The organism is Streptomyces sp. URMC 129 (genome assembly GCF_051386415.1).
GTDB lineage: Bacteria > Actinomycetota > Actinomycetes > Streptomycetales > Streptomycetaceae > Streptomyces.
In genome coordinates this window covers 1-53,439 of sequence record NZ_JBPQTQ010000024.1, presented here as the reverse complement: position 1 = coordinate 53,439, position 53,439 = coordinate 1, and the positions used below count along the sequence as shown (strand labels likewise).

The following is a 53,439-nucleotide window of genomic DNA, read 5'->3' as shown; positions in this document are numbered from 1 at the left end:
CGTCCCCCCCGCCCACACCGCCGACGGACCCCGGGCCGCGACACTGGCTGGTGGCCCGTATGCCGGAGGCGGCCGGCGGAAGGCCGCCCCGCGCGACGCTGCTGTCGCTGGCGGCCGTGCTGAGCGCCGCGGCCGGCCCCGCGGTGACGGTCCGCACGACCGACGCCGGGACGGACGCCGATGCCTGGACCGACCTCCTCACCGGCGCGCCGGGGCCGACCGGGATCGTGCTGCTCACCGAGGACGGGGCCGGGACCGACGCCGACGACGTCACCGAGCGGGCTGTCCGCCACCTGGCGACGCTGCGCGCCGTCGCCACCGCTTGTGCGCGGGCCCGGGACACCGTCCCCGCCCCCGCGGTATGGCTGGTGGTGGAGGACGGCCCGGCCGGCCACTGCCCGCCGGAAGGCCCCGGTGCCGCCGTCTGGGGCGCCGCCCGGACCTGGGCCAACGAGCGGCCCGACGTCACCGTGCGCAGGATCGCCCTCACCGCGGACCGTGACCAGGACCCGCCGCTGGTCCGCCTGGCCGAGGAACTGCTGTCGGGCTCCGGCGAGGACGAGGTCCTGCTCACCGCGGAGGGCCGATTCGTCCCGCGGGCCGTGCCCGCCGAACCGCCGGCCCGCGCCGCCACCACCCCGTACACCCTGACGATGAGCGCCCCCGGCCGCCGCTACCGGCTGCGCTGGCGTCCCGCCGCCCTGCCCGAGCCGGGCGACGGCGAGGTCGTCGTCGCGGTGCACGCCGCCTCCCTGAACTACCGTGACGTGCTGGCCGCGGAAGGCACGATCCCGGAACCGGAGGGCGCCCCCCGGGACCGCGCGCCGCTGGGCCTGGACTGCGCGGGCGTCGTCACCGCTGTCGGACCGGGCGTTCCGGACCTGGCTCCCGGGCAGCGGGTGATGGGCTGGGCGGTCGGCTGCTTCGCCTCCCATGTGCGGGCCGCCGCCGTCCGGTTCGCGCCGATTCCCGAAGGGATGTCGTTCACCGAGGCGGCCACCCTCCCCACCGCCTGCCTGACCGTGTGGCGCGCCCTGCACGACCTCGCCCGCCTGGCGCCGGACGAGACGCTGCTGGTGCACGGCGGCGCGGGCGGCGTGGGCCTGACCGCCCTGCGACACGCGCGCAACGTCGGCGCCCGCGTCATCGCCACCGCGGGTACCCCCGCCAAGCGGGCCTACCTGCACCTGCTCGGCGTCGACCACGTGCTGCACTCCCGCAGCCCGCACTTCGCCGACCGGGTCGGCGACCTCACCGGCGGACGCGGTGTCGACGTGGTGCTCAACTCCCTGGCGGGCGAGTCGATGCGCCGCAGCCTGGACCTTCTGCGCCCGGGCGGCCGGTTCGTCGAGCTGGGCAAGCGTGACTTCCTCGCGGATACCCCCCTCGCCCTGGCCCCCTTCGCGCGGAACCTGGCCTACTGCGGCCTGGACCTGGTCACCCTCATGAACGACCCCGCGCGCGCCTCGGCCCTGATGACCGCCGTCTCCGACGCCGTGCACGGCGGCTTCTACCGCCCCCTGCCCCACCGGGTCTGCGACGCCGCCGAGATCGACGACGCCTTCGCCGCCGTGCGGCGCTCCCAGCACATCGGGAAGGTCGTGGTCAGCCTCGACCGGCCCCCCGCCGTCCACCCCGTCCCGGCTCGGCCGCGGCTGGACCCGCGCGCGGCGTACGTCGTCACCGGCGGCCTCAGCGGCCTCGGCGCCGCGACCGCCCGTCACCTGGCCGACCGCGGCGCCCGGCACCTGACCCTCGTGGGCCGGCGCGGGCCCGACAGCCCCGAGGCCCCGGCACTGCTGGCCGATCTGGAACGGCGCGGCGCGCGCGTCACCGTGCGCGCCGCCGACGCCGCCGACGAGACCGCCGTGCGGCAGCTCATCGCCGACCTCGACGCCCGGGAGCAGCGGCTGGGCGGCGTCGTGCACGCGGCGACGGTCATGGACGACGCCCCGCTGACCGAGCTGACGGACGAACGGGTGCGCGCCGTCCTCCGGCCCAAGCTGGCCGCCGGCCACCCTCTGGGACCGCCTCACCCGCGACCGGCGGCTCGACCTCTTCGTCCTCTACAGCTCTGTCTCCGCCCTGATCGGCAATGTCCGGCAAGGCCCCTACACAGCCGCCAACCTCGCCCTGGAGGCGCTGGCGCGCGCCCGCCGCCGCGCCGGACTGCCGGCCCTGGCGGTGGGATGGGGCGCGATCACCGACACCGGCTACGTGCGGCGCACCGGCCGCGTCGAGGAACTCACCGGCGCCCTCGGCATGGCCGGCCTGACCGCCGCCACCGCCCTGACCGCCCTGGACGAACTGCTGACCGTCCCCGGCCCGGCGGCCGTCACCGTGGGCGACGCCGACTGGGGCTCCACGCACCGCTTCCTGCGCGGCCTGGCCGCACCCCGCACCGCGCACCTGCTACCGGCCGGCCGCGAGGCGGACAGGGGAGGCGACGAGCCACTGGTGCGAGACCTCGCCGGTGTGCCGCCCGAGGAGGCCGCCCGTCTCGTGGAGGACGCCCTGACCGAGGCCCTGGCCCGGGTCATGCGCACCACTCCCGACCGCGTCGACCGCCGACGGCGCCTCGACGAGCTGGGCGTCGACTCCCTGATGACCGCGGAGCTGGCCGTCCAGATCAGCCGGCGCACCCGGCGCGAGGTGCCCGCGATGGAGCTGGCCGGCGCCGAGAGCGTCCAGGCCCTCGCCCGGCGGGTGCTGGCCCGCCTCGTCCGCCCGGCCAACGCCGGATGACCCCAGGGAGTCACCATGTCGACAGCCATCACGGGCGCCACCGGCTTTCTCGGCCTGCACCTGGTGCGGGAACTGCTCCGGCACGAGGACCACTTGCTGCTGCTGGCCCGCCCCCACCAGGTGCCCGCCCCCGAGCGCGTCGCCCGGTTCCTGCGCGCGACCTGCATGCCCGAGGCGCAGGTCCGCGCCGCGCGCCGCCGGCTGAGCGCCGTGGACAGCGACGTGCGGCGGCCCCGGCTGGGCCTGAGCGCCGGGGAGTTCCGGCGGCTGGCGGACCGCGTCGACACGCTGTGGCACTGCGCGGGCAACGTGTCGTTCTCCGCGCAGGACAGCGACGTGCCGCGCACCAACACGGACGGCACCCGCCACGTCCTGGATCTGCTGACGGCCGGGGAACGGGCACCGGTGCTGTACCACGTGAGCACCATCGCCGTGGCGGGGAACCGGCTCCACGACACCCTCTACGAGGAGGCTCCCGAACGGCCCGGCGGCTTTCTGGCCCCGTACGAGGAATCGAAGTTCGCGGCGGAGCTCCTGGTCCGGCGCTGGGCCGCGGAACACGCCCGGCCCGCCGTGGTCTTCCGGCCCGGCGGGCTGGTCACCCGGCGCCCCGGCTACCCCGGTCGCCCCCGGCAGATCGCGGCCATGGCCGCGGACACCTTCCGGGCCGCCATCCGCGCCTTCCCCGAGGCGGCCGGCACGGACGGCTCCTTCACCGTGCGGGCCGCCGAGCGGGGCGGCGTCAACCTGCTGCCCGTGGAGCACGCCGCGTACGCCATGGCCGAGGTCCCGCGCCGCCGAGCCCCGGCAGGCGTGCGGACGTACCACGTGGTCAGCCCGCGCGACACCCCGGCCGGGGACATCGCCGCCGCGCTCTCCACACATCTGGACGTCACGATCCGCCTCGACACCCGGCCCGACGCCCCGCTCTCCCCGGCATCCCGCGCCCTGCACGACATGCTCGGCGCCTACGCATCCTGGCTGCGCGTCACCCGCCGCTACGACGACACCAACCTCGCCGCCCTCGGCCTGGCCTGCCCCGCCGAACCGGCCGTCGACGCCGCGTACCTCAGGGCCTGCCTCGCATGATGCCCGTGCGGTCACCGCGCCCGCGGCCGGGCTCCCCCCCTTGGGCCGGAGCCCGGTCGTGGCGCTCGGGTTCAGCGCCCGGGAACGCGCGGCGCGCACCGCTTGGACACGGACCGACGGGTGGGTCCGGCGCACCGATGTGCCGTCCGGGCCGCGGCAACCCCCGGCCACCGCGCCGGCGCCGCCTGCCGCCCGGAGCGGCCCGGCCCGGAACCACCCCGGGCGGCTTTCTCAGCACCGCGGAAAACGATCAGCCCGCCCGACGCACGACGCCGCGCGGACGCGGGGGGAGGGCGAGGGCCGTGGTGGGCCGGTGCGGACCGCGGAGGCGAGCCGGGTCCGTCGTCCGCCTCCCGGGGGCCCCGGCGGTGACGGGACGGCCGCGAGAACCCGGGTCACGGGTGCTCCGTCGGCCGGAGCAGGCTCTCCCGGACGTGGGAGGCCAGTGCTCCGGGGCGTTCGACGACGGCCGGGTCGATGCCCAGGACGAGGTGACACACGCCGCCGTGGCTGAAGTTGGTGACCGACATCGGGCACCCCAGTGAGGGCGCGACACCGTAGACGCGGGTGGCGGTGGTGCCCCCCACGGTGATCGGTCCGCGCGCCGGGCCGGGGATGTTGCTGACGATGACGTCGTGGGAGGCGGCGAACCGGCGGAAGCCGGTGCGGACGAGCGAGGAGGGCAGCAGCGGGGTGACCCGGGCCAGTGCGCCCATCCAGTCCACGGCGCCCCGGCGCACGTGTTCGGTGAGTTCCGCGTGGACGGTGCCGATGCGCGTGGCGGCGTCCATGGGGCGGGAGAGGAGACGGACGCCGACGACGAACCAGTGGTTGCCCACCGGACTCGGGTCGTGCCGGCCGGCCGGCGCCCGGCCGTAGGGCACCAGCACCCGCAGCCGCTTCCGCCCGGCCGCCCGCTCCTCGTTGTAGCGTCGGCAGCCCTCGGCCACCCCGGCGATGAGGGCGTCCTGGAGGGAGCCGCCGGTACCGCGCGCCACCGAGCGGAGTGCGGCCTGGGGGACGTCCACGGTCACGTACCGGCGCGCGCCCCTGCCCGGACCGCTCGGCGGGCCGTAGGGCAGGCGGGCCATGTCGCGGGCGGCGCCGGCGAGGAACCGTGCGCTGTCCCGCGCGGTGCGCAGCCGCCGGCGCCACCGGACAGGGACCGGATCGCGTGCGGTGGCGGGCCCGGCGGGCCGCCCGCCGGAGTCACCGGGCAGCATCAGGCGGAGACCGGACAGGCGCAGCAGCATCTCCCGCAGGCGCAGCCCGTCGGCGATCCCGTGGGAGATCCGCAGCAGATACGCCGTCCCGCCCGCCGCCAGTCCCTCGATGAGGTGGGCCTCCCACGGAGGGCGGCAGGTGTGGAGCGGCTCGACGGCGAGTCGCTCCACGAGGGCGAGCACGTCCTCCCAGGCACCCGCACCAGGGGCGGGCACGCGGTGGATGTGACCGGCCGCGTCGAAGGACGGATCGGCCACCCAGCGCGGGGGGCCGCCCTGGCGCCCGGTGGGCGCCTTCACCGTGGCGCGCATGCGGGGCAGGAGATCGGCGGCCCGCTCGTGCCAGGCGACCAACTCGCGCTGACCGACGCCGCCTTCGAGCGCCATCAGGATCATGATGTCGGGCCGGAGGTCGGTGTCCGTCTCGATCCGCCATATCAGGCGGTCCTTCGCCGTCATCCGGTCCGCGGACGGCCGGGCCGGGCCGCCGCGTTCAACCCGCTCCGCCATGACATCCCCTTCCTTCCCCGCCGCGCCGGTGCGCGCGCCAGACCAGAGCGGCGGCGGCCAGCGCCAGCAGACGTGTCGTGCGCGGGTCGCCGCCCCGCAGCGGTGTCCCCGCCCGGCCGGGCGGGGACGCCTGGAGGCGCAGGCCGCCGCCGGCCAGGTCCCGCAGCACCTGTCTGGCCTCCGCAGGCCCGTTCCGGGCGCCGATGATCGTCTCCAGCGCGGCGCGGGCGACCTGCCCCTCCGACAGGAATTCATGGGCGAAATGCAGCAGGAGCCCCCGCATCTCGCTTCTGAAGACATCGGTGACCGATATCTCGGGCGCCAGACAGCGCACCGAGCCGTCGATGTTGGCGAACGACTTCCCGAGAATGGAAACCATGGGACTGGTCTGTATCCCGCGCCTGCTGCTGTGCCTGATCGCCGCGGCCAGTGTGGTGCCGAAGTTCAGTTCCTCCAGTGATGCCCTGGTTATCCTGGGCACCAGGACGCCGATGTCCGCGATGAATCCGGCCGTGTCCGCCCAGGGGGTGGGCTTCCCCATCTCGATCCACGCCTTCGCCGCCGCGGCGCCGTCGTTCTCCGCGATGGCGATGAGGATCAGGGTGAGCCCCATGCTCGTTCCGCGGTCGACGCGGCCCACCATTCCCCAGTCGATGACCGAGGCGCCCAGGGCGGGGTGGACGAGGATGTTGCCCGGATGCGGGTCGGCGTGGAAGAACTGCTCCCGGAAATAACCCCGGTAGCAGAACGACAACAGCTCCCGCCCGATGGCGAGCCGTTCCTTCTCGGCGAAGTCCCGGTGATCGGCGTCCCGGATCAGCACGCCGGCGGCACGGGTCTGCACCAGGACCCGGGGCGTCGCCAGCACCACCCGGGGGACGGATATCCGCCGGTACTCGCGGGTCAGCGGACGGACCGCGTCCATGTTCCTGGCCTCCAGCCGGAAGTCCAGCTCCGGACGCATGGCCTCCAGCACCACCGCGAGCGTCGCCTCGACGTCCATGGTGGCGTTCAGCCTGGGAGCGCCCCGGGCGACCACGCGGGCCGCGCGCCGCAGCATCCGCATGTCCGCGTCCATCAGGGGCCTGATCCCGGGGCGCTGGACCTTCACCACCACGGGTTCACCGCCCGGCAGCACGGCGGCGTAGACCTGGGCCAGCGAGGCGGACCCCAGGGGCCGCACGGTGTCGAACGTGCTGAAGGCGCTCCGCCAGGCGGGCCCCAGCTCGGCCTCCAGGACGGGCTCCATCGCCTCGAACGGCAGGGCGGCGGCGCGGTCGTGCAGCTTCTCCAGCTCCTTGATCACGGCGCCGGAAACCAGGTCGGGCCTGGTCGAGAGGATCTGGCCCACCTTGATGTAGAGCGGTCCGAGACGTTCGAACGCCTCCCGCAGCGCGATCGCACGCCGCTCCCCGGGGCCCGGCGCGGATCCCGCCCCGGAGGCCGCGGGGCCGGACACCCGTCCGTCCGTCACCTCGCGGAGCACGAGGCCCCCGGCGACCCGGGCGAGCAGGCGTGCGCGGGCGGCGCTCACCGGCACCCGGCCGTTCCGGGGGGCCAGTTCCGACGCCGACGCGGTTCTCGCGGCGGAACACCGTGCTGTCCCCGGGACATGGGCACCCTCCCTGTCGTGTCCGCTCCGATCGAGCCGCGGCCGGCGGGGCCCCGGGCGCCGGCGGTGCGGGTCGGTCATGCCCGGGGCTCCACCACGGCCGCGGCTATCGCACGAGCGCGTCCTCACGGTCCCGGCCCCTGCCTCGGTCGTGCTCGTGATCGTGATCGTGGTCCCTGTCCTCCAGGAGTGCCTTCAGGGCTTTCCTGAGATGGCGTTCGCTGTCCTCCAGCCGGTCGATGACCTCGTCCGCGAAATCCTTGGAGCTCTCGGCCAATTCGGAGAGAAACCTCGCCAGGCCGCTGCGTTTCCTGGCCATGATTGCCTATTCCTTTCTTTCCGTCACATCGCTGACCCGTATCGCGGTGCCGTGCTCCGGCGCTCGGCACAGCGCTGAATCCGGTTGCCGGGGCTTCCACGCGCCGGTATGCGCCGCCACCGGATCGGGAAGTTTTTCCCTGCCTGTCCATTAGGCCGCGCCGCCGACGGGGGGCGCAGCAAAGGAAGATCCCATGTCTGTTGAAAGCTCGCTCGTGTTGAGATACGGAGGAAGCCCGGATGCCCACCCGGCGTGTCCCGAATATCCAATTGCGTCGATTGCTCGGGGAAGCCCGCTGGACGGGACAGGCCCTGGCGGACGCGGTGAACCGGGCCGGCGCCGAAACCGGCACCGCGCTGCGCTACGACCGCACCGCGGTCTCGCACTGGCTCGCCGGCACCAAGCCGCCCCCCGCCGTGGGACGCCTCGTCGCGGAGGTGCTGTCGCGGCGACTGGGCCGCGAAGTCACACTCGTCGAGACGGGGCTCGCCCACGGGCCGACAGGCACCCGCCCGGCCGACGCCCCCGGCGCGGGCGCGCCGGCCACGGACCCCGCCACCGCGCTGACCGAGCTGGCCGGGACGCCCGGCGCCCGGCGCCGCACCCCGCCCGACTCGGCGTACAGCCTGGCGGCCACCCACCTGCCGGCCTTCGCCGCGCTCCCACCGTCCGCGCCCGCGGCGACCCCGGCCGCCGGGGAGCGCATAGGCGCGGCACAGGTGCGCCTGGCGGCGCAGATGCTCCAGGTCTTCTCGGACACCGATCTCACCTACGGCGGCGGCCGGGCCCGGCGTGCCCTGGCCACGTTTCTCGGCACGGACGTCGCGCGGTGGCTGCGCGCGCCCGCCGCCGGGTCCGCGCGCGCCGGACTGCTGGCCGGCGCGGCCGATCTGGCGTACCTGGCCGGTTTCATGTGCTTCGACGAGACCCTGAACGGCACCGCCCAGCGCTACTACACCGTGGCCGTGCGGCTCGCGGCCGACGCCGGCGACGCCGAACGCTACGCGATGGCGCTGCGGGCCATGAGCGTCCAGGCCCAAGCCCTCGGCCACCACCGGGAGGCGCTTCACCTGGCGGGCGCCGCCGTCGCCAGCGTCTCCCCCGACAGCCCCCGCACCGCCTTCCTCGTGGGGCAGCTCGCCGTCGCCAGCGCCGCCGTCGGCGACCGCGGGGCCGCGCTGCGCCACCTCGCCACCGCCGAACGGAACATGGGGAGGGCCGCCCCACGCACCACGGGAATCGGGATCTACCACGAGGCCGCGCTGGCCCGCCAGCAGGCGGCGGCCCTCACCCACCTGGGCGATCTGCCCGGCGCGGCCGACCGCCTGGCGTTCTCCCTGCGTCACCGGCCGCGAGGCGAACGCAGGTGTCGCGCCCTGACCAGGGCCGAGCTGGCCGAACTCCGCCTGCGGATGGGGCACGTGGAGAGCGCCTGCGAGCAGTGGCGGGCGTTTCTGGTCGACTATCCGCTGCTGTCCAGCGGCCGGGCCGACCGGGCGCTGCGCGACTTGCGCCGGGGCCTGCGGCCGTACGCGGCCTCCGTGCCGGCCGCGCGCGATCTGCTGGCACGCACCTCCTGCGGGCGCCGCCGCACCGGGTGACCGTTCAGCCCGTGCCGGGGCGCCCGGGACGGGCCGGGCCGCCGGGGAAGACGGCTTCCACCACCCGGTCCAGGTACGCGGCGTCCATCGGCGGTGCCTGGACGCCGGCCCCGGCCAGCACCGCCCAGGTCGCGTCCGAGCGGTACCGGGGAAGCCGCCGCGCGCGGTCGAGAGCCGCCGCGTAGCCGATCGCCTCCGGCATGGCGGTGACCGGAAGCACCTCGGGCCGGTCCGCGTTCCGCTCGACGCACTCCCACCACGCCGCCGTGGAAACCGTGTCGAGCCGGTGCCCCGCGCGGCGCAAGGCGTCGAAGACGTCGGTGAGCCGAAGGGGCTCCGGCCGCGCCAGGTGGAAGGTGCGGCCCGCGGCGTCGGCCCGGCCCATGAGGGCGACGATCGCGTCCGCGACCACGTCCACCATGTCCGCCGGCACGCCCCCGGTGTCGTCCGGCACCGCGCCCATGGCGACGGCGGCACGCAGCAGTGGCGCCAGCGGGTCGGTCAGGGACGGGCGGCCGCCGGCGGAGTGCGGGGCGACGAGCCCGGGGCGCAGGATGGTCACCGGCAGCCCGGCGTCGGCGACGGCGCGCACCTCCGTCTCGGCGATGGCCTTGCTGCGGGCGTAGGCCACGTCGCCGGCCAGTTCGGGCACGGCGGCCACGGTCTCGTCCACCTCGGCCAGTCCCGCCGTCCGCGCACCGGCCAGGGCAGCAAGCGTGGACACGTAGTGGAACGCGGGCGGCGCTCCGGTCAGCGCGGCACGGCGACGGCCGAGGGCGATGAGGTTGCGGGTGGCGACGATGTTCGGCCCCTCCAGCCGCGCCGGGTCGGCACCGAGGCTCACCGACGCGGCGCAGTGGAGGACGGTGTCGACCGTTTCGGCGAGCACGTCGTAGCCCCGCCGGGACAGACCCAGGGTGGGGTGTTCCAGGTCGCCGGGGATCGCGACGAGCCGTTCGCGCCCGGCCGGCGGATACTCCGGCCGGTGGCCGCCGCCGACGACGGCGAGCCGCCGGGACAGCCGGTCCCGGGCGGCGGCCTCGTCGGCGGCGCGCACCAGGCAGTGCACCGAGGCCGGTGTGCGCGCCATGAGCCGCGCGCACACCTCGCCACCGAGATGGCCGGTGGCGCCGGTCAGCAGCACCGACCGGGCCCGCCAGGGGTCGGCCCGGCGGGCCGTCACGGCCTCTCCCCCGCGCCGGTCCCCGGGCCCGCGGCCGCGAGTTCGGCGGCCAGGGAGCGCAGGTCAGGGGCGTCCAGGAGCTGGGAGACCTTCACCTCCCGGCCGAGGTCGCGGCGGAGGCGGTTGCGCACCTGGGTGGCCATCAGGGAGTCCAGACCGAGGCGCTGCGGCGGCCGTTCCCGGTCCAGGCGCCCGGCGGGCAACCCCAGCACATCCGCCACCTGGGCGACCAGATACTCCTCCAGTTCCCGTGGCGACATCTCCGCCACCGGCGCGGCGGTGCCGGGGACGTCGTCCTCCGGGACCTGCGCGGCGGGGCCGGAGCCGCCCGGTTCGTCACCCGGCCCTCCGTGCTCCGGGCGCCCCGGGTTCCCGGGGCCCTCCGGGCCGCCGGGGACGCGCCGCTCGTCCCGGGAGCCGCCGCCCGGCGGGCCGGCCGCCGCGGGTGTGGCCCCGGCGGGCGCGGGGCCGGTCAGGTCCGCGAGCAGGGGTGCGCCGGAGTCCGCCGGGTACGCCGCCAGGTAGGCGCGCCAGTCGGCCGGCATGTGGATCATCCGCCGGTCGGCGGCCAGCATCGCGGCGAAGAGGGCGGGAGCGTTCTCCGGTTCGATGGCACCCACCCCCGTGGGCCGCACCTCGTGCCCGCTCCGCTCACTGAGCCGGGCGGCCAGCCCGACCCGGGCCCAGTAGCCCCAGTTGACGACAGTGCACGGCAGTCCGGCGGCGCGGCGGTGCTCGGCGAGCGCGTCGAGGAACGCGTTCCCCGCCGCGTAGGCACCGAGCTGATGGCCGACGGTCAGGCCGCCGAGCAGGGACACGGCCGAGGAGAACAGGACGAAGAAGTCCAGGGGCTGATCCGCGAACAGGCGGTGCAGCACCCAGCCCCCGGCGACCTTGGGCCGCAGGGTGCCGTCGATCCGCCGCTCCGACAGTTCCTCGGTCCCGGCCGGGTCCAGGACGGCGGCGGAGTGCACGACACCCGCCACCGGCGGCACCCCCGCGTCTGCCCTGCGCCGCAGCAGGCCCGCCATCGCCTCCTCGTCCGCGACGTCGACGGCCGCGTACTCGACCTCCGCGCCGGAGGCCCGCAGCCGGTCCAGCGACCGGCTCCGTTCGTCCCCGCCGGCCTCGTTCCCGCCGGCCGTGTCCAGGGGACTGCGGCCGGTGAGGAGCAGGTGCCGGGCCCCGCCGGCGACGAGCCACTCGGCGACCAGCCCGCCCACGCCGCCGAGCCCGCCGGTGACCAGATAGGTGCGGTCCGGACGGAGCGGGACCCCGCCGTCGTCCGGCCCGGACGGGACGCGGTCCTCCTCGGTGGGGAACGCCAGCACGACCTTGCCGACATGCCCGGAGCGCGCCATCAGGGAGAACGCCTCCCGGGCCTCCTCGACGGGGAAGATCCGGCACAGGGGCGGCGGCAGTTCGCCGCGGTCCAGCAGCCCGATCACGTCGCGCAGCAGTGCGCCGACCCACGTCGGCCGGCTCAGCATCGCGAGCAGGTCCACCGCCTGGTAGGAGCGTCCCTGGGCGAACACGCCCATCGACAGGGGCCGTCCCTGATCGATCGCGTTCTTCGACAGGTCGATGTAGCGGCCGAAGGGACGGAGCAGGGAGAAGTTGGCCTCGATGGCGTCGCCGACCAGCGTGTTCAGCACGACGTCGACGCCGCCCCCGTCCCCTCCCCCGCCGTCCGGCGCGGCACGGAACGCCTCGGCGAAGCGGGTGTCGCGGGAGTCCGCGACCCGGGCGGCGCCGAGCTTCAGCAGTAGGTCCCGCTTCGACTCGGTGCCCGCCGTCGCGTACACGACGGCCCCCCGGGCGCGCGCCAGGTGCAGCGCGGCCATACCGACGCCGCCGGTGGCCGAGTGGATCAGCACCCGCTCGCCCTCGCGCAGCCGGGCCAGCTCCACCAGGGCGTGGTAGGCGGTGCCGTACGCGCCGGGAACGGCGGCGGCCTCGGCCATGGTCAGACGGCCGGGCCGTCGCACCACCAGATGCTGATCGACGGTCACATGAGCGCGCGCCGCGGGGTAGGCCAGGGCCAGCACCGCGTCGCCCGGCCGGACGGACGTGACGCCGCGGCCGACGCGGCTGACGGTGCCGGCGCATTCGGCGCCGAGGTCGGGGAATCGGTGTCCCTCGCCGGTCAGGGCCCCGGCCGCGGCCAGGACGTCGTGGTAGTTGAGGCCCACGTGCGACACCTGGACCTCCACCTGGCCGGGGCCGGGGCCGGGCCGCGGTGCGGGGGTGAGCGCCAGGCGGTCGATGCCCTCCTCGGTGCGGAGCGCGAGCGTGACCGGCCGCCCGTCCGGCCGGGCGGGCCGCGCCGGTGCCGGCCCGGCGGCCGGGCCGGCCGCGAGCAGGCGGAGGATGTGGCGCCGCCCGCCGCGCAGCGCGAGCCGGTCCTCGGCGCCGGGAGAGAGCAGCAGCCCGGCCAGTGCCTCGGGCTCGCCGGGCTCCGGGTCGGCGGGCAGGTCGATGAGCGTGGTCCGCAGCCCCGCCTCCCGGCCGACGACCGGGCCGAGGCCCCAGAGGGCGGCCTGCCAGGGGGACGGGCAGCCGTCGGCGTCGCGGACGGTCTGGGCGCCGCGCGTGACGAAGAAGAGCGCCGGGGCGCCGTCCCGGTCGAGGCCGGCGAGACTCCGCGCCGCGCGGGCCACGGTGACGGCCCGGACGCACAGGTCCGCGGCCGTCCACTGGACCTCGCGGGCCGTCGCCCCCGGGTCCGGGCCGCCGGCCGGCGGCGGAATCACCACCGCTCGCACCCGGTCGTTCCCCGCCGCTTCGCGCACCGCGCGTGCCACGGCCTCCTCCTGGTCGCCGCCTGCCGGAGCGACGACGGCGGTCCGCCCGCGCGCCCGCAGTGCGGCGGCGAGCCGGGCATCGCGGTCGGTGCCGTCGCCGAGCAGCACCCATACCCCGGAGCCGTCGTCGCCCGGGCCCCTGCCGGGCGGCTCCGGCACCTCGCGCCAGCGCAGCACGTATCCGGCGACGGGGGCGGCGGGCCGGTCCGCCGGGGCCGTGGGGCGCGGCGCGAGGCGCCGGGCGCGCACCCCGGTCGCGCGGGCGACGAGGGCACCGGCCTGGTCGTAGACCGTGAGGTCCACCCGCACCCCGGTGTCGTCGTCGCCGCTCCCGGCCGGGACGTGCCGGGCGTGGCACCACAGCGGGCCGGTCGCCCCCGGTCGCACCACCTGGAGCCGGTCGACGGCCGTCAGGACCGCGCCCCGGGAACCGGCGTCCGCCGCCGCGCCCCCGGGCAGCGCTGCGACGGCCGTCTGCAGGCAGGCGTCGAGCGCGGCCGGGTGGAGGACGAACGCGCCGGGTGGCGCGGGACGGATCCGGGCCAGTGCCTCGCCGTCCCCGGTGTGCAGTTCGGCGACGGAACGGAACGCGCCGCGCCAGGTGTTGCCGCCGTGCGCCTGGGCCCGGTAGAAGGCCTCGCCCGCCTGCCAGCGCGGGCAGCGCCGCCGGATCTCCTCGGGCGTCTCCGTGTCGTCCGCGCCGCCGTCGTCCCGCCGGGAGAGGGCGGCCTCGGCGTGCACCGTCCATGCGCCGTTCCCCGACCGGCCGCTGACGGCGAGCCGCCAGTCGGTGCCGTCCCGCTCGGCGGATACCCGGAGCCGCTGATCCCACGGCCCGTCGTCCGACAGCAGCATCGGCTCGCGGAACACCACGCCCCGCACCCGGGGGGCGGAGCCGGGCAGGAGCCGGCCCGCGGTGGCCAGCGCCAGTTCCAGGAAGGCGGCGCCGGGGACGAGGGGCTGTCCGGCGACGCGGTGGTCCAGGAGGAAGCCATGGCGTTCCGGGTCCAGGGGGACGGTCCAGTGGTGGGTGCCGGGCCCGGCCGGCGTGCCGGTGGCCGGGAGCCAGGCGTGCTCGGCCGGCTCCGCACCCGCCGCCCCCTCCGCCGGCTCCTTCCGCGCGTCGTGTCCCGCGTCCTCCTCCGGTGCGTCGCGCGCGCCCGGGCGCGTCCCGACCGGCGGCCAGGGGCAGGTGGCGGCCTGGTGCCAATGGTGTTCACGCTGCCAGGGATAGTGGGGCAGGTCGAGGTGGCGCGGCTCGTTTCCGTAGACCGCCGCCCTGTCCACCTCGTGCCCTGCCGCGTACAGCGCGGCCAGGGAACCGAGCATGGTGGCGCGTTCCGGGGCCTCGCGGCGCAGCGACGGCAGGATCAGCGTGTCCGGCGCGCCGGCGGCGTGGGCGTTCTCCTCTATCACCGTGGTCAGCACGGGGTGCGGCGCCATCTGGAGGAACGTCACGGGCCCGGCGCCCTGCCCGGCGCCGAGCCGGGAGCGGATCGCGTCGCCCAGCCGCACCGGTTCACGCAGGTTGCGCCACCAGTAGCCGGCGTCGAGCGTGCTGCCCTCCGACTCCCGCCCGGTGATGGCCGAGACGAACGGCACGGCGGTCGGGCCGGGCGCGAGGTCGCGCAGCTCCCGCAGCAGCGGGCCGCGCACCGGATCGACGGCGGGGCTGTGCGCCGCGTAGTCCACCTTGATCCGCAGGCAGTCCACGCCGCGCCGGGCGCACTCCCGCTCGACGGCGTCGATGGCGCCGGGCGTGCCCGCCAGTACCGTGGAGCCCGGGCTGTTGACCACGGCCACGGTGGCGCCGCCGCCCGCGCGGGCGGCCAGCTCACGGGCTTCGTCCTCCGGCAGATCGACCCGGGCCATCGCTCCTGGCGGGCTCAACCTGGTGGTCAGCGCGGCGCGTTCACAGATCAGGGCGCCCGCGTCGGCCAGGCCGATGGCCCCCGCGATGTGCGCGGCGGCGATCTCGCCCTGGCTCTGGCCGATCACCGCGTCGGGTGTGACGCCCCACGCCTCCCAGGTGCGCGCCAGTGCCACGCCCATGGCCCACAGCGCGGGCTGGACCAGGCGTGTCACGCCGGTCCACCCGTCGTCGCCCTCCTGGACCGCCGTGATCAGGGACCAGTCGAGGCGCTCGGCGAGGATCTTGTCGCACGCCTCCAGCGCGGCCCGGAAGGGTTCGCAGCCGGTGAGCAGTTCGCGTCCCATCCCGGCCCACTGCGATCCCTGGCCCGGGAAGACGAAGACGACCCGCGGGCTGTTCCCGGCGGGCTTCGCGGGGCTGAGGCGCGCGGCGGGACCGGTCGGTCGCCCGGCGGCGACGTCGCGCAAGGAGCGGGCCATGTCCCCGGAGCCGGCGGCGACGACCGCGAGCCGGTGCTCGAAGGAACGGCGGCCGGTGGCGCCCGCGCAGACGGCGGCCAGGGCCGGCGGCGGGCCGTCGCCGGCCCCTGTGTCCAGCGACTCGGCGTAGGCGTGGGCCAGTTCGCGCAGGGCGTCGGCCGTGCGGGCGGAGAGGGCGAGCACCTCGGCGCGGCCGGGCGGGGGCGGGGCGGGCGCCTCGGAGGGCTGCCAGGACTCCAGGACGAGATGCGCGTTGGTTCCCGTGGCGCCGAAGCTGTTGACCCCGGCGACGAGCGGAGGCCCGTCGCCGGGCAGCCGGACCGGTTCGCGCGGCAGTGCCAGCGGAGCGCGGTCCCAGTCGATGGCCGGATTGAGCCGGGTGAGGCGGGGGTTGCCGGGTACGGTGCGCCGTTCCAGGCACATCACGGCCGTGGCCAGACCGACGATCCCGGACGCGGACTCGCAGTGGCCGACGGCCGTCTTCGCGGTGGTGACCAGGCACGGTTCGTCGCCCTCCGGACGGGGGCCGAAGACCTCGCAGAGGGCCGTCAGTTCGGCCCGGTCGCCCAGCCGGGTGCCCGTGCCGTGCGCCTCGACGAAAGCGACGCGCCGCGCGTCCGTACCCGCGGCGGCGTGGGCGGCCCGCAGCATGCGGATCTGGGCGGCGGCACTGGGCGTGGGCATGCCGCTGCCGGTGAAGCCCTGATGGAGGACCGCGCCGCCGGCGATGACGGCGCGGATCCGGTCCCCGTCGGCCGCCGCCCGTTCCAGGGGCTTCAGCAGGGCCAGCCCCACCGCCTCGCCGCGCACGAAGCCGTCGGCCGCCGCGTCGCCGAACTTGCAGCGGCCGTCGGGGGAGTGGACCCCGGCGCGGTTGAAGACGACCTGATTGTGCGGGGTGAGGATGACGTTGACGCCACCCGCCAGGGCGAGTTCGCAGTCTCCGCTCTGAAGGGCCCGGCAGGCCAGGTGGATCGCGGTCAGCGACGAGGAGCACGCGGTGTCCAGCGTCATCGAGGGGCCGCGAAGGTCGAACGTGTAGGACAGCCGACCGGACAGCGGTCCGCCCGTGGCCGAGCCGGACTCCGAGTAGAAGTCCAGATCCTCCAGATCGTCCACCTGGCGCAGCCAGTAGTCCCGTTCGCAGGCCCCGACGAAGACTCCGGTGGCAGTGCCCGCCACCCGGTCGGCGGGGAGGCCCGCGTCCTCCAGCGTCTCGTACGCCGCTTCCAGCAGCAGCCGCAACTGCGGGTCGGCCCGGTCGGCTTCGCGCGGGGACATCTCGAAGAACCCGGCGTCGAACAGGTCGAGGCCGGTGAGGAACCCGGCCCGGGTGGAGGCGACCTTGCCGGGCGCGGAGAGCCGGGAATCGTACAAGTCGTGGAACCACGGCCGGTCGGCGGGCGCCTCGGTGACCGCCTCGCCGCCGGCGACCTGGAGCCGCCACAGGTCCGCCACCGAATCGGCGCCCGGGAAGCGCCCGGCGAGACCGATGATGGCGACCGGAGCGGCACCTGCCCCCTCCGGCGTGACGTGATGCTGTGTTGTCATTGACGTCGCTCCCGTCGGCTCACTGGGCGACTCGGGTCCGGCAGGACCACTCGTAGCGCGCGATGTCCCCGGCCGTCGGTGTCCTCGACATGCTCGTCACCGTTGCGGAACGGAACCAGCACGCGGTCACCGCCGCGTCGGGCGGTCAGCCGCCGCTGGTCGGTGAGATCTGTCGGGCCACCGTGAAATAGGGCGTGTAGCTCTGACTGATGCACAGATTGACTCCTCAACGGATCTGTCTGATGCGGAGTCCAGTAGGCCAGCCGCAGGCGTTTCGCCGCAGCACCCCTGGCCCGGCAGATTCGTTGAAGGCGCAACTGTGTTGAAGCGGGCGGCGAGGTGCCGCCCTCGACCGGACGAGCGCGAACCGCGTACCGCGCCCGGCCGGCAAGTCCACTCCTCGTGGCGTGAGCCGCAGAGCTCCGTACGGAGCAACAGTCAGTCCCCGCTGGTCCACACGCTCCCATCGGACCCTCACGGACCGAAGGCCACGCACCATCAGCCCCCGGAGAAACGTTCAGCGAGATGCGGATCATGGCCGAACGGGTCTCACCCCCCGGGGTCGGCCCCCAGGGGTGGCGGGCAGGCCCGCGCCGTACCGCGCGCCGCTGTGCCCGCCCACGTCGGCGGGATCGTGGGGGCGCGCGTCGGCGGACGGGAAGGGTGGGGGCGGTCAGATGTTGCGTCGGTGCTGGCCGCCGACCTCGAAATGAGCTGACGTGCCCCGATCTCCCTTCTCCGCCAATTCCTTCCCCGCAATCCGGGGAGACGGAGCGATGCCTCTACCTCCTCTTCAGTCATACCCGCACCAGTTACCGAATTCAGCGCCCGTTGGAATCCTGAGCTTCCCGGCTCATGCACCACAAGGTCCAGGGATCGAGCGTCCCCGAACCCTTCCAGGACGCGTCGAACCTCCGCACGCACCGCACGCGGCGCAACGGAGACTCCGACATCGACAACGTAAAAATACCTACATCTATACCGAGAAGCGTCGGCACACCAATCTCTTTGCCACCTTGCAACCGACTGAGGAAAAGGCTTCCTCAGCAATTTCGCGCTCGGTCATGTCACCAAGTATTTCAATGAGTGCACGACCTCTCAGGTTGTACCCAGGGTCACGATCCACTGCTGATCTCCAGAATCGCCAGATCAGCCATTCACAGACAGGGTGGACTCAGGCCACAGGCAGTGTCCGGGCCCCCGGGGCGAGGCGCTCCCCGTCCTCGACCAGGCCGCCCCCGACATCCGGACCGACAATCCGGAGACCAGCGCCACGGCGGACGGCCGGTTCACGCCCGGCAAGGAGCTCCACGACCGGATGCACCCGGCCGATCCGCCGCCGGGCCGAGCCCTCCGGCACGCACACCACCGGCCCGCCCCGCGACCAGCGCGTCGGCCACTCCTCGGGACGCGCCCCGGGCATGCGGCCGGCGTGTGGTACTCAAAGCGTGTCGCAGAAGCCGCGTCAGGCACCTGATGTGCCGGTGCGGCATGGCCTACGGCCTGCCTCGACGGCAGCCCGACAGGCCACCGACTGGTGCGTGACGGTTCCGCAGCAGGCTCTGTTTTCCGATTCCTTGATCAGCGTCGTGTCCGGATGAGGACGGCGGCGGCCCGGTGCCCAGGACCGGGGATCGCCCTCGGCCTCTACGGCTTCGCCGACCACCCCGGCCACACCCTGCCCACCGACGTCGAACGGGCGGCCACCGGTGTCGGTCAGCTCTCGGTCACCCGGTGCGTTTCGTGGCGCGGTTCGGGTATCTGCTGGGTGCCGATGGCGTTGAGCAGTTCGAGTTTGCCGACCGCGGCGCTGCCCGGTGCCGCGGTGAGGATCACGATGCGCAGGTTGCCGCCGGGCTCGGTGAGGATGTCGCAGTCGAGGTGGAGCGGCCCGGCATCGGGGTGGTGGATGGTCTTGGTATGCAGGCCATGGCCGCTCACCTCCTGGGTGTCCCACAGGGTGGCGAAGCGCGGGCTGGTGTCACGGAGGTCGGCGACGAGGCTGTGCAGGGCCGCTTCCGCGGGGTAACGGGCGCGTGCGGCCCGCAGATCGGAGACAATCGCGGTTTCGAAGCGGGTCCGCTGCTGGGCGGTGTGGGCCACACGGCCGGGCGGGCCGACGAAGTGCCGCCAGACGAGGTTGCGGTGCCGAGCCGCGCGTGCGGACGGGTCGCCCGTCACAGCGACGTAGAGGCGGTTCCAGGCGATGAGTGTCCAGGCCGCGTCGTAAACACCGACGGGTGTGCCCGCCATCTGGTCGAGCAGCCGCCGTACGCCCGGTGTGAGCCGGCCCCACAGCTGGCCGCTCGCGGGCTCGGGCTGCCCCGCCAGCAGGAACAGATGCGAACGTTCGGCCTCCGACAGCCGCAATGCCCGTGCGAGGGCTCTGAGTACCTGAGCCGACGGGGACGTTGCCCGGCCCTGCTCCAGGCGGATCACGTACTCGGCGGAGATGCCCGCCAGCAGAGCCAGCTCCTCGCGCCGCAACCCGGGCGTCCGGCGGGCCCGTCCCTCGGGAAGCCCGACCGCGGCGGGAGGCACGCGGTCACGCCAGCGGCGCAGCGCCTCGCCCAAGTCGCCACTCCGCCGCCGTGGGTGCCTACCGCTCCTGCCGTGCGCGCTCATGGCCCCAGTATCGGCTCGCTGCGGCACGCGGGAGTGGTACTGGCTGTACCAGGAAGAACAGGGGACTCCCGGGCCTGCCGCGAAATGGCGAGACTGGCCGGCATGACGACGACCCTCATCACCGGGGCCACCAGGGGCCTCGGCCTGGAGACCGCCCGCCGCCTGATCCGGGAGGGGCACACCGTGTATCTGGGGGCCCGCGACACCCGCCGCGGCGCGGACGCCGCCCGGTCGGTCGGCGCCCACTGCCTCCTCCTCGACGTCACCGACGACGACTCGGTGCGCGAGGCCGCCGCTCATGTCCGGGAGCGGGCCGGGCGCCTGGACGTCCTGGTCAACAATGCCGGCGTCGTCGGCCCCTTGCGTCCGGCCGAGGAGATCACAGCCGCGGACATGCTCGCGGTCTACGACACCAACGTCTTCGGCGCGGTGCGCGTCACGCGGACCTTTCTGCCCCTGCTGCACCTCAGCGCGTCGCCGACCGTGGTGAACGTCAGCAGCGGCCTGGGCTCGCTGGCCGTCGCGGCCGACCCGGCCGCCCACGCCTCGTTCGTCCCCCTCTGGGTCTCCTCACTGCCGTACAACTCCTCCAAGACCGCCCTGAACATGATCAGCACCCTGTATGCGCGGGCCCTCCCGGCAATGCGCATCAACGCCGTCGACCCCGGCCACACCGCCACCGACCTCAACGGGCGCACGGGCGCCCAGACCGTCGAGGAGGGCGCCGACATCATCGTCCGCATGGCCATGATCGGACCCGACGGGCCGACCGGCGGCTATTTCACGGCTCGTGGGCCGATGCCCTGGTGACGCATCGGCAACACACCCTCGTACCCACTCACTTCTGGGAGCCCGGTCATGAACACCCCGCATCGCGTCGAGGTCGTCCTCGACTTCGTCTGCGTCCACTGCTACATCGGCTTCACCCGGTTCACCCGGGCCCTCCGCCGGTACCGCGCGGACGGCGGCACGGCCGAGACCGTGATACGTCCCTTCCAGCTCCGGCCGGAGGCGTCACCCGCCGGTGAGCCGCTTATCGCCGTCTGGGCGCGCGAGCGCGGCGAAGCCGTCGCGACCCGGCTCGCCACCGACACCTCTTTCGGTGCGGACGACGGCCTCGCGCTCGACTTCCGACGGGCGGTGTTCACCAATACCTTCGACGCGCACCGGATCGCCGCAGAGGCGTCCGCACAGGGCAGGGGCGAGGAGATGGCCGGGCGGCTGTTCCGCGCCTACTTCACGGACGGACTGAACATCGCGGACACCAGCACGCTCGCCTCGCTCGCCGCCGAGACAGGCGTCACGGTCACCGGCGGCGGCGCGGAGGCAGTGCGCGCCGAACTCGCCCGCGTGCGCGCACTCGACCTCCCGGCCCCGCCGGTGTTCCGCTTCACGGGCGGCTCCACCCTGTCCGGGGAGGTGCGCGAGAGCGACGTCCTCGCCGCACTACGCGGCTGAGGCCCCACCCCGCGGGCCCCGCCACAACATCCGGCGCCTTGCTGCCCTCCCGAATCCACGGGCAACGACGCGCGCGCCCGGCGAGGGAGATTCCGCACGGGTGAGACTCGCTCGGCAGCCGGCGGAGAGCCGGACCGTGGCGGGCACACCGGGGTTGCTGGCGATCCGCTTCCGTCGGCGCCCCATCGCCCCTTTCCGGGGGAACGCCGCCTCTGCGCCGGGTCTGCCGCCGCATGGGTGATCGATCTGTCCAGTTCGGTTCTTCGGCCTGCTGGCCGCCAGGCTCTGCTGGTCCTGCCCCTCTGCGCAGCGGGCACGCGTCCCCGGCGCGCGCCTGCCCGTCTCGGCGGCGACGTGCGCGATCGGGCGGGTGCGGCAGCGTTCGATGCGTCGACGCGGGCCTTCGACGGTCCGTGGGGCGTTGCGGTGCGGTGGCGTCATCGGGTGATCGGCGTGGTGCCGGTCGCGGTGAGGGACACGTCCCACAGACGTGCGGCTGCATGGGGGTCGATGGCGTAGGCGCGGACGCCGCCGTCGTCCATGGGCGCATCAGGGGCGGAGACGCCGGCGATGTCGCAGTCCTCCAGGTAGAGGCCGCCGCGGTCGTCGAGGAGGGGGGAGGTGGCGGCCCACAGGCCGGTGGCGGCGCCCTGGGAGGGCGTTTTGAACCCGGCGCCGATCACGTTGCCGTGCTCGTCCACCCACCCGCGGTCGATCTGCTCCTGGAGCGCCATCTCCCGCTGCAGCCCTGTGATGATCTTGCCTGGGTGGAGCGCGAAAGCCCGGACGCCGTCTGCCTGCCCGAGGGCGTCGAGGTGCACGGCGAAGAGGACGTTGGCGGTCTTGGCCTGGCCGTAGGCCAGCCACTTGTCGTAGCCGGTACGAAAGTGCGGGTCGTGCCAGCGGATGTCGGTCAGGGTGTGGCCGGCGGAGCTGTTGACCACGACGCGTGCACCGCCGGCGGCGGCCAGGAGCGGGTAAAGCTCGCAGGCGAGGGTGAAGTGTCCGAAGTGGTTGGCGGCGAGCTGGCTCTCCCAGCCGGGTCCGACGTGTCGTTCGGGGGTGGCCATGACACCGGCGACGGCCATGAGCAGGTCGAGCCCGGTCAGGGAGTCGCGGATGTGTGCGGCTGCGGCCCGCACGCTGTCAGGGTCGGTCAGGTCCATGGGGATGACCTCGCAGCCCTTCACGTCCGCGAGCGCGGCGCGGGCGATGCCGGGCCGGCGTGCCGGGACGATGACGCGGGCTCCGGCGGCCGCGAGGGCGCGGGTGGTTTCCAGGCCGAGTCCGGAGTAGCCCCCGGTCACGACGGCGCTCGTGCCGGACAGGTCGAGGCCCGCGGTGATGTCCTGGGCGGTGCTGGTCGCGGAAAAGGGCGAGCCGAGCGGCTGCTGATCAGTGCTGGTCATGCCGTCGAAGCTACGATCTAGAGTGAGGTCTAGATCAAGTCCTAGACTGTGACGCATGGCAACCACCGAGACTCCTGCAACGCCACTGAGCATCGGCGAGGTGGCCGAGCAGACCGGACTCAGCGTCCACGCTCTGCGCTTCTACGAGCGCGAGGGCCTGCTCGTCGGCCCGGTGCAGCGCACCTCCGGCGGCCGGCGACGGTACAGCGCGCTCGATGTCGACTGGCTGCTGATCTGCGTCAGGCTACGAGAATCCGGGATGCCGCTGGCTGACCTCAAGCGGTTCGCCGGGCTCGTGCGGCATGGTCCGGGCAACGAGACGGAACGTCTGCAGCTCCTCGAAGCCCACCGTCAGCGCATCGACGCTCAGATCCAGGCACTGGAGGAGTGCCGGTCCGTCATCACCTGGAAAGTCAGCGTCTACGCCGACCACCTCGCCCGCGGCAAGGCCGACGGACTCTGGGACCCGACGGCCTGAGACCACAGGCAAGCACTCCGTACTTCGCGGAGCACGCTGTCGTGGTCGCCACGCATCAGCCACCGAAGAACGGCGTTCAGCCAGGGGGGTTGGCGCGCGGCGAACACGCGCTCAGCCCGCCCCCTGGCGGCCCTGGCTGCTATCGAGAGGGGGCGGGTATCTCGAATGCCGACGGCGGCAGAGCGCGCTGCCGGCCCCGGCGCAGTCCCTGGTTCGGCAGCCGGTCGGCCCAGCCTTGGGCTGAGAGCGCCGCCAACCCGTGATCGTCACGCACCGGCTCGGCGGGGATCAGGTGGAGCCTGACGCTCCGTTCGCCGGGCCCATGTCACCTCGGCGGGACGTCCACCAGTCGACCATGGTCTTGTACTTCTCATCGAACTGCGGGTCAAGGAGAGCTGTTGGCGCTGGCAGCGTCTTCCGATGCCCGTCCACGAGCAGCACCACGACGCTGCGCACGCCCCCGCCCCCCAGGAGATCTCGCGTTCGCCGGTTCTCACCCACGTCGTGGATGTCTCCGTCCGCTCGGACAGCGCCTCGACCCGCTCCCCGCCCAGCCGCGCCGCGACCCGCGCCGATGGCAGATCCGCCGCCTCCGAGCCCTCGGCGCGTGCCCGTCGGCACGGAAATCACTGGCGAGGGAGGAGACATCGAGATCCTCCTGACGCCCGATCCCGGCTTGGGGTTCTTCCCCAGCCGGGCGGCGCGCCCGTACCGCCGCGGAAGCTGCGAAGACAAGGCCACCACGCTCGTCCCCCTGCAGTTTTCGAGATCCGGGATCGCGCGGACTTCTGACGGGGCGTCACCCCTCCTCGTCGTGAACACTTCCCCGAGGGGCACGTTGCGGTGTAGGGGCGACAGCGACGAGTGGGTCCGCATCCTGTGGTGCAACGGCTCGGACCCGTGCACAAGCACGTGGAGCGGATCTACTCCGAGCTCGGCACCGGCGACTGCGTCCCCACAGTGCTGCGCGCCCAGGCCCACGGCCTCCTGCCGGCCCCTGCCCCGGAGGCCGGCACCGGTGGCGAGGACATCGGCCGTCGCGCGCCGTCCGTCATGAGTCGGGCCTCTCGGTGTGGGAGGTGAGGAGCGGCCTCGGCACGGCCGGGCAGCGGGCGTCCCGTGGCGGGACGCCGTAGGCGGCGGCGAAGGCGCGGGTGAATACGGCGTGGCTGCGAAAGCCCCAGCTCGCCGCGATGGTGTGGATGGGAACAGCACTCAGAAGGGGGTCGGCCAGATCGCGGCGTGCGCCTTCCAGCCGTTGGTGCCGGATCAAGGCGGTGACGGTGGTGTTCTCCGACCGGAACAGCTTGTGCAGGAGACCGACGGAGATGTGGTGGGCGGCGGCGATCGTGCCGGGCGAGAGGTCCGGGTCGCGCACGTGTGCCTGGATGAAGTGCCGGACGCGCAGGACCAGGGCGTGGTGGTGGGTGTCCGGTTCGAGGGACCGTTCGGCTTCGAGAGACCGGGCGAGCAGGGCGGCGGTGAGGTCGGTCACGACGCGTCCCAGGCGGGGCGCCGTGAGCGGGGTGAGTGTCCCGGCGTCCGTGGCCAGGCGGGTGAGGAAGGTCGCGAGGAGGCCGCCGACGCCCTCGCGGCCGGACAGGGCCCGCCCCATGACGCGCTGGGCGAGCCCCGTGGGCAGGGGAAGAGAGGCCCTGGGCAGTTCGACGATCGTGGCGCGGAATCCGCCCGGCCCCTGGCCGGCCAGGAAGTCGCGGGCCTGCGAACTGCTGGTGATGTGGAAGTCGTAGGGCTGGTAGGAGACTTCGTCCTTCCCGCTGACGGCGCCGGCCGTGCCGCGCAGGACGAGCGTGAGGTGGTAGTTCTCGGGGTCGCAGCGGCGGATGAGTTCCGGGGTGCGGCGGAACGCCACCGGCTGCGTGGTCGTGGGCCACAGATGGACGGGGCCCAGGCCCAGGACGCCGATCACGGCGTGGAAATCGTGGGGGTGTTCACTGGTGACCTCCATGGGGACGTGGATGCTGGAGGCGAGCTGGCGGAAGGCGTCGAACCGCTCTCCCGCCGGCATGTCCTCGCTGCGGAACACGGTTTGCATCGCGGGCACGTCAGGCTTCCTCCCGTGGTCACGGCATCGCGGCCGGGAACGTGACGGCGAACGTAGCGCGGATGCGTCAACATCCGATGAACGCCCGCGTCCCGGACGGCGAGGCGCTTCGGCGCGTACGGCGCACGGCACGGAGCGCCGGTCCTGATGGGGGGTGGAGGCGGTCACCGGGGGACGGTGCCGTTCACCGCCGAACTGGTCGTCGCCGAAGAAGCCGCCGGCGTGACGTTCGTCAACCCCGGCGAGGCCACCGGTCACGACGCCTGCCGGCTCCCGCGGCGCCCCCGGCGAGGTGGCCCGGGTGGAGGACCTGCCGCGCTCGTTGCGGCTGGACGGCACCGGCCGGGCCTACCGCGTGACCTGCGGGTCCACCGACTCTGCTCAGAAGGGGGCCTGCTCCGCCTCGGTCCGCGCGCTCCCTCTCCTGCCGCGTCGCACCTGCCCCCGCCACGCCCGGGCGACCGTACGGCGACACTGGTGCCCATGGAAGCTGTCTGGACGGGTGTCGTCGCGGTCGTCGGCACGCTGCTGGGTTCCGTGATCACGCATGTCTTCCAGCGCCTGGCGTCCGAGCGCGGCGAGCTGTTCGCGCGGTCGGAGGCGCTGCGGCAGGAGCGGATAGCCACGTACAGCGCGTTCGCCGCGGCGGTGGAGGACTACCGCCGGGGTCAGGCGGACCGCTGGTTCCGCAGGCTGGAGGACCCGGAGGGCGAGGCGTTCGCCGCGGCGCGGGAAGAGGCACATCGTCTGCGGACAGCCGCCCGGCAGGCGCTCTACCGCGTCAAGCTGCTCACCGATGACGACGAGGTGGTCCTCGCGGCCGAGCACGCCTACCAGTGCACGCGGGACCTGGTGACCTCCCAGGGCCGGGCGGAACGGCAGGCACGGGATGCCGAGGCCAAGCAGGCCCTGGAGGCGTTCGTGTCCCGTGCCTCGCCGCTGGTTCGCTGAGCCCGGTCCTCTGTCCTCGGCCCCGAGGCCCGCGTCGGCTCGGCGGTCCGACACCGGCGCGACACGCGGACCCCTCAGGCTTCCGGTCATGAACCGTCATTTCCTCGTCAGCCCGCCGCTCGCCGCGGTGCTCGCCGTCTCCGTCCCCGCCGCCGGTTGACCGGCGGCGGCGCCCCTCACGCTCACCGTCATGGGCGACGCGCCGTACGGGGGCAGAGCAACTCGCCGCGTACCCCGCTCTCGTGGACGACATCAACGGCGACCCCGGCGCGGCTACCGGCCACCACGGTTCTCTCCCGGTCAGTCAGGAACGAGCATCATCGCGTTGGTCAACTGGCCGAAGCCGGGCTTCCCGTACGGGCCGCCGGCCGCCTCGCCGGCGTAGAGGGTGACCGTTCGGCAGCCGCGTTCGCGGACAGTGCCGAGGAACATGGCCACAGTGGCCTCGGCGTAGCCGCGTCTGCGGTACGGCTCATGGGTGGTGAGGCTGCTGAGGTGAGCGGTACCTCCTCGAACGCGCCCAGGGTCGCCTTTCCCCACCAGTGCGGGTCGCGGGCAGCCGAAGGTGCGTTGACGGCCTTTCACGATCGCCGCCCGCGGGTTGTCGCGGGTGATGTGGCAGCGCGGACCCGCCGCGGCGCGTCCTCGGAAGACGTCACCGACTGGCCTGTTCTTCCCGGGGCTCGGCGGGCGAGCCGGCTAACGCGCCACGCGGTAGCGGAGGTAGACGACTCTTGAGCCGAAGGTGCGGTTCTCGACGAGTTCGAGGTCCACCCGGCGCTCGCGCCGGGGAAAGAACGGGATGCCGCCGCCGACCAGCACCGGGTAGACCATGGCCCGGTACTCGTCGATCAGACCCGACGCGGCTGCCCCGGCGGCGAGGGTCGCGCCGCCGATCGCGATCTCGCCCTCCCCCGGTCCGGCCCGCAACCGCTCGATCTCCTCCGCCAGGCCACCGGAGGCCAGGCGGGCATGGCCCCGCACCGCCGACAGCGTGGTGGAGAACACCACCTTGGGCAGCGGCTTCCACAGCGCGGCCCACTCGCGCGCGGCATCGTCGAGCGAGGGATCCTCCTCGGCGGTCTCCCAGTACAGCATCGTCTCGTACAGCCGCCGGCCCAGCAGGTGGACACCGACCTGTCGGATCTCGTCGATCCAGAAACGGAAGACCTCCTCGTCCGGCACCGTCCAGTCGAAGTCGCCGTCCGGCCCCACGATGTAGCCGTCCAGTGAGACACTCATCGAATAGGTCACACTGCGCATCAGAAGCCCTCCTCGACACCGGGTTCGACAGTACGACCGCCGGACACCGCAGAACTCATCGCGGATCGCGGAATCCCCGGGCCGAGTCACCCCACGAGGTCTTTTCATCGGAGCAACCCCGGTCAGGTTCTCTCATCGAGATGATCTTCGCGCAGCGGAGTGATCCGGGCGCCACGGACGGATCGGTCAGTGGTGGCCTGAGTGCGGACAGACGTGAAGCCCCTGGCAGGAACTGGTCTGCCAAGATCAAGTCCCGTTGGTCACCGATTCCGCCATGCTCGATGCCCGCGCCCGGTCGTGGAGGTCCTCGCCCGTAACCTGGCCGCCCATCGCCGCCGCCCAGCCGCGCGTCCTCCCCTGGGCGACCTCGCCCAGCCTGCGGATCGGCGCCCTCACCGCGCGCGGCCCCGTGTACGAACGACTCCGCGCGATCCAGGTGATCGACAGCCTCTTCGTTCCACGGCCGCTGCAGGAGACGGCGCTCGAACTCATCGGCTCCCCGGCCTGGCCCCGCCACCTGCGCGCGCTCGCGGACGCGCTGCGCGAGCGCAGGACCGCCGCCCTCGCCACCCTGCGGCAGGCCCTCCCCCGCCTCGTCCCGGACCGGCAGCCGCGCGGCGGCTACCACCTGTGGCTGCGGCTGCCCGAGGGCACCGACGAGAACGACGTCGTATCTGCCGCCCTGCGCGCAGGGGTGGCTGTCACCCCCGGCAGCCCCTGCTTCGCCGCCGAAGCGCCCGGGCCCCACCTGCGTTTGAGCTACGTGAGCACACCGGGCACCGGGCACGTCGAGGAGGGCATCCGCAGGCTCCGCCAAGCCTGTCCCCAACTCGGCGGCGAACCGGAGTACTAGGTGTCCTGCCCTGAGGGGTTGGGGACCGGTTGCCGGGTGGCCGGCCGCCCAGCGCGGCGTGTCGGCGGTGGTGATCGCAGGCGTGGACCGGGGCACAGCACGTGTTCTGCTGGCGCGGTGTTCCTGCGGAGCTGCCGGCTCCGCGGCCGGACGGAGATGTCCGGGACGCACCGGGCAGGGCGATCGCCGGACAGGCACGGGCCCCCGCACGTAGGCTCCTTGAGTCATGAAGGTGCTGATCTCCGCCGACATGGAGGGCATCTCGGGGATCGTGCATCCCGCCGAGACGCATCCGGACCGCTACGACTACGCGCGCGGTCGGGCGTTGATGACGGCCGAGGTGAACGCCGTCATCGCCGGCGTCCTCGACGCCGAGCGCTCCGCCACGGTGTGGGTCGCCGACGCACGTGGACCGTTCCGCAACCTGCTGCCGGAGGACCTCGACCGACGGGCGCGTCTCGTTCGTGGGCAGCCGCGCCCCTTGGGCATGCTCGGCGGGCTCGACGAACACACCGACGCGGTCCTGCTCATCGGCTACCACGCTCGTGCCGATGGCGGGCCGGCCGTGCCGGCGCACACGATGAGCGACGCCATCCTCGACGTGCGCGTGGCCGGACGTTCCGCGGCGGGCGGGGTCAGCGGCGGAGCGTGGTCTCGCGCCGCATGTGCGACAGCTTCTCGGGGTTGCGCACGGCGTACAGCCCGGTGATGAGGCCGTCGTCGATGCGCACCGCCATCACGGTGTCGATCGCGCCGCCGAGCCGGAGGATCAGCGCCGGGTAGCCGTTGACCTGGGCCGGCCGCAGCGACGCGAAGGCGGCGATCCTGCCCAGCCCGCCGACCAGCAGGCGGGCCACCTTGTCGGCACCCACGACGGGCCGCTGGACGGCCTGGACGACTCCGCCGCCGTCGCCCAGAAGGACGACGTCCGGCGCGAGGATGTCGAGCAGGCCCTGGAGATCGCCCGTTTCGGCCGCCCGCCGGAACGCGTCGAGCGCTTTCCGGGCCTCGGTCGGGGAAACGACGCCGCGCGGCCGGCGCGCCGCGACGTGCGCCCGTGCCCGGTGCGCGATCTGGCGGACCGAGGCGGGGCTCTTGTCGACGGCCTCGGCGATCTCGTCGTACCCGAGGTCGAACACCTCGCGCAGCACGAACACCGCCCGCTCGGTCGGCGCGAGCGTCTCCAGCACCAGCAGCATCGCCATCGAGACGCTGTCGGCCAGTTCGACGTCCTCGGCGACGTCGGGCGCGGTGAGCAGCGGTTCGGGCAGCCAGGGGCCGACGTAGGACTCCCTGCGGCGGCCGAGCGCGCGCAGCCGGGTGAGCGCCTGGCGCGTGGCGATCCGGACCAAGTACGCGCGCCGGTCCCGTACCGTGCCGAGATCGACAGCCGCCCACCGCAGCCAGGTCTCCTGGATCACGTCCTCCGCGTCGGCGGCCGAGCCGAGCATCTCGTAGGCGACGGTGAACAGCAGGTTGCGGTGGGCGACGAACGTCTCGGTGGCGGGGTCCGTGCGGCCGTCGCCGGCGGGCCGTCCGGTCGTGTCCTGGGTGCGCTCGCCGTGTTCGCTCGTCACCGGTCGCTCCTGCCTGTTCGTCTCGGGGGCGCCACGCGCACAAGACGCCGGTCCCCCCGGCTCTGTGACACCTGTGACCGGTGGCGCTCGTCACAGGACCGCGCCGTCACAGGCGGCGGGGCGCCGGCGTCTCGTGTTCGTCCAGTACGCCATGCACGAGTGAGGACGAGGTCATGGACGCCCGATTCAACCTGTTCGACAACGAGATCGCCGCCAAGTTCGCCAAGCGGTTCGCCAACGCCGGCCTGGTGATCCACCAGTCGCCGCTGCCGAGGTCCACGCAGGAGCTGGTGTCGCTGCGGGCCAGCCAGATCAACGGCTGCGGCTGGTGCGTCGACATGCACACCAAGGAGGCCGCGGCCGCCGGCGAGACCGCGGTCCGGCTCCATCTGGTCGCCGCCTGGCGGGAGTCCACCGTGTTCACCGACGCCGAGCGGGCCGCGCTGGCGTTCGCGGAGGAGGGCACCCGGCTCGCCGACACCCATGACGGCGTGTCCGACGAGACCTGGGGCCGGGTGCGCGAGCACTACGACGACGACCAGATCGCCGCGCTGATCGCCCTGGTCGCCCTGATCAACGCGGCCAACCGGCTGGCCGTGATCGCGCACCAACGGGGCGGCTCCTACGAGCCCGGCATGTTCGCCTCGCTCACCTGATCGGCGTCCCCGCGTCCGCGGCTACAGCGCGGCGAGCCGGCCGAATCCCTCCGACCCGTGCCCGGCCTCGATCGCCCGGCGCACCTCGGCCAGGACTGCGCCGAGGACGCCGTTGTCGAGGCCGTTCGCCCGGATGGTGCTCAGGATGTGGTCCAGGGTCGCCGCCACGGAGGTGAGCGTGGCCGCGTCGCCGGGGAAGTGCCCCGCGGCGACCTCCCCGGCGACCTGGTCGATCATGTCGGGGAGGAAACCGAGCATCGCCTTCGCGTGCCCGGCGATGTCGGCCGCGCCGATGTTCTCCGCGGCGGCGAGCCTGAACGTGTGCGTCACGCCGCTCATCGCCGTCCAGAACAGGTCCTGGAGGGCGGCGTCGAACGCGGCGGCCCGGCCGTGGTCCTCCCCGAGGTAGTGCGCGTTCTCGCCGAGCGCGGCCAGCGCGGACCGGTGGGTCTCGTAGGCGTCGCCCGGCCCGCTGTAGAACAGGGCCGCCTCGGGCCCGCCGATGGCCGCCGGGGTGGCCATGATCACGCCGTCGATGTAGTCGATGCCGTGCTCTTCCGCCCAGGCGGCCATCGCGCGCGCCTGCCGCGGCGAGCCGCCGCTGAGGTTCACCAGGGTGCGGCCCCTGAGCACGTCGGCGTCGAGGACCGACCGCGCCACCCGGTAGTCCAGCACGCACACGATGACGAGCGAGCCGGCCGCGATCGCCTCGGCGGCGGTGTCGGCGACGGTGGCGTCGAGGTCGTTCCCCTTTCCCGGGGTGCGGTTCCACACGGTGGTGGGGTGGTGGGCGGCGGCGAACGCGGTGGCCAGGGCGCGTCCCATGGGGCCGAGTCCGAGGACGGTCACGGAGGTCATGCCGGTTAACCTAAACCTTGACATTGACGTCAGAGTCAACACCGGAGTCTGGATGCGTATCGGGGAACTGGCGCGGCGGACAGGCGTCAGCGAGCGCGCGCTGCGGTACTACGAGCAGCAGGGCCTGCTGACTCCGGAACGGCGGCCGAGCGGCTATCGCGTGTACTGCGACGCGCATGTGCCGGCCGTGCGGCGGATCAGGGTCCTCCTCGCGGCAGGCCTGAGCACCGCTCAGATCCAGGAGATGCTGCCGTGCGTCGTGGATGACGAGGGTCTGCTGACACCCGGCTGCCCGGAGCTGGTCGACGGGCTGGTGCGGCATCGCCACCGGATCGACGAGGCCATCGCCGAACTGGAAGCCACCCGCGCCACCCTCGACACGATCCTCGCCGGCCGCCGCCGAGCCGACTGACCCGGAGCCACGCGGCAGGTGGCGGGTCTGTCCAGTGAGCGGCTCTGTCGCACTTTCGGTGGTGACGCGGAGCGATCGTTGTCGTCGGCCTTGCGCGTGTGACGGCAACGAGCTTGCGAGCAAGGTGTATTCGGGATTGTCTCCGTTCCGGGGCGATTCGGGCTTGATCCCGGGCCCCCGCCCGGGGTCATCCACCGGCCGTCTCGCTCGGAGCTGCTCACGGCGCAAAGGATGCGCACGGGACCTCTCTTCGCCTCTCCCGCGACCGATGGCCTGGTTCCGGATGTACACACCCTGATCAGTGCCGACTGTTTTGCCCTGCTTCCTCAGGAGGTTACGGGGTTGAGGGATGCGCTGCTCAGAGAACCGGCCGACAGAGTCCGGGACTTCGGCGATGGCGGGACACCGGATGCCGTGCTCGACGAGGAGGGGGTCAAGGCCGCCGCAGCACGGATGGCGATCGCGGGCGAAGCCCTGGACGAGCAGCGGGCGGTGGACACCGGCATCCTGTACACGCGGTAGTCGCGTAGAAGGAGTCCCCTGTGGCCAGGGGGGACCGCTGGGGCCGCCCACCGTCAGGGGGCGCGCCGTACGTCTCGCCGGTCAGGTGCGCAGGGTGTCGCTGTCCAGGTCGTGCTGGATGACCGTGCCGGTGAGGGGTCCCGCCGGTCCAGCCGGGGCGCAAGGCGCCGACGGTGCCGAGGTTGACGACATCCGACGGCGGCGGGCCGCGGGTGAGCGTCGCGGCGAGCGCGGTCACGGCGTTGACCTTGCCAATACCGGTCAGCAGGACGGGCAGGGATGTGTCGAGGAACTGGGCCTCCTCCTTGACCGCCAGCACGAGCAGGGGACGGTCACCGGTGAGGATTCAGCGTATGGGCGGCTTCCGGATTCCCTATGGTGGCGATCATGACCGAACGCTTCACGACCACACGTCTCGACCAGGCCCCCGAGGTCACCGCGCCCGACGGTTCGGCGGTACGGCCGCTGTGCGTGCTTCCCGGGGCGGCGAGCTTCGCCCAGTTCACGCTCGCACCGGGGCAGACCGCGAAAGCGGTGTCCCACGCCACCGTGGAGGAGATCTGGTTCGTCGTCTCGGGCGCGGGCGAGATGTGGCGCAGCCAGGACGGCCGCGAGGAGGTCACCGCGCTGGAGCCGGGGGTCTGCCTGACCATCCCCCTGGGCACGACGTTCCAGTTCCGGGCAGGAGGTGAGGGACTGCGGGTCGTCGCAGCGACGGTGCCGCCGTGGCCCGTGGACAGCCCGGACGAGGCCAGGTTCGAGATCGGTCGCTGGTGACCTGCCGGACTCAGCCCCCGGACCTTTCGGTTCCCGCGACGCGAGGACGTCCACGGAGAGGTCGTGCGGACGGCGAGCCGCTGTCCCGGCCTATCGCATGCGCCGATGGCCGCGGCAGCACAACGGAGCCTGGCAGGCAACGGAGAGCGTCATGTTCCCGGGCAAGCAGGACGCGGCCTGGGCACTCGACCCGGTTCGTCCACCGAATCGTTCCATACGCACCTACCGCTGCCGTGCGAAGACACCAGGCACGGACCGGGGCGCCGTTCGGATTCCATGACCGGATCACCTCCTCCGGCTTCACCTGTCTCGCGGCGCACTGCGTCGACCGGTGCCCGGGACTTCTTCGCCCTGACACCGAGCCGCTTCCGGAGCGTCTCAGCGGAGACCGGTCGTTGATGCTCCTGTCGCTGACGGGCATCTTCGCGTCGGGGCGGCCGGGACCGTGACCGTGACCAGCCGGGCGGCCCGCCACGCCGGATTCGCCCTGCCCACGGGCCCGTTCGGAGTCGTGTTCACGGCTGGGAAAGGGTTGGGAAAGGGTTGGGCGGGGTGATGCTCGGACTTGTAGCTTGCGGTGGACCGTGACACCGCCCGGCCGCACCACCTGCCCGGAGGCGGCCGGGGCTCGCTCGTCAACGCCTGCCTGACTGCTTCCGGGTCATCGGGCTCGGGGAGGAGAAGCCCACGTTCAGCCGGTGGGCGGGGCTCGTCATCGTGCTCACCCTCTGGGTCAGCGCGGGCATCACGCTGATCAGCGCCCGGTGCCCCGCCGGGGCGCCGGGCCGCACGCCGGTTGCCGGGTCTGCCCGGAGCCATGGGGCTGGCGCCGTGCCGAAGCGGGTCCGAGACCGGCCGTCTGCCGGACCGCGGGCGGGTCAGCCCGCCTGTACCGGGCCGGGCGGGGGTTGCCGGTCGGCGCTGCGGCCGGGGCGCGCCACCAGCGGCGGGACGCCAGTGCGGCCAGGGCGGCGCCGGTGGCGTTGAGCAGTACGTCGTCCACGGAGGACACCCGGTCCAGTCGCAGGACGTACTGGAGGGTCTCGACCAGGACCGAGCAGCCCGCCCCGAGCGCCAGGATCCGCGGCACCGACGCCAGCGCGGTGAACCGCATCGGGGCGAAGACGCCCAGCGCCGCGAACACCAGCAGGTTGCCGAGGATCCCGAGCGGCCCCATCGTGAGCAGGTCCACCACCGGGACCAGGCTGCAGGGCGGTGTCCGTTGCACCGGCGGGCCGGTTCCTGCTCCGGTGCCCTGCGGACGGCCGTCGCGGGGTGCCGACCGCCAGATCGGGCCGCACCGTGGGGTCACCACTCGGGCAACGCGTTGTGCCGCGGGGCGACCGGCTCCGGGCGCGGCCCGTCAGTGACCTTGACGGGCGTTGAGGCGCGCGGCCTGGCGCGTCAGGTGGTCGCGCTCGGCGAGGTTGGGTGCCTTGTGGGCCGCTTCGGCGTACAGCCGTGCGGCCGTCGCCAGGTCGCCGTCGCGCTCGTGGAGGTACGCCGCCACCGCGGCATGGCGGGGCAGGGAGTCGTCCAGTGCCGCGAGCGCCGCCAGCCCGGCGCGCGGTCCGTCGGCCTCCCCGACGGCGACCGCGCGGTTGAGCCGGACGACCGGGCTGTCGGTCAGGCGGACGAGTTCGTCGTACCACTCGACGATCTGCACCCAGTCGGTCTCCTCGGCGGTGGGCGCGTCGGCGTGGAGTGCCGCGATGGCGGCCTGGGCCTGGAACTCGCCCAGCCGGTCGCGGGCGAGGGCGGCCTGCAGGATGCCGACGCCCTCGGCGATCAGCGCGGTGTCCCACCGGCCGCGGTCCTGCTCGGCGAGCGGCACCAGGCTGCCGTCGGGCGCGGTCCGGGCGGCGCGCCGGGCGTGGTGGAGCAGCATGAGGGCGAGCAGCCCCGCCACCTCGGGGTGGTCGATCCGGGCCGCGAGCTGCCGGGTGAGCCGGATGGCCTCGGCGGCGAGGTCGACGTCGCCGGAGTAGCCCTCGTTGAAGACGAGGTACAGGACGCGCAGCACGGTGGCGACGTCGCCGGGCCGGTCGAACCGCACGCCGGAGACGGTGCGCTTGGCGCGGCTGATCCTCTGCGCCATGGTCGGCTCGGGCACCAGGTAGGCGTGGGCGATCTGGCGGGTGGTCAGCCCGCCGACGGCGCGCAGCGTGAGCGCGACCGCCGATGCCGGGGTCAGCGACGGGTGGGCGCACAGGAAGTAGAGCTGGAGCGTGTCGTCCACCGCGGACGCCGGTCCGGGCGCCGGCTCCTCCTCGACCCGGTCCTCGCGCCGGCGGCGGGCGGCGTCCGCCCGGGTCGCGTCGAGGAACTTGCGCCAGGCCACGGTGACCAGCCAGCCCTTCGGCTCCCGGGGCTGGTCGGCCGGCCGGACCCGGAGCGCCTCGACCAGCGCGTCCTGCACGGCGTCCTCGGCCGCCGCGAAGTCGGCTCCGCGGCGGACGAGGACGGTGAGCACGCTTGGCGTGAGGCTCCTGAGCAGGACCTCGTCCATCGGTGACGTCACTCCGTGATGGTGGGCGGCGCGGTCAGGAACGGGCGCACCTCCAGCCACTCGTGGATCGGCTTGCCGCCCGCCCCGGGGGCGGCCGACAGTTCCCCGGCCAGTTCGACGGCGCGCTCGTAGCTGTCGACGTCGATGATCATCCAGCCGGCGATGAGGTCCTTGGTCTCCGCGAACGGTCCGTCGGTGACCGGCGGGCGCCCCTCACCGTCGTAGCGGACCCACGCTCCCTCGGGGGCGAGCGCCTGACCGTCGACGAACTCGCCGGTCTTCTCCAGCCGGGCCGCGAAGTCGTTCATGTACTGCACATGGGCCGAGATCTCCTCCGGCGTCCACCGGTCCATCGGCACGTCGTTGACTGCGGCCGGGGCGCCGCGGTAGTGCTTCAGCAGCAGGTACTTGGCCATCGTGGTTCTCCTCGGTGCTCGTGCGACCCATTGTGGGCGCGTTCACCCCGGGGACGGAGCCGGACGCGGGTTCTCGACATCGCCGTCCGGTTTTTTTCGGGGTGTCTCGTGGACGAGTCCGGGTGAGCCTCTCGCGGGGTCCGGGTCCACAGCATGGCGAGAGCGGAGACCGGCACCGGCCAAGTGCAGCGCCTTCGTCGGTGGGGTCCCGGCGCTGCCGGTCCACCTGGGCGGGACACCGGCCCCGAACCCGGGGGCCGCCGTCGAGGATGGGTTTCCCGAGCGGCAAGCCGCTGGTCGGCGAGGTCGGCGGACTGGTCGTCACCCGGCCCCTCCCCTCCGTGCCCATCGGCTCCCGGAACGACCCCGACGGCCGCCGCTGCCACGACAGCCCCTTCGCCATGTTCCCCGGCGTCTGGCGCCACGGGGAGTGGATCACTCTCACCTCACGCGGCACCGTCGTCATCCACGGCCGCTCCGCGACTCCACCCGAACCGCAATGGCGTCCGGATGGGCTCCTGCGATATCCACGAGGTCGCCCGGAACGCCTGCCGCAGAGCGCCGAGTCCCCCGTCACCGGCCTCGGACAGCCGCACGGCGACTACGGGATGCCGCTGTTCGTCGTCCTCGCCGACGAAAGCGGCACTGGACGACGACCGCGCCGCCGTCACCTCCGCCCTGCGCGGCGAACCGTCACCCCGCCACGTCCCGGACGGGATCATCGCGGTGCCGGCAAGCGGATCGAGGTGCCCGTCAAGCGCATCCTCGGCGGCGGTGCCCCTGGAACAGGCGGTCAACCCTGACGGCGCGTCGCGGGGTGGCGGGTGAACCGCGCGGGCGGGTGCTCACACCCCGGTCTCGGCCGCGATCCGGCCCTCGCGCACCGCGCGCACCAGGGCGGCGTGGTCGGCCTCCGTGCGCTCCGCGTAGGCGACGGCGAAACGTGCCACCGCCTCGTCCAGCTCCTCGCCGCGCCCGCAGTATCCGGCGATGCCGCGCGGGTCGGCGCTGTGCGAGTGGGCGCGGGCCATCAGCGCACCGGTCATCCGCGCGTAGTCGTCGAGCTGCTCCGGAGACAACGCCGCCGGGTCGACGCTGCCCTTCCGGTTGCGGAACTGCCGCACCTGGAACGGCCGTCCGTCCACCGTCGTCCAGCCGAGGAGAACGTCGGAGACGACCTGCATGCGCTGCTGGCCGAGCACGACGCGGCGCCCCTCGTGCTCCACCGGGGGCACCGGAAACCCGGCACGCGCCAGGTGCGGGCGCAGCACGGAGGGCCGTGCCTCCTTCACCTGGAGCACCAGCGGCTCGCCGCGGTGGTCCACGAGCAGCACCACGTACGAGCGGGTCCCGACGCTGCCGGTGCCCACGATCCGGAACGCCACGTCGTGGATGGCGTACCGGCCCAGCAGGGGCCGCCGGTCCTCGGGGAGCGTGCGCAGGTAGCCGGCCAGCGAGGCGGCGACCCCGGCCGCCTCCGCGTCGGGGACGCGCCACAGGACGGGCGGGGCGTCGACGAAGCGCAGTCCGCCGTCCGGGAGCCGTTCGGTGGACTTGGCGGCGTAGCGGGCACTGGTGTTGCGCCGGGCCTTCTCCGCGACGCGCGCCAGCGTGCCCGCCAGGTCGTGGGCGTCGGCGTGCGAGACCAGCTTTTCGTCCGCGACGGCGTTCCACGCCTCGGCGGCGGACATCCGGGCCAGCAGCCGCATCGTCCTGCGGTACGAACCGGCGGCGTCACGGGCCGCCGTGCGGCAGGTGTCCTCGTCGGCTCCGGCCTCGCGCCCGGCCAGCACCAGCGAGGTGGCCAGCCGTTTGAGGTCCCATTCCCAGGGGCCGGGGGCGGTCTCGTCGAAGTCGTTGAGGTCGATGACCAGGTGGCCCCGGGCGTCGCCGTACAGGCCGAAGTTCGCGGCGTGGGCGTCGCCGCAGAGCTGGGCGGTCAGGCCCGTGGCGGGGGTGCCGTGGGCCAGGTCGTGGGCCATCAGCCCGGCGGTGCCGCGCAGGAAGGCGAACGGCCCGGCGGCCATGCGACCCACCCGGATCGGCGTCAGGTGCGGCAGCCGGGCGGCGTTCGACGCCTCGACGGCCGTCACCGGGTCCGGCCGTCCGGTGGGCACCGTGAAGGCGGCGTGGGCGGCCCGGGGCACGGAGTCCCGCAGCGCCTTGCCCTCCTCCTTCGGTGCCCCGGGTCTCCCCCGGGTGACGAACCCCTCCACGTCCGGTATCCGCTCCATGCCGCGCCCTTCTCCCGACACCTCCCGCCCCGCGCCGGGGCGGCGATCCGCAGCACCGTATCTTCCGCTCCGCGACCGGAGGCCACCGCGTCACCGGACGTCCCCACGGCCATCGGTCAGGACATCCGGCGCGGCGCGCCTGTGCCGTCGGCCTCCCGCACCATCGCGGTGTCCTCCCGGGCCCCGGCAGGCGGTCGTCGACCGCGGGATGACGCCGTCCGCAATCGGGCGTTCCTGTGAAGGCGGTCCGAGGGACGAAGGCGTGTTTGCCGGTGTCGCGGAACGCGAGGCCCGGCTCCGCCGGACCCGGCAGGGTCCCGAGCCGCGCGGACTCGGAACCCCGCCGGGGGGCGCTCACGGTGGCGGTGGCGGGGCTCCCACGGAGCGGGCGTCCGCCTTTCGCGGTGTCAGCGGGCGTGAAAGTCCGGCGCCGTGACGCGGCGCCACGGGGCAACGATGCCCCTGGTCGACCGCCGGCCGTGGTCGGTGCCGGGCCGTGCCGACCTGCTCGGGGATCGTCGACGAGAGCACGTCCCGCAGCACCCGCTGCAGATCGGGCGACGGGTCGAGACCCAGCTCGCTCTGCAGCAGGGTGCGGACCCGGTGGTAGGTCTTGAGCGCCTCGCTGCGGCGGCCGGCGCAGGCGAAGGCGGTGATGAGGCGGCTGGAGAACCATTCGTTGAGCGGGTAGGTCTCGGTGAGCGACCGCAGCTCGCCGATGATCTCGTGATGCCTGCCCAGCTCCAGGTCAGCCTGGATGCGGAGTTGGAGAGCGGACATGCGCCGCTCCTCCAGCCACACGACGTGCGCCTCCAGCGCGCTGCCCCGTGACACGTTGGCCAGCGGTGGGCCGTTCCACAGCGCGAGCGCCTCGCGGAGCACCGCCGCCGCCCGGCCGAACAGCCCGCGTTCGAGGTGGTCCTGACCGTCGCTGATCAGCCGCTCGAATATCTCGGAGTCGAGCGTGTTCTGCGGAATCCGCAGCACATAGCCGGGATGTCGGGTGATCAGCAATTCCTTTCCGGCGCTGTCCAGTCCTTCCTCGGCGAACATCCGGCGCAGATGGTAGATGTAGGTCTGGAGTGTCGTCATCGCGCTCCTGGGCGGTGTCTGCCCCCAGAGTTCTTCGATCACGGCATCGGGATTGACGATCTGGTTCGCGCGCACGACCAGCAGCGCGAGAACGCGGCGCACCTTGGGCGGCGCGCTGGCCGGTGACTGGGGCGGTGAGCGGTATGCGTGGACCTCCCCGGCGATCATCGGGCTGGGGGTCGTCGGCGTGCTCAGCCTCGCGCTGTTCCTCTGGCGGCAGGCGACGACGGAGTCACCGATCATGCCGCTGTCGTTGTTCAGGATCCCCGCCGTGCGCAACAGCTACGTCATCCAGGCCCTCCAGGGCCTGGCCCTCACCGGCGTGATCGTCTACCTGTTGACGTATCTCCAGGTCGTCCGGGACGTCAGCGCCACCGGCACCGGAACGTTCCTGGTCTTCCTCGCCGGAGGGATCCTGGTGTCCGGGCTGGTCGGTGAGCGGCTCGGCCTGCCGCTGCGCGCCGCGATGGTCACGGGCACCGCGACGGCGACGGCGGACCTGGTGCTGCTGTTCGCGTGCACCGGGACGGACACCTCGCTGTGGGTGCTCCGCGCCGAGCTGACGCTGCTGGGGCTCGGCTTCGGCCTGATGATCGGCCGGTTGATCACCGTCGTCCAGGAAGCGGTGCCGCCGCCCCGGATGGGGGTGGCCATCTCGGGCGTGCGGTTCTTCCAGTTGCTCGGCGGCGCGACCGGCGCGGCTCTGCTGGGTACGGTGCTGCGCCGGCTGTTCGAGGCCGAGGAGCGCGGTGTCGAGATGACGGCCATCCCGACGCTGAGCGGATCGGAACGCGCGAGCGCCGCGACCGCGTTCACCGACAGCCTGAGCGTCGTGTTCGGCGTCGCCGGGCTCTTCATGGCGCTCGCCGTGCTGTTCTCCACCCGGCTGCGCCGGCCGGATCCGGCCGGTGCGGAATCGGCTCCGCCCGAACCGGCACCGGATCCGGCCGTCCGCTCCGCGTAGCGCACGGCCCCGGCCGCGGCACGCTCCTCGGCCGACGGGTCAGTTGTCGCAGGGACGGTCGCAGCAGGAGGGGGCGCGCGTGACGCAGATGGTGACGGTGTCGGTGTTGCCGGTGGGGTCGGGGTCCTTCTCCTCGCCGCGCACGGTGGCGGTGTTGGTGAGAGGGCCGGCCGCGGTCGCCTTGGCCCGCAGGGTGAGGGTGGCGGAGGCCCCGTCGGCGAGGGTACCGATGGTCCACAGTCCGGTGTCCGGGTCGTAGGTGCCCGGGGAGCCGGTGGCGGACAGGAAGGCGAGGGTGTCGGGGAGCGGATCGGTGACGGTGACGCCGGTGGCCTGGTTCGGGCCGGAGTTGCGGACGGTGAGGCGGTAGGTCACGGTCTGGCCCACGGTGACGGTGGTGGCGTCGGCCGCCTTCACCACGGTCAGGTCGGCGGCCGGCCGGACCTCCGTGACGGCCTCGCCGGATGTGGCGGTCAGCGGCTCGGGGGTGGGTCCGAGACGGTTTTCGTAGGTGGCGGTGGCCGTGTTGGCGATCAGCCCGCCCGCGGCGGCCTCGTCGATGGTGACCCGGTACTCCACCGTGGTCCCCGCGGGCAGCGTCTCGGTGTTGGGCAGGCTGCCCGGCTGCGCGCCGGAGGCGCCGTCGCCCAGATGGAAGACGACACGGTTGTTCCCGGTGTCGAGGTACGCCTGGTCGTCCCCCTCCTGGTCGCTCTTGGGGCCGGCGTTCGGACCGTCGACGATGCGCAGGGAACCGGGCAGGTACGTCGTGCCGGCCGGGATGACATCGGTCAGCGTGAGGGCTTCGGCCGCGCCGCCGCCCTCGTTCCGGGCGGTGACGCGGTAGGTGAGGACGTCGCCCACCTCCAGCGGGCCGACGGGGACGGCCTCCTTGGTGAGCACCACGAGAGGAGCGGTGCCGAAGAACACCCCGTCCAGGAAGTTCCCGATCCCCTGGTTCCCGCCGGCGGCCGACACGGAACGGAAGGCGAACCGGGTCGTCGTCTGACCCGCCGGCACGGTGTAGGTGCCGGTGTAGCTGCCCCAGGCGGTGTTGCCGTCGGTGAAGCGCCGCTGCTCGACGACCGCGCCGGGGGCACCGATGTCCAGCGCCATGGTGTCCTCGCCGTTGCGGCCACGGTGGTACAGCCGCCAGTACAGAACCGAGCCGGGGGTGGTCGGCAGGTCCTGGTAGAGCGTGGCGACCTGGTTGGCGTTGAGCTCGGCGAACTGGTCGCCGTCCGCCGCGGGCACGCCCTGGAACCCGGAGTGCCACAGCTCGATCATGTGATCGGTCGCCGTGGTACGCCAGCCGGGGACCCGCTTCGGCGCCTGCGTCTGCGACGTGTCCGGCAGAATCTCGTAGTTGGTGACGACCGGCTGCTCGAAGCTGCCGTTGACCAGCGCTACACGGATCGGGGCGGGTATGGTCACTGACTTCCCCTTCCTTCGGCTCGGCACTGCCCGGTCGCGCCGCCGGCCGGACGCGCGGGGACCGGCGCGGCGCGCGGGTGGAGCACGGGAAGCACAACACACGCGGCGCGGAGCGGAAAGTGGCCGGGGTGTGGTCCCGGCCAATCCCGCCGGGCGGGGTTGCCCGGCCCCCTGCCCCGTGGGTGAACGGCGTGTCGCCTGCACAGATCACCGGGGGCGGCGCTGACGGCGCGTCACCGCCTCGCCGGGACCGGCGGTCACACCCCGGCCGGATGACCGAAACGCTCATCGGACCGGCCGGAGGGCGGCGGTACGGCGGCGGGTCGCCGGGCCGGAGACCGGATCCGCTTATTGAAAACGAGTACCGTTATCGTAGGATGGGTCTCCACGGGGCGAAGGCCGCGGCCCCGCCATGAACGCCGGACGACGCCGGAAAGAGGCCAAGGGCATGCCGACCGCCGATCCCTACGCGCTGTCCGCGCCGTACATCGATCCGCTCATCGCCGGGTTCTGGCAGGAGATGTCGGGCCCGCTGACGGCGGAGCTGCGGGCCTTGACCGCCCGGTCGGGGCCGGTGGTGGACGTGGGCGCCGGATCGGGGCGCGGGGTGCGGCTGGTGCGTTCCGCGCTGCCCGGCGTTCCGGTGCTGGCGGTCGAGCCGTCCCCGGCGCTGCGCACGGCGCTGTTCGCCCGGCTCATGGACGACCCGGGGGCGTGCCGGGACGTCACCGTGATCGCCGCCGGCGCCGAGGAGTTCGACATGCCGCCGGGCCTGCGCGGCCTGCTGGCGTTCAACGTCATGGGCCACCTTCCGCCACCGGAACGCCGGCGTCTGTGGCAGCGGATCGCGACCTGTCTGGCACCCGGAGGCGCGGCGTTCGTCAACAACCTCCCGCCGCACACGGCCACCGCCGTGCCCCCGTCCCGGGGCGGCGCCTTCCGCGCGGGAGACCTGCGCCACGAGGGCTGGGCCGAGGCGGAGCCGGCCGGCGAGGACTGCCTGACCTGGCACATGACCTACACGACGCTCCGCGACGGCCGGTGCGTGTCCTCGATCCGCGTGGACTACCACTGGTGGGTGGTCACCGAGGAGGAGCTGCGCGCGGAGTGGGCCGCGCACGGCCTGCGCGCCCGCACCGCCGGGGAGGGCCACGCCGCGTTCTTCGTCCTCGAAGCCCACGGCGGCTGAAGCCACCGGAGGCGGTCCTCGGCGGGGTGACGCCCACGCAGCCCGGTGGCCGGGGCGGTCCCGCCGTGGCCCCGGCCGTCGGGGGTCACCGGCGTGTACGGCGGCGCGCGCCCAACGGCGCGCTGCCCGCCGGCTGGATGAACTGGAGTTCCAGGGCGGGCGGCGGCTCGGCCACGCCGGGGCCGCCGGCGGCGGCCCAGCGCAGGATGTCGTCGACACAGGCGTCGTCCATGGCCCAGCCGATCCAGGTGGCCCTGCCGCCGCCCCGCCGTCCCGCTCCGGACGGCCGGATCACGACGACATCGGCGTGGCCGCAGGGCCCCAGGCAGTCGGTGGTCCGGACCGTGAAACGTCCGCCGGAGGCGACGGCGGCTGCCCGCATCCGGTCCAGGTGCCGCTCGTGACCGGTGCCGGGCCGCACGGCGGGGTTGCCGCAGCAGCACCCCCGGCACACGATCACCGCGCAGGGACGGTCGCGGGCGGCGCCGATCAGGGTCCGCGGGCCGGGACCGGCCGTCACAGGCCGGTCCGGGACGGCAACCGGTGGGCCCGCACCCGGCCGTCGCGGTGGGCGGCGATCAGGAGGCCGGGTCCGGCCCAGGCCAGCGCGGCCACGGCCGCCTCGCCCCGCAGGGTGCGGGCCGGGCGCAGCCGGGCCCCGGGGTGCCCGGCGGACGCGTGCCACAGGGCGACGGTGCCGTCGTCACCGCCGCTGGCGAGCTGTCCGGCCGAACCGGGCCGCCAGGCGAGGGCGGTGACGGTCTCGTGGGCCTGCAGCGAGCGGGGCGCGGTGCCTGCCGGGCCCTTGCCGGAGAAGTCCCAGACCGTCACGTCCGGGGCGCCGTCGGCGGCGAGCCAGCGGCCGGTGTCGTCGAAGGCCAGGCGGGCGACCTTCTGCGGGTAGCCGGACATGGTGAGTTCGCCGCCGTCGCGGGTGCGCCAGATGTGGATGGAGGCGTCCTGGTTGCCGCTGCAGATCCATCGGCCGGTGGGCGCGACGGCCAGCGCGAGGTGCGAGCCGATGTACGGGTACGTCGCGACCGGCGCCGGGGTGTGGCGTTCGTGGGCGCGCACGGCGCCGTAGGCGGCGACGGCCAGGCGGCGGCCGTCGCGCATCCAGGCCAGGTCGGTGACGGTGCTGGCGGCGGGCTCGGTGGTCCACACCTCGCGGCCGTCGGCGGCGAGGACGAGGGCCCGGCGGCCGGAGGCGACGGCGACGCGCCCGGAGTCCGCCCAGGCGGCGGTGGCGGACCAGGTGCCGGTATCGGGCGCGGTGATCCGGCCGTCGGCCCGCCGCCACAGCGCGTATCCGGTGGGGCCGGTGGCCGCCAGGTGCCCGGCGTCGGGGCTGAGGGCGACGCTCAGCAGCCCGCCGGGCAGGCGCAGGGCCTCGGCGCCGTCACCGGTGGCCGCGTCGAGGATCCAGGCGATGCCGGCGGCTCCGGCGACGGCGAGGTGGCCGCCGCGCGCGCTGAGCCCGACGGGCGCGTCGTCGACGGTGGTGCTCCAGGCGGTGCCCAGGCCGGCGCCGGGCGCGGTGGTGGCGCTCACGCGGCGGCCCCGGCCGGGGTCAGGCAGGCGGCGAAGTCGCGTTCCAGGGCATCGCGGTCGAGGTTGCGGCCGATGAAGACCAGCCGGTTGCGGCGGGCCTCGCCGTCCTGCCAGGCGCGGCCGAACTCGCCGTCGAGCAGCATGTGGACGCCCTGGAAGACGTACTGCCGGGACTCGCCGGCGAGGGCGAGGATGCCCTTGGAGCGGAAGATGTCGGCACCCTGGGTGCGCAGGAGGGTGCCCAGCCAGCGGTTGAGGCGGTCCTCGTCGAGCTCGCCGGGCAGGTCGATGCCGACCGAGGTGACGGTGGTGTCGTGCTGATGCTCGGTGTCGGTGAGGAAGGCCGGGTCGTCGGCCAGCACCCGGTCCAGGTCGAACGCCCCGACGTCCAGGATCCGGCGGAGGTCGAGCTTCGCGTGCCGGGCGGGGATGATCTGGACGGGGGTGTTGATGGCGCGGATGCGGGCGGTGACCTCGGCGATGGTCGCCTCGTCGGCGAGGTCGGTCTTGTTGAGCACGACGCGATCGGCGAAGGCGATCTGCTCGACCGCCTCGTTCTCCACGCCTTCGGGCTTGACCTCGTCCAGGTGGCGCAGGACGTGGGCGGCGTCCACCAGGGTGACGATGGCGTCCAGGCGGAGCCGGGCGGCGATCTCGTCGTCCATGAAGAACGTCTGGGCCACGGGCGCGGGGTCCGCGAGTCCGGTGGTCTCGATCAGGATGTGGTCGAACTTCTCGCGCCTGCGCATCAGCGCGCCGAGGATGCGGATCAGGTCGCCCCGCACGGTGCAGCAGATGCAGCCGTTGTTCATCTCGAAGATCTCTTCCTCGGCATCGAGCACGAGGGCGTCGTCGATGCCGACCTCACCGAACTCGTTCTCGATGACGGCGATCCGCAGACCGTGGTGCTCGGTGAGGATCCGGTTGAGCAGGGTGGTCTTGCCCGAGCCGAGGAAACCGGTCAGCACGGTGACGGGCACCCGGTCGTCCGCGGGCCGGCCGGGTCCTCCGGATCGGTCGGGTCCTTCCGCCGGGGCCGCTTCCGGGGCGGGCGCGGTGTCGGTCATGGGGTCAGGCTCCTTCGGGTGCGGTGGCGAGCAGGGTGCGCACGTCGTCATCGGTGACCTGCTCGACGGGGCGGTGCAGGGTCCAGCGGCGGGCAGGGCCGCCGGGCGGCAGGACGGCGATGACCGTCTCCAGCGGTGGGCAGCCCGGCTCGGCGCAGGCGAGCTGCTGGATCACCACGGCGGTGTCGTCGTCCAGGCCGAGCAGATGCCGCACGGTCTGTTTCAGTGCGGACATCCGGGCCGGCGGGCGGGGTGGGCGGGCTCCGAGCGGCATGGCGGTGCTTCCTGGTCGGCGTGGGTGATTCCGTCGCCCCCGGCGGCCCCGGCGGCCCGGGGGGCGGGATCGGCGTGACCGGCCGGGGCGGAACGACCGGGGACGGCGGGCCGGCAGCGGGCGCAGACGCCGGTGAGTTCGACGGTGTGCTCGACGGCGGCGAAGCCGGCGTCCGCCCCGACCCGGTCCGCCCAGGCCTCCACCACCTCGGAGTCCACCGGCCGACTCCGGCCGCAGCAGCGGCAGATGAGGTAGTGGCGGTGTCCCCCGGCGGGACGCACCCGGTACAGCCGCTCGCCGGCCTCGTCACGCACGACGTCGGCCCGCCCGCACGCCTCCAGCTCGCGCAGCGCGCGGTAGACGGTGGTCAGCCCCACGCCTGCCCCGTCCGCGGCGAGACGGGCGTGCAGTTGCTGGGCCGAGAGGAAGTCGGGGCAATCCGCGAGGACATGGAGAACGGCTGCCCGCTGACGCGTCGTTCGCCCGGCGGGCAGCGCATGCGCCACGTCCTCGGCCGTCCGGCAGCCCACGGCGGATCACCCCCAACTCGATCGTCGGCACCGGGTCAGGACTCTACATGAAAATGAATTCCATTTGCCAAGAGGAGTCGTGGGCGGCGGCACCGCGGTCGGGCCGGGTGGGTCAGGTGGTGCGGTAGGCGTCGATGATGGTCTGCGTCATGGAGTTGCCCTGGGCGTCCTCGACCTCCGCGCGGAAGGAGACGGTGCCGCCGGCGGGCGGGTTGGTGACCCGGATCCGGTCGTCGCTCAGGACGCGGGCCCGGGACCAGGTCTCACCGCCGTCGTAGGAGACGTCGATGGCGAGCGACGCCAGGTTTCCGTCCGCCGCCGACCCCTCGACGGTGAACGGCACGCGGAGGGTCTCACCCGCCGGGGAGGTGCTGTCCAGCGCGAGGCGTGGGCTGAAGCGGACCGAGGAAGCGGGCAGCCGGACGGTCTCGCCGTCGGGCCCCGCGGCGGAGGTGAAGGTGTAGGCGGTGGTGATCTCCGTGCTGACCGAGGTGTGCGGGACAGGCTCGGCCGCCGCCCCGGACAGGCCCTCGGTGAGGCCGCCTTCGGAATCCCCGGGGTCCACCGCCCGCGCCGCCGGGCGCACCGTGCTGACCAGTTCGTACGCGGCCTCGTCCGGCGGCACGTCGAACCGCGCCCGGTCGATCGAGGTGTTCCAGCTCCGGTACTCCTCGCCGTCGCGGTAGAGCGTGGTCGTCGCCCGGAAGGAGGGGGCGAAGCCGAGGTGCCCGGCGCCGTCCGAGAACGGCCGCACCAGTCCGTGGATTTCGTTGCCGGTGCGGAACAGGCCGGTCTCGGGCAGGCCGGTCATGGGGCCGAAGACGCCGACGTTGAAGGTGGTCCGGTAGCGCTCGCCCGCTTCGTATTCGGTGGGCTCGGATTTCGCCGAGTACCCGTACGAGAGGTCGTCGAACTGGTAGAAGTCCAGCCTCCACGGGCCTTCCGCCGCCTCGACGAACACGTCGAGGGTCTGCGGGAGTTCGCGTTCCCGCTGGAAGACCATGTCGCCGCCGGATCCCTCGACCGGCTCCGCGCTGAGCACACCCCGCAGACCGGGGACGGAGGCGCCGAGACCGGTGGTGATCCGGGCCAGGTCGCCGCGCCGGGGGTGCTCGGTCAGTCCGTGGAAGAACGCGTCGGGGTTGTACTCGGCGGTCTGGTACAGGCGTTCGCCGGTCTCCCAGGTGCTCGCCGCGCTGCCGGCGACCCGCCAGCGCTCCGACTCGGGGCCGAGGTACGCGGTGCGGATGCCGTCCGGCATGCCGGTCATGGTGACCGAGTGGCCGTACGGGACCGGGAAGTCGAACCAGATCTCCAACCCGACCGTGAGGCTGGTCAGTTCGGCCTCGTCATCGGGGACGGCCATGCTGATGTCACGGGCCTCGGCCGCGTCGAGGGTGAGGGTCGTGTCCTCGGTGATCACGGTCGACGGCCGCACCAGCCAGTCGAGGCCGGTGTACTCGTCCGAGCCGGGCCGGTGATAGCCGATCATCGCCGTCATCAGGTACTCACCCGGCGGCAACTGGACCGTGCCGTCCCCGCTGGAGACCGAGTAGGACTCGATCGGGCGGCGCGTCAACTCGTAGAAGGTGGCGCGCCAGCTCGTCGCCGCGGCACCGTCGCGGTCGGTGGCCTCGACGGTGAGCGTGACCGGATTCACCGCCTCCTCCGCCTCCCGCGTCGCCTCTGTCGCCTCGGCCGTCCCGGAGATCCCGGACCGTTCGGTCAGCTCGGGGGGCAACTCCGGGAGCGGGTCGCCCAGATCGCTGATCTCGCGGTGGTCACCGAATTCGGTGGTGATCACGGTGGTCGGTTCCGGGTCGTCACCGATCAGGCCGATGTGCCGACCGTCGTCGGCGGTGATGACGCGGGGGGCGTCGCCCGAGGTCCCGTCCTCCGCCGCGCCCGCCGGCCCGGTCACCGTCGCGGCGGCGGCCAGGGCCGCCAGCGCCGCCGCGGCCGTGGCGAGGAAGAGCCCGCGTCTCTCCCGGTGCCCGCTCCGGTCCTTTCCCCCTCGTTCCTTGCTCCTCACACGTCCTCCCCAGGAGTGATGGCAGCGAGGAGCGGCTACCCCCCGCGCTCCTCAGGATGCGTGCGGGGACAGGGTATTCAGCCGCGCGGGAATGCGGAGATGAGGTGTGGGAGACATGAAGACACGTGGCCGTTGACAGGGTTCACGCGCCCGGCACGCGGGGCGGTGAACGTCCGGCCGGGGGGGCATCGTTCGTCCGCACCGCCCTTGGGGATGCGGCCCGTCTCGCGCATGCCCCGGGCAACCGTGTCGTCGCGCCGAGCGGCGGGCGACGTGACGCCGCGGGCCGCCGGTTGAGGCGACACGGCCGGGCGTCCCGGGAGGCCCGTCTCCTGTGTCGTGGCGGTGCGGCCCTCCGCGGTCCGCCGAATGTGGCACACCGTCAGGTCTCGCTGCCCGCGCCCCGGTCGATGGCGTCGGCGTGTTCCCTGAGCCAGGCGATCTCATGGTGCAGCCAGGTGCCCGGGCCGACGGCGCGTCCGGCACGGTCGTGGAAGTCGCGCTCGGCCTCGACCCGGGCGACGATGCGCCCGCCGAAGCCCCGGCGGGCCTCGTCCGCGAGTCCGTACGCGCCGAGAAAGGTGCGCAGGAGGGCCAGTTGGCGGTCGAGAGGACCGGCGATGTCGGCGCCCAGCAGCCACAGCCAGGCGGCGTAGGCGAGGTCACGCGTGCGGGGGCCGGGAGCGGCCTGGTCGAAGTCGAAGGCGGAGGCGGGAAGCCCGTCGACAAAGGTGACGTTGAGCGGCGAGAAATCGTTGTGGCACACCGTCTCCTCGCCGCCCGCGATCGGCGCGCCGGCGGTCGCGTCGTGCAGTCGGCGCAACAACCGTGCCGCCGCGGTGATCTGGGCGGGCGACCAGTCACGGGCCTGAAAGGCGGTCCGCGTCTCGCCGTGCTGGAAGCCGAGGATCTCGCGGCCCTCGGCATCGGTTCCGAGCAGCCTCGGCGCGGCGTCGCAGCCGACGTCCTCCAGGTGCCGGAGCAGCCGGTGCACAAACGGCGAGTGCGGCCCGACCGGCCGCCGCACCGTGTCCCCGACGCGGACGACTCCCTTCGTGATCCGGCCTCCGGTCAAGGGAATCTCCAACTCCTGTGCCACGGGCGTCAGCATAGACACCCCGGCGGGGTGCGCCGGCCGGTGGCGCGTGCGGCGCGGATCGCGTACAGCGCGTCAAGGGCCGTGGTCCCCTCGTCAAGGACACCCCGGGGGCGGCCCCGGCACACTCGGTGCTGCGGCAGGGCGCCGCGGAATTCCGGGGGTGAGTTCGGGCGAGCACGGTGCGAGGGATCGGACGGGTGGCCGCGGCCGTGGGCCTGGTCGCCGCGTTGGGCGTTGGCGGTGCGTCCACCGCCGCGGCGGACCAGGACCGGGCGGCGCACGTCGGGGTCCTGGCCCGGTACCAGGGCGGGACGATCAACCTGGCGGAAGGCTGGGAGGACGCCAGGATCTGCCACCAGCGGGAGAACGGCCAGGTCCACTGCTACGGCAGCGAGGCCGCCTACCGGGCCGGGGAGGACCTGCCCCCGGCCCGTTCCGGGGACGGCACCCTGGCCGGCGAGGACTACCCGCAGAACTACGTCTGTCTGTGGGACGGGGCCGGCTACACCGGGCCGCGGCTGCAACTCCCGGCGGTCGGCGGCGCTCATGTCCTGAGCGACTACGGCTTCGAGGACCGCGCCACCGGCGTCGTCAACCGTTCCGGCATGTTCGCACAGATCGTCGACGACGGGTACGACGATTTCCCCAGCCTCGGAGTCCCGCCCGGTCCCGGGTTCCCGGATCTGAGCCGGCAGGCCCACCCGCACGGCGGCTCCTGGGACAACCGCGCCGACCTCGTCCGGACGGGCTGAGACCGCCGCCCCGGGCGGTGGTGCCCCCAGGGCGGGCGACCGGTCGTCAGGAACGTCGCGTCCACCGCGTCGGGTGGTGCGTGCGTGGGTCGTCGCGACGGGCGACCGCGGCACCATGGGGTCAAGGCGAGCAGCGGCCATGACGTCCGGATGCGCACCGGTCCGGCACAGGGAAGGCCCGAGGAGGACCGCACGCGTGCTCGACGCGGCGTGCGGCGACGGCCCCTCGGGCCGCCTCGTCCGTCGCCCGGCGGTTCAGAGGCTGGTGAGCAGGGCGTCGAGTGGGGCGGGTACGCGGTCGGGGTCGAGGGCCTCGACGAGAGCGCGGCCGTAGTGGATCTTCCGCCCCTTCTTCGTGCCGAGGAAGCGCCGCATCTGCTGCTGTGGGGTGCGGCCCCGCTGTGCGGGCTGGCGCAGGAAGGTGTGCAGGGCGCGCAGGTCGCCCTCGGCCCGGACGACTTCCTCCACCCGCGTCATCCCCAGCGCGCGGATGAGCTCGTCCTCCAGATCCGCCGCGCAGACGAAGAACGTCTGCTCGCCCTGCCAGCCGCGGGCGTAGAAGCCACGCTCGGCCTCGTCGCACAGTCCCGCCAGGCGCAGGTCCAGGCCGGTCGGCCCCAGGAGACGGGCGAAACGCCCGACGCCCATCGCACCGCCCATCGACAGGACACACACTCCCTCGGCCGCCAGGTCCCGTCCGCGCCCGGCGGCCAGCGCCCCGACCGCCGCCGCGTCGCTCGGCCCTTCGAGCAGGACGACCGCCCGGACCGGCAGCCGCACGGCCAGTTCCCGCGCGGGAGCGCCGGGTCCACCGGCCGCCCACCCGGCGACCGCCTCCCGGAACGCCCCCATGTCAGCCATGACACGAGTCTGCGCCCTGCCTCGCCACCGCGGTAGGGAATTCCCGCCCGGGTGGGGGCGGAAGTCCGCCGGGAAGGGACGGGTGGCGATGTCCTCGGGCGGGACGCCATCGGGCCGGGGCGCCGCGGCCGTATCCCGGGCCGCGGGGCCTACCAGTCCTTGCCCGCGCGCAGCAGGTGGTCGCGGACGAGCGCGACGTGCGGGTTGGCGGGGGCGCCGGGCCGCTGGACGAGGAAGACCGTGTTCAGCGGCGGGTCCTCCGGGTCGTGCAGCGGAACGACGGCGCCCGAGGCGAGCTCGGCCAGGCACAGGTAGCGCGGCAGCACGCTGAACCCGGCGCCCGCGGCCACCGCGGCGAGCACCCCGCGCAAATCGGGCACCGTCACGGCGGCCTGCCGGGTCAGCCGCTGGCCGAAGACGTAGCGCCAGTAGCGGCGCGCGATGGGCAGGTCCTCCGCGTACGTGATCAGCGGCACGGCGTCCAGCGCCGCCGGTCCCTCCTCCGCCACCCGCCGCGGAGCGCCGATCCGCCGTGCCCACCCGGGGGCGGCGACCAGCACGAACTCCTCGTCCATCAGCGGCACGGCCTCCAGGCTCCGCCCGCGCGGCCGGGTGCTGGCGATCACCAGGTCGTGGCGCCCGGCGCGCAGCTCCGCCAGCAGCGGATCGGTCAGGCCCAGGGTGACGCGCAGCCGCACGCCGCGCCCGGCCAGCTCCGCCAGCCCGGGCAGGACGCGCGCGCCCATCACCTCGGCCGGGCCCGCCAGGTGCACCGGGCCCGGCGCCGCCGCGCCCGGCCCCGGGCCCTCACCCGCGGCGGCGGTCAGCGCGTCCAGCGGCGGGGTGAGGCGGGCGGCCAGCTCGTCCGCGTAGGGCGAAGGCGCCACGCCCCGCGGCAGGCGTTCGAACAGCTCGCGCCCCAGCCGCCGCTCCAGCGTGCGGATCTGGGCCGTGACGGTCGGCTGGGACAGGCCCAGCAGGTGCGCGGCAGCGGTGAACGAGCCGGCCCGGTGCACAGCGACGAAGGTACGCAGGAGGTTCAGGTCGACCGGCCCGCCGGGGGTGGGCCCCGCCACCCGCTCGGGCCCCTCGGGGTGTCGGTGCGGCACGCGGACGACTCTAGGCCCTCCCGCGCGGGGTACCCGTCCGGCGCCCGGCCGGGCACCCATCGGGATCCCGATGGGAGACATCGCGGGCGCTATTGGTGTCCCTGGGGCAGTCCGTCCTACGGTCGGGGCATCGGCACCCTGACGGCCCCGGGCGGCGGAGACCGCCGCGCGACGGCCGAGAAACCACCGAGAGACGCGGAGCACCGCACATGTCGAAGATCCTGTTCGTGATGACCGGCGCGGACCACTGGACGCTGAGGGACGGCACCAAGCACCCCACCGGCTTCTGGGCCGAGGAGGCCGTCGTTCCCTACCGGGCGTTCACCGCCGCCGGCCACGAGATCACCGTCGCCACCCCGGGCGGCGTCGTCCCGGCCGTGGACCGCGCCAGCCTCGCGCCGGAGGTGAACGGCGGCCCCGAGCAGGCCGCTGAGGTCGCCGCGGCACTGGAGGCGATGCCCGAGCTGAAGCGCCCGGTGAGGCTGGAGGACGTGGAGGTGACGGACCACGACGCCGTCTTCTACCCCGGCGGCCACGGCCCGATGGAGGATCTGGCGGACAGCGCCGACTCCGGGCGACTGCTGGTCCGCGCGCTGGACACGGGTACGCCGCTGGCCGTGGTCTGCCACGGGCCGGCCGCCCTGCTGGCCGCCACGCGCGAGGACGGCACCAACGCGTTCGCCGGCTACCGGCTGACCTGCTTCACCAACGCGGAGGAGACCCAGGCGGGGCTGGCCGGGCAGGCGCCCTGGCTGCTCCAGGACCGGCTGGTCGAGGCAGGGGCGGACTTCGCCGAGGGCGAGCCGTGGGCCCCGCACGTGGTCACCGACCGCACCCTGGTCACCGGCCAGAACCCGGCCTCCTCCGCCCCGCTGGCCGACGAACTGCTGCGAAGGCTGGCCTGAGACCATGCCGGCCCGGCCCGGCGGATCGTTCCCGCTTCCGGTCGTTCAGGAAGGTCCCGGGTGCCGCGCCTGGATCGCCGGGCGTCCCGACCGCCGTGGTGCCCGGCGCGGCAGCGCGGTGACGAGCAGCGACAGCACGGCCGTCGTGGCCATGGCCCGGCCCACCCTGTGCGCGGCCCCCGGCAGCGGGGCGGGGCCCCGGGCCGGTACCGGACCGAACGCCTGCCCGCGCATGTCGTCGCGGGCGTGCCGCACCAAGCGCTCCCGCGACGGCGGCGAGGCCGCGCACCCGGAGACGGAGAGCCCGGCACGTGCCGCGGCCACGGGCCTCGGCCGTGCCGGCGGGAGCGGCGCGCGCAGCGACGGGATCAGGCGGTCGCGGGATTCCTCCGGGACGAAGCGCCCGGTCCACGATGCCCCCGGTGAGCATGCCGACCGCCCCGGCCGTGAGCAGCTGTCCGGCGTGCTCCCCGGCGGGGGGCCGGTGACGGGCTGAGCGGTGAGGGGAGGCGTCGGGCGGCGCGGGGG

At 74.1% G+C, this 53,439-nt stretch carries 42 protein-coding genes and 5 pseudogenes; 19 read left to right on the top strand and 28 right to left on the bottom strand.

Features of this window, described 5'->3' with window-relative positions; genetic code table 11:
* Window positions 1–59: 59 nt before the first annotated feature.
* From ACSNOC_RS07720 to ACSNOC_RS07705, 4 genes and pseudogenes are all read left to right on the top strand, one after another.
* A pseudogene (locus ACSNOC_RS07720) lies at window positions 60–1,958 on the top strand (SDR family NAD(P)-dependent oxidoreductase); the annotation flags it as partial.
* 79 nt (window positions 1,959–2,037) lie between these two features.
* Window positions 2,038–2,193 (top strand): annotated as a pseudogene (locus ACSNOC_RS07715) (KR domain-containing protein); the annotation flags it as partial.
* A 24-nt stretch (window positions 2,194–2,217) separates the two neighbouring features.
* Entirely contained in the window at window positions 2,218–2,745 is a 528-nt protein-coding gene (locus ACSNOC_RS07710) for an acyl carrier protein (protein ID WP_436746513.1), read from the top strand.
* A 15-nt stretch (window positions 2,746–2,760) separates the two neighbouring features.
* Complete coding sequence (locus ACSNOC_RS07705) at window positions 2,761–3,834, top strand: SDR family oxidoreductase (RefSeq protein ID WP_436746512.1); 1,074 nt, start codon at window positions 2,761–2,763, stop codon at window positions 3,832–3,834.
* A gap of 395 nt (window positions 3,835–4,229) precedes the next feature.
* Here the strand turns inward: ACSNOC_RS07705 and ACSNOC_RS07700 are convergent, their stop codons facing one another.
* From ACSNOC_RS07700 to ACSNOC_RS07690, 3 genes are all read right to left on the bottom strand, one after another.
* A complete protein-coding gene (locus tag ACSNOC_RS07700) occupies window positions 4,230–5,567 on the bottom strand; it encodes a wax ester/triacylglycerol synthase domain-containing protein (RefSeq protein WP_436746511.1) in 1,338 nt (445 codons plus the stop codon).
* Window positions 5,551–7,101 (bottom strand): ABC1 kinase family protein, encoded by a 1,551-nt coding sequence (locus ACSNOC_RS07695; RefSeq protein ID WP_436746510.1) that lies wholly within the window; start codon window positions 7,099–7,101, stop codon window positions 5,551–5,553. The genes ACSNOC_RS07700 and ACSNOC_RS07695 overlap by 17 nt, the downstream gene beginning before the upstream one ends.
* A 184-nt stretch (window positions 7,102–7,285) precedes the next feature.
* Window positions 7,286–7,498 (bottom strand): hypothetical protein, encoded by a 213-nt coding sequence (locus ACSNOC_RS07690; protein WP_436746509.1) that lies wholly within the window; start codon window positions 7,496–7,498, stop codon window positions 7,286–7,288.
* Window positions 7,499–7,776: 278 nt separating this feature from the next.
* Between ACSNOC_RS07690 and ACSNOC_RS07685 the strand changes: the two genes are divergently transcribed.
* The gene (locus tag ACSNOC_RS07685; protein WP_436746508.1) at window positions 7,777–9,099 is read left to right on the top strand and encodes a tetratricopeptide repeat protein; all 1,323 of its coding nucleotides are present in this window, start codon (window positions 7,777–7,779) and stop codon (window positions 9,097–9,099) included.
* 4 nt (window positions 9,100–9,103) lie between these two features.
* Here ACSNOC_RS07685 and ACSNOC_RS07680 read toward each other — a convergent pair whose 3' ends face one another.
* The 3 genes from ACSNOC_RS07680 to ACSNOC_RS07670 all read right to left on the bottom strand — a co-directional run bounded on the left by ACSNOC_RS07680 (window position 9,104) and on the right by ACSNOC_RS07670 (window position 19,563).
* Window positions 9,104–10,282, bottom strand: coding sequence for an SDR family oxidoreductase (locus tag ACSNOC_RS07680; protein WP_436746507.1), 1,179 nt, complete (start codon window positions 10,280–10,282; stop codon window positions 9,104–9,106).
* Complete coding sequence (locus ACSNOC_RS07675) at window positions 10,279–16,989, bottom strand: beta-ketoacyl synthase N-terminal-like domain-containing protein (RefSeq protein WP_436746506.1); 6,711 nt, start codon at window positions 16,987–16,989, stop codon at window positions 10,279–10,281. Before ACSNOC_RS07675 ends, ACSNOC_RS07680 begins: the two co-directional genes overlap by 4 nt.
* 1,716 nt (window positions 16,990–18,705) lie before the next feature.
* A complete protein-coding gene (locus tag ACSNOC_RS07670) occupies window positions 18,706–19,563 on the bottom strand; it encodes a helix-turn-helix domain-containing protein (RefSeq protein ID WP_436746505.1) in 858 nt (285 codons plus the stop codon).
* A 153-nt stretch (window positions 19,564–19,716) separates the two neighbouring features.
* Between ACSNOC_RS07670 and ACSNOC_RS07665 the strand changes: the two genes are divergently transcribed.
* Together ACSNOC_RS07665 and ACSNOC_RS07660 are read left to right on the top strand one after the other, a co-directional pair.
* On the top strand, window positions 19,717–20,424 hold the full coding sequence (locus ACSNOC_RS07665) for an SDR family NAD(P)-dependent oxidoreductase (RefSeq protein WP_436746504.1): 708 nt from the start codon (window positions 19,717–19,719) through the stop codon (window positions 20,422–20,424).
* 48 nt (window positions 20,425–20,472) lie between these two features.
* The gene (locus ACSNOC_RS07660) at window positions 20,473–21,072 is read left to right on the top strand and encodes a DsbA family oxidoreductase (protein ID WP_436746503.1); all 600 of its coding nucleotides are present in this window, start codon (window positions 20,473–20,475) and stop codon (window positions 21,070–21,072) included.
* A 437-nt stretch (window positions 21,073–21,509) separates the two neighbouring features.
* Here the strand turns inward: ACSNOC_RS07660 and ACSNOC_RS07655 are convergent, their stop codons facing one another.
* Complete coding sequence (locus tag ACSNOC_RS07655; RefSeq protein WP_436746502.1) at window positions 21,510–22,481, bottom strand: SDR family NAD(P)-dependent oxidoreductase; 972 nt, start codon at window positions 22,479–22,481, stop codon at window positions 21,510–21,512.
* 55 nt (window positions 22,482–22,536) lie between these two features.
* Between ACSNOC_RS07655 and ACSNOC_RS07650 the strand changes: the two genes are divergently transcribed.
* Window positions 22,537–22,959 (top strand): MerR family transcriptional regulator, encoded by a 423-nt coding sequence (locus ACSNOC_RS07650; RefSeq protein ID WP_436746501.1) that lies wholly within the window; start codon window positions 22,537–22,539, stop codon window positions 22,957–22,959.
* 1,051 nt (window positions 22,960–24,010) lie between these two features.
* Here the strand turns inward: ACSNOC_RS07650 and ACSNOC_RS07645 are convergent.
* A complete protein-coding gene (locus ACSNOC_RS07645; protein ID WP_436746516.1) occupies window positions 24,011–25,015 on the bottom strand; it encodes a helix-turn-helix domain-containing protein in 1,005 nt (334 codons plus the stop codon).
* Window positions 25,016–25,507: 492 nt separating this feature from the next.
* Between ACSNOC_RS07645 and ACSNOC_RS07640 the strand changes: the two genes are divergently transcribed.
* Complete coding sequence (locus tag ACSNOC_RS07640; RefSeq protein WP_436746500.1) at window positions 25,508–25,975, top strand: hypothetical protein; 468 nt, start codon at window positions 25,508–25,510, stop codon at window positions 25,973–25,975.
* A gap of 300 nt (window positions 25,976–26,275) precedes the next feature.
* Here the strand turns inward: ACSNOC_RS07640 and ACSNOC_RS07635 are convergent, their stop codons facing one another.
* Both ACSNOC_RS07635 and ACSNOC_RS07630 read right to left on the bottom strand, forming a co-directional pair.
* The gene (locus ACSNOC_RS07635; protein WP_436746499.1) at window positions 26,276–26,515 is read right to left on the bottom strand and encodes a GNAT family N-acetyltransferase; all 240 of its coding nucleotides are present in this window, start codon (window positions 26,513–26,515) and stop codon (window positions 26,276–26,278) included.
* Window positions 26,516–26,674: 159 nt separating this feature from the next.
* On the bottom strand, window positions 26,675–27,238 hold the full coding sequence (locus ACSNOC_RS07630) for a dihydrofolate reductase family protein (protein ID WP_436746498.1): 564 nt from the start codon (window positions 27,236–27,238) through the stop codon (window positions 26,675–26,677).
* Window positions 27,239–27,560: 322 nt separating this feature from the next.
* On the opposite strand from ACSNOC_RS07630, the pseudogene ACSNOC_RS07625 reads away from it, so the two are divergent.
* Both ACSNOC_RS07625 and ACSNOC_RS07620 read left to right on the top strand, forming a co-directional pair.
* Window positions 27,561–28,091 (top strand): annotated as a pseudogene (locus ACSNOC_RS07625) (PLP-dependent aminotransferase family protein); the annotation flags it as partial.
* A 226-nt stretch (window positions 28,092–28,317) separates the two neighbouring features.
* Window positions 28,318–28,713 (top strand): annotated as a pseudogene (locus ACSNOC_RS07620) (M55 family metallopeptidase); the annotation flags it as partial.
* Between the two features lie 13 nt (window positions 28,714–28,726).
* On the opposite strand, the gene ACSNOC_RS07615 reads toward ACSNOC_RS07620, so the two are convergent.
* Window positions 28,727–29,668, bottom strand: a complete 942-nt coding sequence (locus tag ACSNOC_RS07615) for an RNA polymerase sigma-70 factor (RefSeq protein ID WP_436746497.1) — start codon at window positions 29,666–29,668, stop codon at window positions 28,727–28,729.
* A gap of 173 nt (window positions 29,669–29,841) precedes the next feature.
* Between ACSNOC_RS07615 and ACSNOC_RS07610 the strand changes: the two genes are divergently transcribed.
* Window positions 29,842–30,324: a carboxymuconolactone decarboxylase family protein gene (locus tag ACSNOC_RS07610; RefSeq protein WP_436746496.1), complete on the top strand. Its 483-nt coding sequence runs from the start codon at window positions 29,842–29,844 to the stop codon at window positions 30,322–30,324.
* A gap of 21 nt (window positions 30,325–30,345) precedes the next feature.
* On the opposite strand, the gene ACSNOC_RS07605 is transcribed toward ACSNOC_RS07610, so the two are convergent.
* A complete protein-coding gene (locus ACSNOC_RS07605) occupies window positions 30,346–31,182 on the bottom strand; it encodes an NAD(P)-dependent oxidoreductase (protein WP_436746495.1) in 837 nt (278 codons plus the stop codon).
* Between the two features lie 52 nt (window positions 31,183–31,234).
* Between ACSNOC_RS07605 and ACSNOC_RS07600 the strand changes: the two genes are divergently transcribed.
* Entirely contained in the window at window positions 31,235–31,594 is a 360-nt protein-coding gene (locus tag ACSNOC_RS07600; RefSeq protein WP_436746494.1) for a MerR family transcriptional regulator, read from the top strand.
* A gap of 909 nt (window positions 31,595–32,503) precedes the next feature.
* Window positions 32,504–32,893, top strand: a complete 390-nt coding sequence (locus ACSNOC_RS07595; protein WP_436746493.1) for a cupin domain-containing protein — start codon at window positions 32,504–32,506, stop codon at window positions 32,891–32,893.
* Window positions 32,894–33,794: 901 nt separating this feature from the next.
* Here the strand turns inward: ACSNOC_RS07595 and ACSNOC_RS07590 are convergent.
* The 3 genes and pseudogenes from ACSNOC_RS07590 to ACSNOC_RS07580 form a co-directional block, all read right to left on the bottom strand.
* Window positions 33,795–34,100: pseudogene (locus ACSNOC_RS07590) on the bottom strand (VanZ family protein); the annotation flags it as partial.
* 156 nt (window positions 34,101–34,256) lie between these two features.
* Window positions 34,257–35,402 carry an RNA polymerase sigma factor gene (locus ACSNOC_RS07585; RefSeq protein WP_436746515.1) on the bottom strand — a complete coding sequence of 382 codons (1,146 nt, stop codon included), beginning with the start codon at window positions 35,400–35,402 and terminating at the stop codon, window positions 34,257–34,259.
* 8 nt (window positions 35,403–35,410) lie between these two features.
* Complete coding sequence (locus ACSNOC_RS07580) at window positions 35,411–35,818, bottom strand: YciI family protein (RefSeq protein WP_436746492.1); 408 nt, start codon at window positions 35,816–35,818, stop codon at window positions 35,411–35,413.
* Between the two features lie 269 nt (window positions 35,819–36,087).
* Here ACSNOC_RS07580 and ACSNOC_RS07575 point away from each other — a divergent pair, with 269 nt between their 5' ends.
* Window positions 36,088–36,621 (top strand): hypothetical protein, encoded by a 534-nt coding sequence (locus tag ACSNOC_RS07575; protein ID WP_436746491.1) that lies wholly within the window; start codon window positions 36,088–36,090, stop codon window positions 36,619–36,621.
* 42 nt (window positions 36,622–36,663) lie between these two features.
* Here ACSNOC_RS07575 and ACSNOC_RS07570 read toward each other — a convergent pair whose 3' ends face one another.
* The gene (locus ACSNOC_RS07570) at window positions 36,664–38,052 is read right to left on the bottom strand and encodes a DUF2252 domain-containing protein (protein WP_436746490.1); all 1,389 of its coding nucleotides are present in this window, start codon (window positions 38,050–38,052) and stop codon (window positions 36,664–36,666) included.
* A gap of 354 nt (window positions 38,053–38,406) precedes the next feature.
* Window positions 38,407–39,312, bottom strand: coding sequence for an AfsR/SARP family transcriptional regulator (locus tag ACSNOC_RS07565; RefSeq protein WP_436746489.1), 906 nt, complete (start codon window positions 39,310–39,312; stop codon window positions 38,407–38,409).
* On the opposite strand from ACSNOC_RS07565, the gene ACSNOC_RS07560 reads away from it, so the two are divergent.
* Window positions 39,197–40,108, top strand: coding sequence for an MFS transporter (locus ACSNOC_RS07560; RefSeq protein ID WP_436746488.1), 912 nt, complete (start codon window positions 39,197–39,199; stop codon window positions 40,106–40,108). The genes ACSNOC_RS07565 and ACSNOC_RS07560 overlap by 116 nt on opposite strands.
* Window positions 40,109–40,147: 39 nt before the next feature.
* Here ACSNOC_RS07560 and ACSNOC_RS07555 read toward each other — a convergent pair whose 3' ends face one another.
* Window positions 40,148–41,542, bottom strand: a complete 1,395-nt coding sequence (locus ACSNOC_RS07555; RefSeq protein ID WP_436746487.1) for a DUF7507 domain-containing protein — start codon at window positions 41,540–41,542, stop codon at window positions 40,148–40,150.
* 448 nt (window positions 41,543–41,990) lie between these two features.
* Here ACSNOC_RS07555 and ACSNOC_RS07550 point away from each other — a divergent pair, with 448 nt between their 5' ends.
* Entirely contained in the window at window positions 41,991–42,731 is a 741-nt protein-coding gene (locus ACSNOC_RS07550; protein ID WP_436746486.1) for a class I SAM-dependent methyltransferase, read from the top strand.
* 85 nt (window positions 42,732–42,816) lie between these two features.
* Here ACSNOC_RS07550 and ACSNOC_RS07545 read toward each other — a convergent pair whose 3' ends face one another.
* The 7 genes from ACSNOC_RS07545 to ACSNOC_RS07515 form a co-directional block, all read right to left on the bottom strand.
* Window positions 42,817–43,251, bottom strand: coding sequence for a (2Fe-2S) ferredoxin domain-containing protein (locus ACSNOC_RS07545; protein WP_436746485.1), 435 nt, complete (start codon window positions 43,249–43,251; stop codon window positions 42,817–42,819).
* Window positions 43,248–44,282 (bottom strand): WD40 repeat domain-containing protein, encoded by a 1,035-nt coding sequence (locus tag ACSNOC_RS07540; RefSeq protein WP_436746484.1) that lies wholly within the window; start codon window positions 44,280–44,282, stop codon window positions 43,248–43,250. Before ACSNOC_RS07540 ends, ACSNOC_RS07545 begins: the two co-directional genes overlap by 4 nt.
* Window positions 44,279–45,349 carry a CobW family GTP-binding protein gene (locus ACSNOC_RS07535; protein WP_436746483.1) on the bottom strand — a complete coding sequence of 357 codons (1,071 nt, stop codon included), beginning with the start codon at window positions 45,347–45,349 and terminating at the stop codon, window positions 44,279–44,281. The genes ACSNOC_RS07540 and ACSNOC_RS07535 overlap by 4 nt, the downstream gene beginning before the upstream one ends.
* A gap of 4 nt (window positions 45,350–45,353) precedes the next feature.
* On the bottom strand, window positions 45,354–45,584 hold the full coding sequence (locus tag ACSNOC_RS07530) for a hypothetical protein (protein ID WP_436746482.1): 231 nt from the start codon (window positions 45,582–45,584) through the stop codon (window positions 45,354–45,356).
* Window positions 45,572–46,129, bottom strand: a complete 558-nt coding sequence (locus ACSNOC_RS07525; RefSeq protein WP_436746514.1) for a Fur family transcriptional regulator — start codon at window positions 46,127–46,129, stop codon at window positions 45,572–45,574. The genes ACSNOC_RS07530 and ACSNOC_RS07525 overlap by 13 nt, the downstream gene beginning before the upstream one ends.
* Before the next feature lie 136 nt (window positions 46,130–46,265).
* Window positions 46,266–48,185, bottom strand: a complete 1,920-nt coding sequence (locus ACSNOC_RS07520; protein WP_436746481.1) for a hypothetical protein — start codon at window positions 48,183–48,185, stop codon at window positions 46,266–46,268.
* Window positions 48,186–48,567: 382 nt separating this feature from the next.
* Window positions 48,568–49,284: a phosphotransferase gene (locus tag ACSNOC_RS07515; RefSeq protein WP_436746480.1), complete on the bottom strand. Its 717-nt coding sequence runs from the start codon at window positions 49,282–49,284 to the stop codon at window positions 48,568–48,570.
* A gap of 197 nt (window positions 49,285–49,481) precedes the next feature.
* Here ACSNOC_RS07515 and ACSNOC_RS07510 point away from each other — a divergent pair, with 197 nt between their 5' ends.
* The gene (locus ACSNOC_RS07510; protein WP_436746479.1) at window positions 49,482–50,036 is read left to right on the top strand and encodes a peptidase inhibitor family I36 protein; all 555 of its coding nucleotides are present in this window, start codon (window positions 49,482–49,484) and stop codon (window positions 50,034–50,036) included.
* Between the two features lie 255 nt (window positions 50,037–50,291).
* Here ACSNOC_RS07510 and ACSNOC_RS07505 read toward each other — a convergent pair whose 3' ends face one another.
* On the bottom strand, window positions 50,292–50,897 hold the full coding sequence (locus ACSNOC_RS07505; RefSeq protein ID WP_436746478.1) for a TOPRIM nucleotidyl transferase/hydrolase domain-containing protein: 606 nt from the start codon (window positions 50,895–50,897) through the stop codon (window positions 50,292–50,294).
* 149 nt (window positions 50,898–51,046) lie between these two features.
* Entirely contained in the window at window positions 51,047–52,006 is a 960-nt protein-coding gene (locus ACSNOC_RS07500; protein ID WP_436746477.1) for a LysR family transcriptional regulator, read from the bottom strand.
* 209 nt (window positions 52,007–52,215) lie between these two features.
* On the opposite strand from ACSNOC_RS07500, the gene ACSNOC_RS07495 reads away from it, so the two are divergent.
* Entirely contained in the window at window positions 52,216–52,911 is a 696-nt protein-coding gene (locus ACSNOC_RS07495) for a type 1 glutamine amidotransferase domain-containing protein (RefSeq protein ID WP_436746476.1), read from the top strand.
* Window positions 52,912–52,956: 45 nt separating this feature from the next.
* Here the strand turns inward: ACSNOC_RS07495 and ACSNOC_RS07490 are convergent, their stop codons facing one another.
* Complete coding sequence (locus ACSNOC_RS07490) at window positions 52,957–53,235, bottom strand: hypothetical protein (protein ID WP_436746475.1); 279 nt, start codon at window positions 53,233–53,235, stop codon at window positions 52,957–52,959.
* Between the last annotated feature and the right edge of the window lie 204 nt (window positions 53,236–53,439).

What these genes read in the sequence shown, in the direction of transcription:
- ACSNOC_RS07705 (WP_436746512.1), top strand. Translation starts at nt 2,761, where the DNA reads ATGTCGACAGCCATCACGGGCGCCACCGGCTTTCTCGGCCTGCACCTG.
- ACSNOC_RS07700 (WP_436746511.1), bottom strand. Translation starts at nt 5,567, where the DNA reads ATGGCGGAGCGGGTTGAACGCGGCGGCCCGGCCCGGCCGTCCGCGGAC.
- ACSNOC_RS07690 (WP_436746509.1), bottom strand. Translation starts at nt 7,498, where the DNA reads ATGGCCAGGAAACGCAGCGGCCTGGCGAGGTTTCTCTCCGAATTGGCC.
- ACSNOC_RS07675 (WP_436746506.1), bottom strand. Translation starts at nt 16,989, where the DNA reads ATGACAACACAGCATCACGTCACGCCGGAGGGGGCAGGTGCCGCTCCG.
- ACSNOC_RS07665 (WP_436746504.1), top strand. Translation starts at nt 19,717, where the DNA reads ATGACGACGACCCTCATCACCGGGGCCACCAGGGGCCTCGGCCTGGAG.
- ACSNOC_RS07660 (WP_436746503.1), top strand. Translation starts at nt 20,473, where the DNA reads ATGAACACCCCGCATCGCGTCGAGGTCGTCCTCGACTTCGTCTGCGTC.
- ACSNOC_RS07655 (WP_436746502.1), bottom strand. Translation starts at nt 22,481, where the DNA reads ATGACCAGCACTGATCAGCAGCCGCTCGGCTCGCCCTTTTCCGCGACC.
- ACSNOC_RS07650 (WP_436746501.1), top strand. Translation starts at nt 22,537, where the DNA reads ATGGCAACCACCGAGACTCCTGCAACGCCACTGAGCATCGGCGAGGTG.
- ACSNOC_RS07645 (WP_436746516.1), bottom strand. Translation starts at nt 25,015, where the DNA reads ATGCAAACCGTGTTCCGCAGCGAGGACATGCCGGCGGGAGAGCGGTTC.
- ACSNOC_RS07640 (WP_436746500.1), top strand. Translation starts at nt 25,508, where the DNA reads ATGGAAGCTGTCTGGACGGGTGTCGTCGCGGTCGTCGGCACGCTGCTG.
- ACSNOC_RS07630 (WP_436746498.1), bottom strand. Translation starts at nt 27,238, where the DNA reads ATGCGCAGTGTGACCTATTCGATGAGTGTCTCACTGGACGGCTACATC.
- ACSNOC_RS07610 (WP_436746496.1), top strand. Translation starts at nt 29,842, where the DNA reads ATGGACGCCCGATTCAACCTGTTCGACAACGAGATCGCCGCCAAGTTC.
- ACSNOC_RS07605 (WP_436746495.1), bottom strand. Translation starts at nt 31,182, where the DNA reads ATGACCTCCGTGACCGTCCTCGGACTCGGCCCCATGGGACGCGCCCTG.
- ACSNOC_RS07600 (WP_436746494.1), top strand. Translation starts at nt 31,235, where the DNA reads ATGCGTATCGGGGAACTGGCGCGGCGGACAGGCGTCAGCGAGCGCGCG.
- ACSNOC_RS07595 (WP_436746493.1), top strand. Translation starts at nt 32,504, where the DNA reads ATGACCGAACGCTTCACGACCACACGTCTCGACCAGGCCCCCGAGGTC.
- ACSNOC_RS07585 (WP_436746515.1), bottom strand. Translation starts at nt 35,402, where the DNA reads ATGGACGAGGTCCTGCTCAGGAGCCTCACGCCAAGCGTGCTCACCGTC.
- ACSNOC_RS07580 (WP_436746492.1), bottom strand. Translation starts at nt 35,818, where the DNA reads ATGGCCAAGTACCTGCTGCTGAAGCACTACCGCGGCGCCCCGGCCGCA.
- ACSNOC_RS07575 (WP_436746491.1), top strand. Translation starts at nt 36,088, where the DNA reads ATGGGTTTCCCGAGCGGCAAGCCGCTGGTCGGCGAGGTCGGCGGACTG.
- ACSNOC_RS07570 (WP_436746490.1), bottom strand. Translation starts at nt 38,052, where the DNA reads ATGGAGCGGATACCGGACGTGGAGGGGTTCGTCACCCGGGGGAGACCC.
- ACSNOC_RS07565 (WP_436746489.1), bottom strand. Translation starts at nt 39,312, where the DNA reads ATGATCGCCGGGGAGGTCCACGCATACCGCTCACCGCCCCAGTCACCG.
- ACSNOC_RS07550 (WP_436746486.1), top strand. Translation starts at nt 41,991, where the DNA reads ATGCCGACCGCCGATCCCTACGCGCTGTCCGCGCCGTACATCGATCCG.
- ACSNOC_RS07535 (WP_436746483.1), bottom strand. Translation starts at nt 45,349, where the DNA reads ATGACCGACACCGCGCCCGCCCCGGAAGCGGCCCCGGCGGAAGGACCC.
- ACSNOC_RS07530 (WP_436746482.1), bottom strand. Translation starts at nt 45,584, where the DNA reads ATGTCCGCACTGAAACAGACCGTGCGGCATCTGCTCGGCCTGGACGAC.
- ACSNOC_RS07505 (WP_436746478.1), bottom strand. Translation starts at nt 50,897, where the DNA reads ATGGCTGACATGGGGGCGTTCCGGGAGGCGGTCGCCGGGTGGGCGGCC.
- ACSNOC_RS07495 (WP_436746476.1), top strand. Translation starts at nt 52,216, where the DNA reads ATGTCGAAGATCCTGTTCGTGATGACCGGCGCGGACCACTGGACGCTG.